Annotated in this window: 59 protein-coding genes and 1 tRNA gene (1 of these 60 only partly in view); 39 read left to right on the forward strand and 21 right to left on the reverse strand. The window is 63.9% G+C overall.

Annotated features, from left to right (window positions below; genetic code table 11):
* The first annotated feature begins 361 nt into the window (after positions 1-361).
* The 4 genes from ACP7EY_RS06520 (at position 362) to ACP7EY_RS06535 (ending at position 6,250) form a co-directional block, all read left to right on the forward strand.
* Positions 362-1,930 (forward strand): CehA/McbA family metallohydrolase, encoded by a 1,569-nt coding sequence (locus ACP7EY_RS06520; RefSeq protein ID WP_426191690.1) that lies wholly within the window; start codon positions 362-364, stop codon positions 1,928-1,930.
* 178 nt (positions 1,931-2,108) lie between these two features.
* Entirely contained in the window at positions 2,109-3,641 is a 1,533-nt protein-coding gene (locus ACP7EY_RS06525) for a vanadium-dependent haloperoxidase (protein WP_426191692.1), read from the forward strand.
* A gap of 156 nt (positions 3,642-3,797) precedes the next feature.
* Positions 3,798-5,420 carry a serine hydrolase gene (locus ACP7EY_RS06530; protein WP_426191694.1) on the forward strand — a complete coding sequence of 541 codons (1,623 nt, stop codon included), beginning with the start codon at positions 3,798-3,800 and terminating at the stop codon, positions 5,418-5,420.
* Between the two features lie 98 nt (positions 5,421-5,518).
* Positions 5,519-6,250 carry an aspartate/glutamate racemase family protein gene (locus ACP7EY_RS06535; protein ID WP_426191696.1) on the forward strand — a complete coding sequence of 244 codons (732 nt, stop codon included), beginning with the start codon at positions 5,519-5,521 and terminating at the stop codon, positions 6,248-6,250.
* 10 nt (positions 6,251-6,260) lie between these two features.
* Here the strand turns inward: ACP7EY_RS06535 and ACP7EY_RS06540 are convergent, their stop codons facing one another.
* From ACP7EY_RS06540 to ACP7EY_RS06605, 14 genes are all read right to left on the reverse strand, one after another.
* Positions 6,261-7,832, reverse strand: a complete 1,572-nt coding sequence (locus tag ACP7EY_RS06540) for a trypsin-like peptidase domain-containing protein (protein WP_426191698.1) — start codon at positions 7,830-7,832, stop codon at positions 6,261-6,263.
* 107 nt (positions 7,833-7,939) lie between these two features.
* Positions 7,940-9,631, reverse strand: a complete 1,692-nt coding sequence (locus ACP7EY_RS06545) for a diguanylate cyclase (protein ID WP_426191700.1) — start codon at positions 9,629-9,631, stop codon at positions 7,940-7,942.
* Positions 9,632-9,676: 45 nt separating this feature from the next.
* Positions 9,677-11,005 carry an ABC transporter substrate-binding protein gene (locus ACP7EY_RS06550; RefSeq protein WP_426191702.1) on the reverse strand — a complete coding sequence of 443 codons (1,329 nt, stop codon included), beginning with the start codon at positions 11,003-11,005 and terminating at the stop codon, positions 9,677-9,679.
* A 152-nt stretch (positions 11,006-11,157) separates the two neighbouring features.
* Positions 11,158-11,952, reverse strand: coding sequence for a class I SAM-dependent methyltransferase (locus ACP7EY_RS06555; protein ID WP_426191704.1), 795 nt, complete (start codon positions 11,950-11,952; stop codon positions 11,158-11,160).
* Positions 11,953-12,062: 110 nt separating this feature from the next.
* Complete coding sequence (locus ACP7EY_RS06560; RefSeq protein WP_426191706.1) at positions 12,063-14,525, reverse strand: TonB-dependent receptor plug domain-containing protein; 2,463 nt, start codon at positions 14,523-14,525, stop codon at positions 12,063-12,065.
* 120 nt (positions 14,526-14,645) lie between these two features.
* On the reverse strand, positions 14,646-15,425 hold the full coding sequence (locus tag ACP7EY_RS06565; RefSeq protein ID WP_426191708.1) for a spermidine synthase: 780 nt from the start codon (positions 15,423-15,425) through the stop codon (positions 14,646-14,648).
* A gap of 50 nt (positions 15,426-15,475) precedes the next feature.
* The gene (locus ACP7EY_RS06570) at positions 15,476-16,825 is read right to left on the reverse strand and encodes a sensor histidine kinase (protein WP_426191710.1); all 1,350 of its coding nucleotides are present in this window, start codon (positions 16,823-16,825) and stop codon (positions 15,476-15,478) included.
* The gene (locus ACP7EY_RS06575) at positions 16,822-18,177 is read right to left on the reverse strand and encodes a sigma-54-dependent transcriptional regulator (protein ID WP_426191712.1); all 1,356 of its coding nucleotides are present in this window, start codon (positions 18,175-18,177) and stop codon (positions 16,822-16,824) included. Before ACP7EY_RS06575 ends, ACP7EY_RS06570 begins: the two co-directional genes overlap by 4 nt.
* Before the next feature lie 55 nt (positions 18,178-18,232).
* Entirely contained in the window at positions 18,233-19,477 is a 1,245-nt protein-coding gene (locus ACP7EY_RS06580) for an ABC transporter permease (RefSeq protein WP_426191714.1), read from the reverse strand.
* A gap of 16 nt (positions 19,478-19,493) precedes the next feature.
* The gene (locus ACP7EY_RS06585; RefSeq protein WP_426191716.1) at positions 19,494-20,819 is read right to left on the reverse strand and encodes an ABC transporter permease; all 1,326 of its coding nucleotides are present in this window, start codon (positions 20,817-20,819) and stop codon (positions 19,494-19,496) included.
* Positions 20,820-20,827: 8 nt separating this feature from the next.
* The gene (locus tag ACP7EY_RS06590; RefSeq protein ID WP_426191718.1) at positions 20,828-21,541 is read right to left on the reverse strand and encodes an ABC transporter ATP-binding protein; all 714 of its coding nucleotides are present in this window, start codon (positions 21,539-21,541) and stop codon (positions 20,828-20,830) included.
* A 23-nt stretch (positions 21,542-21,564) separates the two neighbouring features.
* Complete coding sequence (locus tag ACP7EY_RS06595) at positions 21,565-22,833, reverse strand: efflux RND transporter periplasmic adaptor subunit (protein ID WP_426191720.1); 1,269 nt, start codon at positions 22,831-22,833, stop codon at positions 21,565-21,567.
* A 151-nt stretch (positions 22,834-22,984) separates the two neighbouring features.
* The gene (locus tag ACP7EY_RS06600; RefSeq protein WP_426191722.1) at positions 22,985-23,521 is read right to left on the reverse strand and encodes a cytochrome b; all 537 of its coding nucleotides are present in this window, start codon (positions 23,519-23,521) and stop codon (positions 22,985-22,987) included.
* Entirely contained in the window at positions 23,518-24,588 is a 1,071-nt protein-coding gene (locus tag ACP7EY_RS06605; RefSeq protein WP_426191724.1) for a catalase family peroxidase, read from the reverse strand. The genes ACP7EY_RS06600 and ACP7EY_RS06605 overlap by 4 nt, the downstream gene beginning before the upstream one ends.
* Positions 24,589-24,834: 246 nt before the next feature.
* Here ACP7EY_RS06605 and ACP7EY_RS06610 point away from each other — a divergent pair, with 246 nt between their 5' ends.
* Positions 24,835-25,455, forward strand: coding sequence for a hypothetical protein (locus ACP7EY_RS06610; RefSeq protein ID WP_426191726.1), 621 nt, complete (start codon positions 24,835-24,837; stop codon positions 25,453-25,455).
* Positions 25,456-25,479: 24 nt separating this feature from the next.
* On the opposite strand, the gene ACP7EY_RS06615 is transcribed toward ACP7EY_RS06610, so the two are convergent.
* Positions 25,480-27,327, reverse strand: a complete 1,848-nt coding sequence (locus ACP7EY_RS06615) for a phosphoethanolamine transferase (protein ID WP_426191727.1) — start codon at positions 27,325-27,327, stop codon at positions 25,480-25,482.
* A gap of 334 nt (positions 27,328-27,661) precedes the next feature.
* Between ACP7EY_RS06615 and rpsL the strand changes: the two genes are divergently transcribed.
* From rpsL to rpsJ, 5 genes are all read left to right on the forward strand, one after another.
* A complete protein-coding gene (gene rpsL, locus ACP7EY_RS06620; protein ID WP_010394376.1) occupies positions 27,662-28,045 on the forward strand; it encodes a 30S ribosomal protein S12 in 384 nt (127 codons plus the stop codon).
* A gap of 145 nt (positions 28,046-28,190) precedes the next feature.
* Entirely contained in the window at positions 28,191-28,661 is a 471-nt protein-coding gene (gene rpsG, locus ACP7EY_RS06625; RefSeq protein WP_426116923.1) for a 30S ribosomal protein S7, read from the forward strand.
* Positions 28,662-28,775: 114 nt separating this feature from the next.
* The gene (gene fusA / locus ACP7EY_RS06630) at positions 28,776-30,881 is read left to right on the forward strand and encodes an elongation factor G (protein WP_426191730.1); all 2,106 of its coding nucleotides are present in this window, start codon (positions 28,776-28,778) and stop codon (positions 30,879-30,881) included.
* Between the two features lie 85 nt (positions 30,882-30,966).
* Entirely contained in the window at positions 30,967-32,169 is a 1,203-nt protein-coding gene (gene tuf / locus ACP7EY_RS06635; RefSeq protein ID WP_426191732.1) for an elongation factor Tu, read from the forward strand.
* Positions 32,170-32,300: 131 nt separating this feature from the next.
* On the forward strand, positions 32,301-32,618 hold the full coding sequence (gene rpsJ / locus ACP7EY_RS06640; protein WP_010394389.1) for a 30S ribosomal protein S10: 318 nt from the start codon (positions 32,301-32,303) through the stop codon (positions 32,616-32,618).
* Positions 32,619-32,753: 135 nt separating this feature from the next.
* Here rpsJ and ACP7EY_RS06645 read toward each other — a convergent pair whose 3' ends face one another.
* The gene (locus ACP7EY_RS06645; protein ID WP_426191734.1) at positions 32,754-34,778 is read right to left on the reverse strand and encodes a methyl-accepting chemotaxis protein; all 2,025 of its coding nucleotides are present in this window, start codon (positions 34,776-34,778) and stop codon (positions 32,754-32,756) included.
* A 439-nt stretch (positions 34,779-35,217) separates the two neighbouring features.
* Between ACP7EY_RS06645 and ACP7EY_RS06650 the strand changes: the two genes are divergently transcribed.
* The 3 genes from ACP7EY_RS06650 to ACP7EY_RS06660 all read left to right on the forward strand — a co-directional run bounded on the left by ACP7EY_RS06650 (position 35,218) and on the right by ACP7EY_RS06660 (position 37,959).
* Positions 35,218-36,591 carry a reverse transcriptase family protein gene (locus tag ACP7EY_RS06650; protein WP_426191736.1) on the forward strand — a complete coding sequence of 458 codons (1,374 nt, stop codon included), beginning with the start codon at positions 35,218-35,220 and terminating at the stop codon, positions 36,589-36,591.
* A gap of 57 nt (positions 36,592-36,648) precedes the next feature.
* Positions 36,649-37,815: an esterase-like activity of phytase family protein gene (locus ACP7EY_RS06655; protein ID WP_426191738.1), complete on the forward strand. Its 1,167-nt coding sequence runs from the start codon at positions 36,649-36,651 to the stop codon at positions 37,813-37,815.
* Between the two features lie 67 nt (positions 37,816-37,882).
* A tRNA-Val gene (locus tag ACP7EY_RS06660) sits at positions 37,883-37,959 on the forward strand.
* A gap of 105 nt (positions 37,960-38,064) precedes the next feature.
* Here the strand turns inward: ACP7EY_RS06660 and ACP7EY_RS06665 are convergent.
* From ACP7EY_RS06665 to ACP7EY_RS06685, 5 genes are read right to left on the reverse strand one after another with little or no spacing between them, the layout of a single operon-like run.
* Entirely contained in the window at positions 38,065-38,982 is a 918-nt protein-coding gene (locus tag ACP7EY_RS06665) for an HpcH/HpaI aldolase/citrate lyase family protein (protein WP_426191740.1), read from the reverse strand.
* Positions 38,975-40,066: a cysteine protease StiP family protein gene (locus ACP7EY_RS06670; RefSeq protein WP_426191742.1), complete on the reverse strand. Its 1,092-nt coding sequence runs from the start codon at positions 40,064-40,066 to the stop codon at positions 38,975-38,977. The genes ACP7EY_RS06665 and ACP7EY_RS06670 overlap by 8 nt, the downstream gene beginning before the upstream one ends.
* Complete coding sequence (locus ACP7EY_RS06675; protein ID WP_426191744.1) at positions 40,063-40,830, reverse strand: hypothetical protein; 768 nt, start codon at positions 40,828-40,830, stop codon at positions 40,063-40,065. The genes ACP7EY_RS06670 and ACP7EY_RS06675 overlap by 4 nt, the downstream gene beginning before the upstream one ends.
* On the reverse strand, positions 40,814-41,965 hold the full coding sequence (locus ACP7EY_RS06680) for a phosphoribosyltransferase domain-containing protein (RefSeq protein ID WP_426191746.1): 1,152 nt from the start codon (positions 41,963-41,965) through the stop codon (positions 40,814-40,816). Before ACP7EY_RS06680 ends, ACP7EY_RS06675 begins: the two co-directional genes overlap by 17 nt.
* Entirely contained in the window at positions 41,962-42,981 is a 1,020-nt protein-coding gene (locus ACP7EY_RS06685) for an ATP-grasp domain-containing protein (RefSeq protein WP_426191748.1), read from the reverse strand. The genes ACP7EY_RS06680 and ACP7EY_RS06685 overlap by 4 nt, the downstream gene beginning before the upstream one ends.
* Positions 42,982-43,281: 300 nt before the next feature.
* On the opposite strand from ACP7EY_RS06685, the gene rplC reads away from it, so the two are divergent.
* The 26 genes from rplC to rpsD all read left to right on the forward strand — a co-directional run.
* Positions 43,282-43,938, forward strand: coding sequence for a 50S ribosomal protein L3 (gene rplC / locus ACP7EY_RS06690; RefSeq protein WP_426191749.1), 657 nt, complete (start codon positions 43,282-43,284; stop codon positions 43,936-43,938).
* A gap of 3 nt (positions 43,939-43,941) precedes the next feature.
* Positions 43,942-44,562, forward strand: coding sequence for a 50S ribosomal protein L4 (gene rplD / locus ACP7EY_RS06695; protein WP_426191751.1), 621 nt, complete (start codon positions 43,942-43,944; stop codon positions 44,560-44,562).
* On the forward strand, positions 44,559-44,876 hold the full coding sequence (gene rplW / locus ACP7EY_RS06700; RefSeq protein ID WP_426115719.1) for a 50S ribosomal protein L23: 318 nt from the start codon (positions 44,559-44,561) through the stop codon (positions 44,874-44,876). The genes rplD and rplW overlap by 4 nt, the downstream gene beginning before the upstream one ends.
* The gene (gene rplB, locus ACP7EY_RS06705) at positions 44,876-45,703 is read left to right on the forward strand and encodes a 50S ribosomal protein L2 (protein ID WP_131429169.1); all 828 of its coding nucleotides are present in this window, start codon (positions 44,876-44,878) and stop codon (positions 45,701-45,703) included. The genes rplW and rplB overlap by 1 nt, the downstream gene beginning before the upstream one ends.
* Before the next feature lie 9 nt (positions 45,704-45,712).
* Positions 45,713-45,988 carry a 30S ribosomal protein S19 gene (rpsS, locus tag ACP7EY_RS06710; RefSeq protein WP_119811777.1) on the forward strand — a complete coding sequence of 92 codons (276 nt, stop codon included), beginning with the start codon at positions 45,713-45,715 and terminating at the stop codon, positions 45,986-45,988.
* A complete protein-coding gene (gene rplV, locus ACP7EY_RS06715; RefSeq protein ID WP_219884135.1) occupies positions 45,985-46,317 on the forward strand; it encodes a 50S ribosomal protein L22 in 333 nt (110 codons plus the stop codon). Before rpsS ends, rplV begins: the two co-directional genes overlap by 4 nt.
* A gap of 9 nt (positions 46,318-46,326) precedes the next feature.
* A complete protein-coding gene (rpsC, locus tag ACP7EY_RS06720; protein ID WP_426191753.1) occupies positions 46,327-47,184 on the forward strand; it encodes a 30S ribosomal protein S3 in 858 nt (285 codons plus the stop codon).
* 2 nt (positions 47,185-47,186) lie between these two features.
* Complete coding sequence (gene rplP / locus ACP7EY_RS06725; RefSeq protein ID WP_099789552.1) at positions 47,187-47,606, forward strand: 50S ribosomal protein L16; 420 nt, start codon at positions 47,187-47,189, stop codon at positions 47,604-47,606.
* 12 nt (positions 47,607-47,618) lie between these two features.
* A complete protein-coding gene (rpmC, locus tag ACP7EY_RS06730; protein ID WP_131429172.1) occupies positions 47,619-47,810 on the forward strand; it encodes a 50S ribosomal protein L29 in 192 nt (63 codons plus the stop codon).
* A complete protein-coding gene (gene rpsQ, locus ACP7EY_RS06735; RefSeq protein WP_426191755.1) occupies positions 47,807-48,079 on the forward strand; it encodes a 30S ribosomal protein S17 in 273 nt (90 codons plus the stop codon). The genes rpmC and rpsQ overlap by 4 nt, the downstream gene beginning before the upstream one ends.
* A gap of 284 nt (positions 48,080-48,363) precedes the next feature.
* Positions 48,364-48,732 carry a 50S ribosomal protein L14 gene (rplN, locus tag ACP7EY_RS06740; protein ID WP_099789560.1) on the forward strand — a complete coding sequence of 123 codons (369 nt, stop codon included), beginning with the start codon at positions 48,364-48,366 and terminating at the stop codon, positions 48,730-48,732.
* Between the two features lie 9 nt (positions 48,733-48,741).
* Positions 48,742-49,056, forward strand: a complete 315-nt coding sequence (gene rplX / locus ACP7EY_RS06745; protein WP_426191757.1) for a 50S ribosomal protein L24 — start codon at positions 48,742-48,744, stop codon at positions 49,054-49,056.
* Between the two features lie 2 nt (positions 49,057-49,058).
* Positions 49,059-49,598, forward strand: coding sequence for a 50S ribosomal protein L5 (gene rplE, locus ACP7EY_RS06750; protein ID WP_426115710.1), 540 nt, complete (start codon positions 49,059-49,061; stop codon positions 49,596-49,598).
* Positions 49,599-49,602: 4 nt separating this feature from the next.
* A complete protein-coding gene (gene rpsN, locus ACP7EY_RS06755) occupies positions 49,603-49,908 on the forward strand; it encodes a 30S ribosomal protein S14 (RefSeq protein ID WP_099789568.1) in 306 nt (101 codons plus the stop codon).
* Between the two features lie 14 nt (positions 49,909-49,922).
* Entirely contained in the window at positions 49,923-50,318 is a 396-nt protein-coding gene (rpsH, locus tag ACP7EY_RS06760; RefSeq protein WP_426191759.1) for a 30S ribosomal protein S8, read from the forward strand.
* A gap of 10 nt (positions 50,319-50,328) precedes the next feature.
* Positions 50,329-50,862, forward strand: coding sequence for a 50S ribosomal protein L6 (gene rplF, locus ACP7EY_RS06765; RefSeq protein ID WP_426191761.1), 534 nt, complete (start codon positions 50,329-50,331; stop codon positions 50,860-50,862).
* Between the two features lie 11 nt (positions 50,863-50,873).
* The gene (gene rplR, locus ACP7EY_RS06770; RefSeq protein WP_426115704.1) at positions 50,874-51,236 is read left to right on the forward strand and encodes a 50S ribosomal protein L18; all 363 of its coding nucleotides are present in this window, start codon (positions 50,874-50,876) and stop codon (positions 51,234-51,236) included.
* 10 nt (positions 51,237-51,246) lie between these two features.
* Entirely contained in the window at positions 51,247-51,765 is a 519-nt protein-coding gene (gene rpsE / locus ACP7EY_RS06775) for a 30S ribosomal protein S5 (protein ID WP_054265836.1), read from the forward strand.
* A gap of 10 nt (positions 51,766-51,775) precedes the next feature.
* The gene (gene rpmD, locus ACP7EY_RS06780; protein WP_426115765.1) at positions 51,776-51,967 is read left to right on the forward strand and encodes a 50S ribosomal protein L30; all 192 of its coding nucleotides are present in this window, start codon (positions 51,776-51,778) and stop codon (positions 51,965-51,967) included.
* Positions 51,968-51,995: 28 nt separating this feature from the next.
* Positions 51,996-52,427: a 50S ribosomal protein L15 gene (gene rplO, locus ACP7EY_RS06785; RefSeq protein ID WP_426115702.1), complete on the forward strand. Its 432-nt coding sequence runs from the start codon at positions 51,996-51,998 to the stop codon at positions 52,425-52,427.
* 28 nt (positions 52,428-52,455) lie between these two features.
* Positions 52,456-53,790 carry a preprotein translocase subunit SecY gene (gene secY, locus ACP7EY_RS06790; protein ID WP_426191763.1) on the forward strand — a complete coding sequence of 445 codons (1,335 nt, stop codon included), beginning with the start codon at positions 52,456-52,458 and terminating at the stop codon, positions 53,788-53,790.
* Positions 53,791-53,811: 21 nt separating this feature from the next.
* Positions 53,812-54,030, forward strand: a complete 219-nt coding sequence (infA, locus tag ACP7EY_RS06795) for a translation initiation factor IF-1 (RefSeq protein WP_005663428.1) — start codon at positions 53,812-53,814, stop codon at positions 54,028-54,030.
* Positions 54,031-54,073: 43 nt separating this feature from the next.
* A complete protein-coding gene (gene rpmJ / locus ACP7EY_RS06800; RefSeq protein WP_010394471.1) occupies positions 54,074-54,187 on the forward strand; it encodes a 50S ribosomal protein L36 in 114 nt (37 codons plus the stop codon).
* Between the two features lie 28 nt (positions 54,188-54,215).
* Positions 54,216-54,581, forward strand: a complete 366-nt coding sequence (gene rpsM, locus ACP7EY_RS06805) for a 30S ribosomal protein S13 (RefSeq protein WP_426115698.1) — start codon at positions 54,216-54,218, stop codon at positions 54,579-54,581.
* Between the two features lie 12 nt (positions 54,582-54,593).
* Positions 54,594-54,998 carry a 30S ribosomal protein S11 gene (gene rpsK / locus ACP7EY_RS06810; RefSeq protein WP_008444339.1) on the forward strand — a complete coding sequence of 135 codons (405 nt, stop codon included), beginning with the start codon at positions 54,594-54,596 and terminating at the stop codon, positions 54,996-54,998.
* A gap of 223 nt (positions 54,999-55,221) precedes the next feature.
* Positions 55,222-55,371, forward strand: the 5' end (the start) of a protein-coding gene (gene rpsD / locus ACP7EY_RS06815; RefSeq protein ID WP_426191765.1) for a 30S ribosomal protein S4. Its footprint extends 474 nt past the window's final position; the window shows 150 of its 624 coding nt (coding positions 1-150); the start codon lies at positions 55,222-55,224; its stop codon lies beyond the right edge, outside the window.

Consider the following 55,371-nt stretch of genomic DNA (forward strand, 5'->3'; position numbering starts at 1 on the left):
ATGAGTGCCAGGAAAAATGCACCGCGCTGGATCCGGCAACTCAAAGTGATCGGTCAGTGGCCCGGACAGAGCGCGCCACCGGCTAACGCCTGATACAAGCGCCGAAACGAGGGGTCGGATCCGGCGCTCGCCTCGAACCCATCGCGGGGTGGGCTTGGATGGTGCGTGCTTACGCTAATGGGCTTTCACGGTAACGGTGAAAGCGCCATTTTTTTGGGCGTGGCGGGGCCATTGCTTGCCAATAAATTAAGCAATCGCAATCTTTAATTGTCAAGATGGCAGCGTCGCCCCTGCCGCGTCAACTTGTCCACTTGCCAAGTCGGGATCATGAAAATTCGATCCCCTCCCACGCGAGCCAGGCATGCGCCCCGTTTCTTTTCTCGTGCTGTTGCTGGCCGCGGCCACCAGCGCCGCCGCCGACCATGATGAACTCGACGCCACCCTGCGGGCGCCCTACCGGGGCGTGCCCGGCAGCGACGCGCGCACGTTCACCATCGTCCTCGAGCATCCGTTCACGCAGCCGCTGATGCAGCCATTGACGGTCGACTGGCGTTTCGAGCTGGCCGCCGCAGACGGGCGCGTCGTCAAGACCTGGCGCGGCGCGCAGTTGCTGTCCGGTCCCCCGGTGACGATCGAGGTGGCCTGGGATGGCCGGCTCGCCGACCCCCGCGCCGCCGCTCCCGCCGGCCACTACCGCGCCACCCTGGTCGCCGACACCGTCGTGCAAAGCTGGCAGATCGCCGTGGGCGCCGTCGCCGCGCCGGCCATGCCGCCGCCGCTGGGCATGGCGCCGTCGCCCTGGCAGATCGTGCTGGGCAACCTGCACAGCCAGACCGGCCACAGCGACGGTGGCGGGCCTTTGACCAGCTGCCAGGGCGCGCAGGCGCCGCAAAGTTCGCCCCTCGGTCCCGCCCAGGCGTTCGCCTACGCCGACCGTCACGGCCTCGACGTCCTCGTCGCCTCCGAGCACAATCACCTGTACGACGGTGGCACCGGCACCAATGCCGGTGCCACGCCGGCCAGCGTGCGCGATCTGTACCAGGCCGGCCTGGCCGCCGCCGCCGACTACAACCGCGCCCACCCCGGCTTTCTCGGCATCTACGCCACCGAGTGGGGGGTGATCGACAAGGGCGGCCACCTGAACATTTTCAATGCCGACGGCTTGCCCGGCTGGGAGCGCAACGGCGCCGGCGAACTGCTGGCCGATGTCGCCACCCCGAAAGGCGATTACGGCGCCCTGTACGCCACCATGCGCCAACGGGGCTGGATCGGCCAGTTCAATCACCCCGCCAGCAGCGGCCAGTTCGTCATCGACGGCAAGCCGCTCGCCTACACCGAGGATGGCGACGCCGTCATGGTGCTGTGCGAAGTGGTCAACACGCACGCCTTTTCCGTCAGCGAGGACGAGACTGAAAGCCGCCGCAGCAATTATGAAAATGCCTGCAACGGTCTGCTCGAGGCGGGCTATCACGTGGCCTTGAGCAGCAACCAGGACAACCATTGCGCCAACTGGGGCATGTCCTACACCAACCGCACCGGCGTGCTGCTGCGCGTCGGCGACACCCTCACGCAGGCCACCTTCCTCGACGCCCTGCGCGCGCGCCGGGTATTTGCCACCATGGACAAGGGGGCCGCCCTGCTGTTCACCGCCAATGGTCACATCATGGGCGAACGCATCACCAACAGCGGCCCCTTGCAGCTGCTGGCCAGCTACACCAGCAGCGCCGGCCAGCGCCCGGCGTCCGTGGCGATCATCGAGGGCGTGCCGGGCCGCAACGGCAGCGTCACCACGCTGGCGACGCAGGCCGGGCTGACCATCGTGCCATCGATCGGCGCGCATTTTTATTATGCCCGGGTGACCCAGGCGGACGGCAATCTGCTGTGGTCGGCGCCGATCTGGGTGCAGCAGACGGCACTTGCCGCTGACTAATGGCAGGCCCCGTTTAGATACTGAACAGCATCTCGTCTGGGCGTGATCAAACCCACGCCCGGTTCGCCTTGCGCATGCACCGCCGGATTCCGTACGCTCGTTGACAAGGTGTTAGCTGCCGCACTTGTCGGCTACGCCGCCACGCCATCGACTTTCGACTTTCGACAGGAGCGTCACCATGAAGGCCACTGCCAGCACCGTGTTTCGCGCTGTACTGTTTTGCATCTTGCTGCCATCCGTCACCAGCGCCACGGCCGGCAAGCACCGTCCGCCCGGGCCGCGCGACGTCGATCCCCAGTACCTCACCCAGCCGGGTACGGCCGAACTGCCGCTGCGCTACCAGGCGCCGCCCGGGGCCGCCGCCGCCGCACGCTTTGCCTACTGGACCAACCTGGCCTGGCAGGTGGTGGCCTACGATCACACGGCGCCCGCGCAGGCCGGCCTCGAGCGCGACGCCGAGCAGCTGGGGCCCACCCGTTCCAGCCGCGCGCTGGCCATCGTCCACCTCGCCATCTACGATGCCGTCAACGCCATCTGCCGTCGCTACCCCGGCTACAGCGGCGCGTTGCCCGCCTTCGCCGACAGTTCGAAAGACGCCGCCATCGCCAGCGCCGCGCACGACGCCCTGGTCGGCCTGTACCCGCGCCAGGCGGCGCGCATCGATGCCTGGCTGAGCGCCGACCTGGCGCGCCTGCCGGCCGGGCGCGCCACCCTCAATGGCATCGATGTGGGGCGCCGCGCCGCCGCCGCCATCCTCGCCCTGCGCGCCAACGACGGCGCCTACGACGACGATCCGGTGGTCGGCCAGGGCTATTTCCCCGGCACCGCGCCCGGCCAGTGGCGGCCCGACCCGGTCAGCCGCATCGGCATCGCACTGGGCGCCTACTGGGGTCGGGTGCGCCCGTTCGTGCTGGCCTCGGTGGCGCCGCTGCGCGCGCCGCCGCCGCCGCCGCTGACCAGCGAGGCCTACACGCGCGCCTTCAACGAAGTGCGGCAACTGGGCGGCGACGGCATCCATACGCCCACCGTGCGCACCGCCGAACAAACCCGCATCGGCATCTACTGGGCCTATGACGGCACTGCCTGGATCGGCACGCCGCCCCGCCTGTACAGCCAGATTGCCCTGCAACTGGCCTTGCGGCGCACGGGCGATCCGCTCGAACTGGCGCGCGCGCTGGCGCTGGTGAACGTGGCCATCGCCGACGCCACCATCGCCGTCTGGGACACCAAGTACGCCGCCGATTTTTGGCGCCCCGTCACCGCCGTGCGCGAGGCCGGTCCCGGCAGCGGCCCCAGCGGCCTGGGCGACGGCAACCCGGCCACCGTGGGCGACCCCGGCTGGACCCCGCTGGGCGCGCCCGCCAGCAATTTGATGGGGCCAAATTTTACGCCGCCGTTCCCCGCCTACACCTCCGGCCACGCGGGACTGGGCAGCGCCACCTTCCAGGTGCTGCGCCGCCTGTATGGCGAGAACACCGCGTTCACGTTCGTCTCCGACGAGTTCAACGGCATCACCCGCGACAACCGTGGGCACGTGCGCCCGCTGCTGCCGCGCAGTTTCAGTTCGCTGTCGCAGGCGGAAGAAGAAAACGGCCAGAGCCGCATTTACCTGGGCGTGCACTGGGCCTTTGACAAAACCGAGGGCAGCGCCACCGGCAGGCGGGTGGCCGATTACGTCGTCAACCACGGGCTGGTGCGGCCGTCAAATTAAGCGCGGGCAGGGCGAGGCGGCCAGCATGACCGACTGCGGCAGCGTCTTTCGCGGCGCTGCCGAAAATGCTATTCTGCTCGCGCCCGCTGGGCCGCCGCATGTGTGCCAGCGGCGCAGCGCCACCGACCCGAATCGAGGAACCCGCCCGTGCCATCCATGAACCGTCTCGCCGCAGCGCTGCTGCTGGCCTTTACCGCCACCGGCGTGCTCGCCCAGGGCGTGCCTGCCGCGCCGGCCGCCGCCACCGCCGAAGCGCCCGCCTTCAACCTCGAGGCGGACGTGCTGCGCTCGATGAAAACTTTCGACGTGCCCGGCATGGCAATCGCCATCGTCAAGGACGGCAAGGTCGTCGCCGCGCGCGGCTTCGGCGTGCGCAAGCTGGGCCAGCCGGCGCCGGTGGACGGCCAGACCCTGTTCGAGGTGGCGTCGAACTCGAAGGCCTTCACGGCGGTGGCGCTGGCCATGCTGGTCGACGAGGGCAAGCTGGCGTGGGACGACCCGGTCACCCGCCACCTGCCCGATTTCCAGATGTTCGACGCCTACGTCACCCACGCAATGACGGTGCGCGACCTGCTGACCCACCGCAGCGGCCTGGGCCTGGGCGCCGGTGACTTGCTGTGGTGGCCCACCACCACGTTCACCGCCGACGAGATCATCGAAAAGCTGCGCTACATCCGCCCGGCCACCAGCTTTCGCAACAGCTACGCCTACGACAACCTGCTGTATATCGCCGCCGGCAAGATCATCGCCAGCAAGTCCGGCAAGAGCTGGGGCGAGACGGTGCGCGAGCGCATCCTGACCCCGGTCGGCATGCGCACGACGACGACCAGCCTGGCCGAAAGCGCCGGCGTGCTGAACCAGTCGAATGCCCACGCCAGGATCGACGACCGCATCGCCGCCGTCAAGTCGATGCCGGTGCCGAACGGCGCCGGCGCGGTCGGCATCAACACCAACGCCGAGGACATCGCCCGCTGGATGATGGTGCTGCTCGACGCCGGCAAGCTGGCCAACGCCGGCAAGGACGCGCAGGGCAAGGACGTGCGCCTGTTCAGCGAGGCGCGCAGCCGTGAAATGTGGTCCGCGCAAACGCCGATCCGCATCGCCGAACCGAAGCCGGCGCTGGCGGCAACGCGGCCGAACTTTCGCGCCTATGGCCTGGGCTTCGAGCTCAAGGACTACAAGGGCATGAAGCTGGCCACCCACGGCGGCGCGCTGCAGGGATTTTATTCGCAGGTGACGCTGGTGCCGGAGGCGAAGCTGGGCATCGCCATCCTGACCAACGCCGAAAGCGGCCCGGCCATGGCCTCTCTGCAGTACCGCATTCTCGACCAGTTCCTGGCGATCGCCCCGACCGACTGGATCGGCCGCTTCGGCGCCGTCACGCAAGAAGCGCACGACAAGGAACTGGCCAGGATTGCCAAGGAAGCGGGCCGGCGGGTGGGCAAGTCGCAGCCCTCGCTGCCGCTGGCGGCCTACGACGGCGACTACGTGGACGCCTGGTACGGCAAGGTGTCGATCACGCCTGAGGGCGGCAAGCACATGCTGCGCTTTTCGCGCACGCCGGACCTGAGCGGCCCGCTCGAGCACTTCCAGCACGACACCTTCATCGTGCGCTGGAAAGAGCGCAATTTCAACGCCGACGCCTACGTCACATTTGCGCTGAACCCGGACGGCAGCATCGAGCGTATCAAGATGGCGCCGATTTCGACGGAGACCGATTTCAGCTTTGACTTCGCCGACCTGAACCTGGTGCCGGTGAAGGTGAAGAAGGCCGAATGAGGCCAGCGGCGCGATCCGTTTTATGCAGGGCCAATTGCCACGCTATCTTGACTAACATACACTCAGGCTCTGTCACCAATCTGGACGAAGGCGCGCCGATGTCACCCTTGATCGCACCCACCCCCGCCACGCAAGTGATCGGCCTGATCGGCGGCTTGAGCTGGAAAAGCTCGGCGGAGTACTATCGCCTGATCAATGAAGAGGTGGTGCGCCGGCGCGGTGGCATGCACTCGGCGCGCTGCCTGATGTGGTCCTTCGATTTCGCGGACATTGAAGTGCTGCAGCGTACTGACCGCTGGGACGAGGCGGCCCACTTGATGGTCGATGCGGCGCAGCGCTTGCAACGGGGCGGCGCCGACTTCCTCGTCATCGCCACCAACACCATGCACATCACCGCGCCGCACATCGAGGCGGCGGTGGACTTGCCGCTGCTGCACATCGCCGATACGGCCGCCGCGCCCATCAAGGCGGCCGGACTGCGCCGGGTCGGGCTGCTGGGCACCGCCTTCACCATGGAGGGGGATTTTTATACGGGACGGATGGCGCGCCAGCACGGACTCGATGTCATCGTGCCGGCGCCGGCGGACCGGGCGACGGTGCACCGGATTATTTATGACGAATTGGTACAGGGGCGCGTCGTCGACGCCTCGCGCCAGGCGTATCGCCAGGTGATCGAACGCCTGGTCGCGCGCGGCGCCGAGGCGATCCTGCTGGGCTGCACCGAAATCATGCTGCTGGTGGGGCAGCAGGACAGCCCCGTGCCGCTGTACGACACGACGGCGCTGCACGCCAGCGCGGCCGTGCTGCGCGCGCTGTCAGCGGGCGCCTGAGCGGGCCTGCTTACAGCTTCGCCTTGCCCGTCCATACCTCCATCAGGTCGGCCGAGCCTTGCTGGCGAATGCCGTTGTCGGTCAGGATCGCCTCGGTCGCCTCGAGCATCGCCTGGCGCGGCAAGACCATGGTTTCGCCGGATCGCTGGTCGAAGTGGATGACGATCAGTTCGTCCTTCGCGTCGCGCAGCAGGGCCACCAGGTGGCGCAGGCTTTTGACGGGCACCTTGTTGATCGAATAGATGACCGAGCCGAAACGGTTGCTGTAGCCCGTCACCAGTTTGTGGGGGAAGAACGGTGCAGTGACGATCACCAGTTCTTCGCGCAGGGCGTCAGGCTCTTCGCCACGGCGCGTCACCAGCGGGCTGGCGTTGTAGGCCAGCGCCTGCATGACGTTGGCATTGCTGGCGACGCCACCGAGGAACTCGGCCGAGGCGCGCGAAAACACGATGGGGCCATAAATGAAATACGAGGGATAGCCGCCGCCCAGATCGCTGATCAGCAGTTTGCGCGCGCGCCCGACCGGCAACTGCACGGCCACGACCTGGCCGCCGCGCACCACCGTCAGCGCCACCTTGCCATCGCGCGCCAGTTGCTGCACGCGGTATTGAAAGCGCACGCGCAGGCTGGGACCCAGCTTGACCATGCCCTGATTGTCGATGGCGTCGTTGCCGATCCTGGTGATGACGTCCCATTCCTTGAGCGGATACGCCGGATCGCTCGAATAAGGCCGGTGCACCACCACCCCCTCGACCGTGCGGTCAAGTTTCAGAAAGGCGCGCAGGGCCGGGTTTTCCAGCGTCTGGATGTCGTCGAACATGCCCACCTTGCCGTCGTACTTGCCGTCCTTCGCGTCGCGCAGGAACAGTTCGACTTCTTCGTTGGGGATGATGTAGCCGATGTTCTGCGCGCCGTTGGCGCCGGCGAAGGCCAGCCCCACCATCTGGTCGCCGGCGATCACGGGGCCGCCGCTGTTGCCGGGATTGATGGCCGCGTCGATCTGGATGCGCAGGCCCGAATTGCCGAAGTTGTAGGGCACGAATTCGATGCGCGAGACGATGCCCTTGGTGATCGACAGCGAGCTGCCGCCGGTCGGGTAACCGTAGGCGAACACCGCTTCGCGCACGTCCGGCAGCAGGCTGGCGCGCTTGACGGGCGGGTGGGTGTCGAAGAACGATTCATCGTCCAGCTTCAAGATCGCCAGGTCGATGCCGCGGCCGATCGCCACCACCGTCGCCGGGATCTTGTCGCCCGACTGGCTGGCCTGGATCTGCACCTGGCTGGCGTAGCCGACCACGTGGGCGTTGGTGAGGATGCGCTTGCCCTCGATGACCACGCCCGACCCCGTCACATCCTGCGGTGCCGCCTTGCTCCACGGTTTGCCAGGATCGGGCGCACGCAGGGTGGAGAACACCTTGACGACGGCGTTTTCGATGTTCGGCGCGATCGGCGCGGCCACTTCGCTGGCGCTGGCGGTGGGCGCCGGCGTGGCCGCTACGGGCAGCGCCGTGGGCGCGGGCAACTGGGCGGCGGCGCCGAAGCTGGCGCCTGCCATGATCAGTACAGCTACAAGTCGAAGCATGGTCGATGTTCTCGTCGGATTAATCAAGCCGCCACATGGCGGCAGCAGCAAATATACACGGACCTGCGCCTGGCAAGAAGGGGCGATGGCATCGACCGGTACGCCATTCATGGACGCAGCCGCGTCGTCGACAGCACCGCCTGGTTGCGGCCCTGTTCCTTGGCGCGGTACATGGCCTGATCGGCCAGGCTGAGCAACTGCGCCGCACTGGTGGCAGCCGTCGGCAGCAGCGATACGGCGCCGATGCTGACCGTCAGCACGCCCGTGGGCGAGCCCTGGTGCGGCATCTGCAAGGCCGCGATGGCGGCGCGGATGGCCTCGGCCAGGGCGAAGGCGGTGGCGCCGTCGGTGGCGGCGGCGATCAGGGTAAATTCTTCGCCGCCGTAGCGCGCCGCCAGGTCGCTGGCGCGGCGCGCATGCGCGTGCAGCAGCGCCGCCACCTGGCACAGGCAGTCGTCGCCCTGCTGGTGGCCATAGTGGTCGTTGTAGCTCTTGAAAAAATCGACGTCGATCATCAGCAGCGCCAGCGGCAGCCCGGCGCGGATGGCGCGCTGCAATTCCTGCTCGAGCACGTCGTCGAAATGGCGGCGGTTGGCGATGCTGGTGAGGGCGTCGGTGCGCGACAGCGCTGCGAGCTGCTCGTTGACGGCGGCCAGGTCGCGCGTGCGTTCGGCGACGCGCTGTTCGAGCTGTTCCTGGTGGCGCTGCAGGCTCGTCGCCATGCTGTTGAACTGCTGCGCCAGCACCGTCAGTTCGTCCTTGCCGTCGGCCGCCAGCGGCGCCGCGGCCACGCCGGCGGCGCTGGCGCGCATGCGCTCCATCAGCTCGGCCAGCGGGGTGGCGACGCTGCGCGCCAGCAGCAGCGACAGCGCCAGCGACAAGGCCAGGCCGGCCAGGCCGATGATCACGCCGTTGGCCAGCATGGCGCGCGCTTCGTCGGTGACCCGGCTGCGGGCAATGGTGCCGGTGACGAACCAGTTGGTGTCGGCGATGCGGGCGTAGGCGCTCAGCTGGGCGCCGTGTGCCAGAAAGCCGCTGCGCCGGCCGCTGTCGATGGCGTGGCGCAGCTGCCCGGCGAGCGCCGGTGGGGCTGCCGGCGCGCCACCGCCCGCCAGCACGCGGCCGCTGTCGGCATCGACTACGGCGATATCGCTGCGCCGGCCCAGGTCGACGTCTTCGAAGATGGCGGCGAAGTACGAGGGGCGGATGGCCAGGAACAAGTGGCCCAGCAGGCGGTTGTTCGACGTGCTGTGGATGTCGCGCAGCAGCACCAGTTCGGGCGTGCTGGTGTCGAAGGTCGTCCAGTAAGGCCGGCCGAGCATCCGGGGGGAACGCTCGACCAGTTGCAGCACGCCCCGTCCCAGGCTGGAAAACACCTGGGTGTCGATGATGCGGTTGTCGCGGTCGAGCAGGTATTTCTGGCTGACGAAGCCGGACGAGCCATAGCGCTCGAGCAGGCCGCGCATGAGCACCCGGCGCGCCGTCGTCATCGCCGCCTCGTCGCCGCCGCCGTACTGGCGCAGGCTCTCCTGCACGGGCTCGGACAGCGCCAGCGCCTCGCTGTCCGATTCGATCGTGGCCATGGCGACGCCGATGTTCTTGGCCACCTGCTTGACCACTTCGGTCGACAGCACCCGCGTGCGCTCGGCGATCGCCGCCGTCGAATCGGCATACCAGATGGCGCCCGAAATCAACAGCGGCATCAAGGCCAGCAGCACGAACACCAGCAACAGCCGCCGGCGGATGCCAATCCGGCGCAGCAGATGCAAAGACAGGTAATCGGCGAGGCGTTGGATCACGGCGGTGGTTCGTTTCTGCACTATCGGGCTATCGGGCTTGCCTGGTTATTTGTTGTTGCGGTGCGCTTCGTCACGAATCGACCCTTCGAGCCGGCGCGCCGCCTGCCGCGCCGTCAGCCTGTTCGACAGCACGTCCTGGATCAGCTGGTGCAGCAGGTCGATGGTGTTGGCCGGCAGCATCGAGTAATACGGGCTGCCGGTGACGGGCGCCCGCTCGATCTGCGCCAGGTAGGCGAGGATCTGCGGGTCGCCCTGCTGCTCGCCGGTGGCGGTCGTGAACGGCGTGATGTTCTGGCGCTTTTTCTGCTGGATGGCGAAGCCGGCGCCGCTGATGTATTCGAGAAAGCGCAGCGCTTGCGCCTTGTTGACCGTTTCGCCCACGGCGAAGCCGGTCTCGCTGCCGATCACGGGCACGCTGGCCACCCCGCGCGCGTGCCAGGGCGGCACGAACACGCCCACGTCGAACCCGGCCGGATGGAGCAGGCTGCCGGCCGCCCAGGTGCCCTGGAACGCCATCGCCGTCCTGCCTTCGACGAAGCTGCTGATGCCTTCGGCGTACCCCGAGCGCATCATGTCTGGCTGGGTGTAGCCGCGCTGGGCCAGCGTGTGCAGCTTGGCGAAGATGTCGGCGCCGGCCGGGTTGTCGAGCGCCAGGGTGCCGTCGGCGATGCGCGCCTTCCAGTCCGGCGTGGTGCGCACGATGTTGTTGGCAAAGCCGAAGCTGAAGGCGCCGTTGGCGATCAGATTGGGAAAGCCGCCGCTCCAGTACAGGGGCGTGAAGCCGGCGCGCTTGAGGCGCTCGCAGACGTCGAGGAACTGCGCGAAATCGGTCGGCAGCGTCGCGATGCCGGCCTCGCGGAACATGCGCTTGTTGTAGTAGATGAGGGTGGCGGCGACACCGCCGGCGACGCCGAAGTGCTTACCGTTGGGCGAGATCCAGTCCGCCTTCAGACCGGGGCGCAGGCGCTGCCAGGCGGGCGCATCGCCGACATCGGCCAGCACGCCCTGGTCGGCCAGTTCGGCCGCATACGGATTCGGATTGACCGACATCAGGTCGGGCAGCTTGCGCGAGGCGACCTTCGGCTTGAGGTTCTCTTCGACCGAGTTACCGATCATGAACTGCAGGTCGACCTTGATGTCCGGATTGAGGCGGCTAAATTCGGCGGCGATGCGCTGCATCTCCTGCGGCCAGTCGGGGGCCCAGATCAGCGCCGTGATGGTGACCGGCGCGCTAACGGCGATCGCGCCCGCCTCGGCTTCTCCCGCCGCCTGGGGCGCGGGCTTGCAGGCGGCCAGCAGGCACAGGGCCGCCACCGCAAGCGCGCTTGCTACGCGCCGGACAGGCGCGGAATTGACCACTAAAACGAGCTTCACCACGCAGATCCTCAATACTGTTCCTTCTCAGAATAGCACCAATGGCTGCAGGAATTGCCTTTACACAAGTGATTATTGGAAACGGGCGTCCACCGTTGCGTGGACGCCCGTTTTGGCGGCGGGCAGGGCGCCTGTAACGCCGCCGTAACGACTTATTGCTTGACGAATTTGAGCGTCATGCGGTCGCTTTCGCCGATGGCGAGGTAGTCGCTGCGCTTGTCATCCTTGTTGGCCAGTACGGGCGGCAGCGCCCATACGCCTTTCGGATGGTCGGCCGTGTCTTTCGGGTTGGCGTTGATTTCCGCGCTGGCGGCCAGTTTGAAGCCGGCCGCCTGTACCGTCTTGATGACCCAGGCCTGGTGCAGGTAGCCGGTCGACGCGGTCGCGTCCTGCGTCATCGACGCCGGCAGGCGGTGATCGACGATGCCGAACACGCCGCCCGGCTTGAGCACGGTGTGCACGTTCTTGAGCAGTTCGGCCAGCTTGTCGGGACCGAGTTCGATCCAGTTGTGCAGGTTACGGAAGGTCAGCACCATGTCGACGCTGTTGGCCGGAGCGATCGCATATTTGGCAGGGGGCTCGAACACCGCCAGCCGCACCTTGCTGTAGATGGGGTTGGAGTTGACCTTGGCGCGGAACTGGGTGCCGGCGCGCTTGCCTTCGACGACTTCCTCGCTGGCGCCGATCAGCACACCGTTTTCGCGCAGGTAGGGCGCCAGGATCTCGGTGTACCAGCCGCCCGACGGCGACAGTTCGACCACCGTCATGGTGGGCTTGATGCCGAAAAAGGCCAGCGTTTCGTAAGGATGACGGGCGCCGTCGCGGGCCACGTTGGCTGGTGTGCGGGTGGGCGCGGCAACGGCGGCCTTGAGGGCGACGTCGTCGGCGGCGTGGGCGCCGCCGCACAGTCCGACGGCCAGCATGGCGGCCAGGATCAGTTGTTTCATGGTGTCTCCGGTGAGGGGTGAGGGGAGGGCATGCGCCCCCCAGCGGACGATCATCGGTCAAGCGCGCGACCAGGTCAAGCGAAGCGTGCGCGCGCCGCCCCGCCGCTCCCCTACAAGGTCACATCGAGCTTGAGGTACACCGATCGGCCATTCAGGCCGATCGGGCAGGTCTCCCAGCAGCGGGTAAAGCCCAGTTGCGGAAACGGCGCCGCGCGCACCTTGTCCCACTCGGTGGGATAGGTGTTGAACAGATTGATGGCGCCCGCGCTGATGCTCACGCGCGGCGAAATGGCGTAGCGCAGGGACGCGTCGACCAGCCACTTGGCGTCCCAGGTCTGGATGAACGGCGCCGTGAAACCCTGGCCCTGGACTTCGCCATAATAATTGGCGCGGGCGTTCAGGTTCCACGGTCCCACGCCGTAGTCGGCGGCCACCACGTGGTGCTTGCGCGGCTGGCCCCGTTCGATCAGGGTGACCTGGGCGTCGTCGAACAACTGCGCGCCCGTCAGCACGGGCGACTGCGAATGGCGGCCCGTCACTTCGGTGCGATTGAAACCCAGCTGGCCGGTCAGCACCAGGCGAGCGCCCTGAACGCGGCTGGTGTGTTCGGCGACCAGGTCGAGCCCCTTGGTGCTGGTGCCGATGGCGTTGGTGAAGAACTGCGCCTGGCCCACTTTCAGGGGCGCCAGGATGGCCTTGATGGGGCAGGCGGCGGCGCTTGCGCACGGCCCCGCTTCGGGCGCGATGCTGCTCGAGAAAACGATGCGGTCGTCGATGTCGGTGCGGTACAGGTCCGCCGTCAGCGACAGGCTGGGCGCGGGCCGCAGCACCAGGCCGACGCTGGCGCTTTTCGAGCGCTCCTCTTTCAGGGGGGCGATGCCGAAGGCGCGGGTGACGGCGCTGCCTTCCCGGGCCGTCAGCGTTTCCGTGAGCACGCCGGCAGCGTTCAGATTGGTCGACACGGAGCTGTAGAATTTCTGCTGCACGCCGGGCGCCCGAAAGCCCGTCGAGGCGCTGGCGCGCAGGCCGATGGCGCTGGTGGGATCGAAGCGCGCGCTCAGTTTGCCCGTGGTGGTGGTGCCGAAGTCCGAGTATTTTTCCGTGCGCAGGGCCGCACCCGCGCTGAAGCGTTCGCTAAAGCGCCGCTCCAGGTCCAGGTACAGGGCCAGGTTGTGGCGCCCTTCATCGACCGCGTTCGAGGGCGTATAGCCGGGAAAGCCCTGCATCCCCGAGGCGGCCGGCTGGCCCGTCTGGTCGAGGATGCGGATGGCCGGATTGTTGGTGCGGCCATACTGGTACGACACCGGCTCGCCCGCCTCGATCTGGTAATTGTCGTGGCGGTATTCGATGCCGGCCGCCGCCTGCCATGGTCCCAGCGGCCCGTGCACGTCGAGGTTGACGGTGGCCTGCGTGAAGCGCAGCGTGCCCGTGTCGGCCTCCAGCGGCGAGGCGGCGTAGATGGTGCAGCCGCAGGTGTTGATGGGCTCATACCAGTAGCTGACATTGATCGAATTGCGTTCATGGAAGGCCAGTTCGCTGCGACCCAGATTGACCGACGTGTCCATCTTCCAGCCCTGTTCCAGGTCGCGCCGGTAGCCCAGCGCCAGCGATGCATCGGTGACGGTGGTGAGGATATTGGGCAGGAAGCCTTCCGGGTAGACCGCCGGCACGGTGCGGCCGTCGCCCTTCGAGCGGAAGAAGCCGGCGGCGTCGCCGGTCCGCCTGGAGATGCCGCCGAACACATACAGTTCGCTGGTGGCGGCGGTGGGCACGGCGGCGTTCCACCACAGGTAGCCATCCTTGGCCAGGCTGTCGCCGATGCGCTGGGTCACGCGCGGCGGATCGACGCGCAGGGTGTCGACCCCGGCGCGGTTGGTTTCGCCGCGCCGGCGCGCCTCCACCGTCAGGTTCAGGTAGCCGCCCCGGTCGCCCAGCGCGAAGCCCTGGTTGACGCTGGCCGAGACCAGGTCGCCGTCGCCCACCTTGGTGGTGCCGACCGTGCCGCTCATCTGGGTCTGGTTCGACTGCTGCTTGAGGACGATGTTGATGACGCCGGCGATGGCGTCGGAGCCGTACTGGGCGCTGGCGCCGTCCCGCAGCACTTCGATGTGGTGGATGGCCGCCAGCGGAATGGCGTTGATGTCGGTGCCGGCCGAGCCGCGCCCGATGGTTTGCTGCACATTGACCAGCGCCTGCTGGTGGCGCCGTTTGCCGTTGATCAGCACCAGCAGCTGGTCCGGGCCCAGGCCGCGCAGGGTGGCGGGGCGGATGATGTCGGTGCCGTCGCTGATGAAGGTGGTGGTGAAGTTGACGGACGGGTCGAGCGTTTGCAGCAGCTTGCCCAGTTCGACGGGGCCCGCCGTTTGCAGCTCGCGGCTGTTGATCAGGCCCACCGGGACGGCGGTGTCGAGGGCGCTCTTGGCGCTGGTGCGCGAGCCCAGCACGACCACCGTGGCCGGCGCTTCCGTGCCGGCCGGCGTGCCCGACTGTGCCGCGGCGGCGCCGCACGCCGCCAAGACGGCCAGCGCCATCAGGGTCGGATAAATGATGGTGCTGGCGGTCCGCTTGCGCATGGCGTTCTCCGATAGGGGGATCGGATCAGGCTACGCGAGCGCCGCGCGCCGTTGCTAGCTGGCAGAACTGCGAGGCGCGCGCGATGCCCGCTTGTGCGTGGGCGGCGGCGGCGTTGGCAATCAGTCGGCCTGGTCGTGCATCCACTCCTTCAAGCCTTCGACCCAGCGCTTGGCGGGCAGGTTCATGCTGCGCTTGATGGCGCCGGCCCGTTCGAACAGCACGCTGAAGTCGATCTGCGGCGCCTTTTTGAACGCCACCACGACGATGTTGGCGTCGCTCACTTCGGGCAGCCACACGACGGCGTCGAACACGTCTTCCATCGCGCGCAGGTTGATGTCGTAGTTGGCGAATTCGCCGAAGACGTTGATGGTCATGACGCCGTCGTCGGTGAGGCAGTCGTGGCAGCCCTGGTAGAACTCGACGGTGTCGAGCACGGGACCGCGCGCGTCTTCGTCGTACAGGTCGACCTGCAGCACGTCGACCTTGCCGTGGTTGGCCCCGTCGAGCACGAAGTCGAGGGCGTCCATTTCGCGCACCGTCAGGCGCGCGTCGTCCGGCGGCAGGGCGAACAGGGCGCGGCAGATGGCGATCACGTTGGGGTTGAGTTCGACGGCGGTCACGCGCGCGCCCGGCAGCCGGTGGTAGCAGAACTTGGTCAGCGCCGCGCTGCCCAGGCCCAGTTGCACCACGTGGCGCGGCGCGTCCGTGAACAGCAGCCACAGCATCATCATCTGGATGTACTCGAGCTCGATGGCGTCCGGCTTGTTCAGGCGCATGGCGCCCTGCACCCACGAGGTGCCCAGGTGCAGAAAGCGCACGCCGCGAAATTCGGTGACGGTGGCGGGCGGATGGCCGGGCTGCTCGAAGCGGCCGTCGGCGAGGTAATCGTTGGAGGACATGACAGGAAGGGGAAGCTGCGCAGGCCTATCTTACCAGAGCGCGCGTGCGCTTATGCAGGCAGGATCAGCGTCACCGTCAGGCCGCCGCCGTCGCGGTTGCCCAGCGTGATGCGCCCGCCATGCGCTTCGGCGATTTCGCGCGCCAGCGCCAGCCCCAGGCCGGTGCCGCTGCGCTTGGTCGAATAAAACGGCAGCAACGCGTGCGTGAGCACCGCTTCGCTCATGCCGGCGCCGCGGTCGCTCACCTCGAGGCGCACCAGGTCCTGCACGCGGCTGATGCGCAGGCCCACCTGGTCGGCGGGCGAGCCCGATTCGTGGGCGTTTTTGAGCAGGTTGAGCAGGGCCTGCTGCAACTGCGCCGCGTCGACGTTGGCCGCCTCGGGCGGCGCCGGCGCGATCAGCGTGAACGGCACCTGCGTGGCCAGGTGGGCGATGAAGGCGGACCAGTCGACCTGGTCCAGGCGCGGCGTGGGCAGCTTGGCAAAGCTGGCGTAACCGAGGATGAAACTCTCGAGGTGGCGGGTGCGTTCCTCGATGGTGGCGAGAATTTGCGGCAAACGCTCGACCTGGCCGCGCCGCACCAGTTCGGCGCCGGAGTGGGCCAGCGAGGCCATCGGCGCCAGCGAATTGTTCAATTCATGGCTGATCACGCGGATGACTTTTTTCCACGTCTGCACTTCCTGCCGGCGCAATTCCACCGTCAGCTGGCGCAGCAGCAGCAGTTCGTGACGCCGCCCGTTGAGCTGAAAATGGCGGCGCGCCAGGTGATACACCTCTTCGAATTCGCCGTCGCCGGTGCTGAACAGGCCGTCGCCGCTGCGCGCCAGCGCTTCGCGCAGGGCCGCGCTGGACTGGGCTAGCAGGGCCTCCATCGACAAGCCTTCGAGCTTGTGGCCGCGGTTGAGCAATTGTCTCGCCGCCAGGTTGGCATACACGATGGCCCGTCGCGCGGGGCCGGCGCCGCCGTCGGCCACCAGCAGCATCGCCACCGGGGTGTTTTGGACCATGGTGTCGAGCAGCAGTTCGCGCTGGGCCAGGTCGAGCCGCTGTTCGCGCAGCACCTGTCCCAGCGCGTTATGGGCCGCCACCAGGTCGGCCAGTTCATCGTTGTGCGGCCAGCGCAGGCTGAAGGAAAAGTCGCCGTCACGGTAGCTGCTGACGGTGCCCTCGAGGGCGCGAAACAGCGACAGCATCGCTTGCAGCTGGGCGCCGATGGTGATGACGGCAAGCGGCACCACGCAGGCCATTGACAGCACCGCCACCAGCACCGGACGACCTGGCAGCAGCTGCGCCAGGCCCAGGGCGATGACGATGCCCAGCGCCGACAGGGTGGCCACCAGCGCCGACCAGCGCGTGATCAGGGACAGGCGCGGCCCCCTGGCGGCGGCTGTTCCGCTCATGCGGGGCGGGCGATGCCGAGGCGCTCCATGCGCCGGTACAGGGCCTGGCGCGACAGCCCCAGTTCGGCCGCCGCCTGGGCGACGACGCCGTTGGCGCGCGCCAGCGCGGCGCTGATCAGGGCGCGGTCCGGCTCGTCGTCGGCCGTGCTGACGCCCGCCGCCGACGGCGCCAGCGGCGGCGCCGGCAGGCCCAGGTCGGCCGCGCCGATGCGTTCTCCCGCGGCCAGCAGGCAGGCGCGGGCGATGACGTTTTTCAGCTCGCGCACATTGCCCGGCCAGCCATGCGCGAGCAGCGCCGCCTCGGCGCCGGGCGTGAGCATTTTGCCGCCACTGAGAAAACTGTGCGCGAGCGGCACGATGTCGTCGCTGCGTTCGCACAGGGGCGGCAGGCGCAGCTCGATCAGGTTGAGACGGTAAAACAGGTCTTCGCGAAAGGTACCGGCGCGGATCATCGCCGCCAGGTCGGCGTTGGTGGCGCTGATCACGCGCACCTTGACCTGGCGCTCGCGGTTCGAGCCGAGGCGTTCGAAGCGGCCCGTCTCGAGCACCCGCAGCAGCTTCATTTGGCCGGCCAGCGGCAGGTTGCCGATTTCATCCAAAAACAGGGTGCCGCCATCGGCCGCCTCGAATTTGCCCTCGCGCGCCCGGGCCGCGCCCGTGTAGGCGCCGGCGTCGGCGCCGAACAGCTCCGCCTCGATCAGTTCGGCCGGCAGGGCGCCGCAATTGAGCACCACGAACGGGCCTTGCGCCACCGGCGAGTTGGCCTGGATGATCTCGGCGATGCGTTCCTTGCCGGTGCCGTTGGCGCCGCTGATCAACACGGGCACGTCGGCGCGCGCCACCTGGCAGGCCAGATTGAGCACGGTTTCCATGGCGGCGTCCCGCCACACCAGGCCGCGCAAATCGAAGCTGCTCTCGAGCTCGCGCTTGTGGCGCCGCTCGCGCTGCACGCGCTCGTGCAGGGCGCGGTTGGCCTGGCCCAGTTCGAGCAGGTTGGTGACGCTGGCGATCAGGCGCGCGTCGACCCACGGCTTGGCCAGGTAGTCGGCGGCGCCGGACTTGACCAGGTCGACGGCGACATCGAGGTGGGTCCAGGCGGTCAGCAGGATGACAGGCAAATCCGGGTGGCGCGCGCGGATCTGGCGGAACAGGGCGATGCCCTCTTCGCCCGAGGTGGTCTCGAGCGAAAAGTTCATGTCCTGGATGACCAGGTCGATGGGGTGGCGCGCCAGCAGCGCCAGGCCCGCCTCGGGCGAGGCGGCGCTGATGGCGCTGATGTCGTGCAGGGACAACAGCACCTCGAGCGCAATGGCGATGGCGGCGTTGTCGTCGATGATCAGGACGGTGGGCATGGGCGCTAGCATAGCATCGGTGGCGTCATTGCCGGGGCCTGGCGGCGGCGCGCCATCAGGTGCTGCGGGTGGCGGTGGCGGGCGAGATGCTGGCGGCGCGCCAGGCCGGCCCGTAGACCGCCAGCGCGCCCAGCAGCCAGAACACGACGGCGCCCGTGAGCAGGTAGTCGAGCGGCAGTTTCGCCATTTCCAGGTTCGACACCAGCAGTTGATTGAGGCCGATCGCCAGCAGCACGCCGCTGGCCACGCCCACGCTGGTGATCATGAAGTTCTCGAGCAAAAAGTAGCGCAGGATGTCGACGCGGCGCGCCCCCAGCGCGCGCCGCACGCCGATCTGCTTGCGGCGCTGGGTCACCCACAGGCTGGAGATGCCGACGATGCCGCTGGCGGTAATGAGCAGCAGCAGGGTGCTCACCGTCACCAGCATCCACGACAGCGCGATGTCGGCGCGGTAGCGGTCCGCGCGGGTGTCGCTCATTTTTTTGACGCGCACGATCATGCGGTCGGTGCTGGTGCGCAGCAGCGCCGCCTCGACCTCCTTCATCAGGCGCTCGACCTGGCCGGCCTCGACCCGGATGGCGTAGATCACGCCACCGGCATTGGTCATCCGCATGGGCATGATGGCGGAAAATTCACCCTCCTCACTTACTTGCGCGCTCTGGCTCTGCAAGGTCTCGACCACGCCCACCACCGGGCCGCCCTGGGCGTCGGCGCCGGTGCCGTAATAGAGCGTCTTGCCCAGGTAGCTGCTCTGGTTCGGCCACACTTTCTGCGCCAGCGCGCGCGAGACGATCAACGCGCGCGGCGACGAGGATGCGTCGTCGTCCTTGTCGCTGTCGACTTCCTTGACCTCGTCGGGGCGGAAGTCGCGCCCTTCGATCAGCTTCAGACCCAGCGTGCGCACCATCGAATCGGGCGTGAAATAGTGCGAGGTCGAGGCGCTGATTTTCTCCTGCCGGGGATCGGCCGCCACCCCCGTGTTGTAGCCGCTTTGCGTGAGCGGCAACTGGTTGACCATGGCCACCGAGGTGACGCCGGCGATCGCCCGCAGCGCGGCCGCTTCTGCTTGTTGCTGGGCCAGTTGGGCGTTGTGGTCGACGTCGCGCAGGTGGCGCAATTCCGTGTAGAGCAGGGTGCTCTCGTCGGCGACGCCGCTCGAACGGGCCGCCACCGCCTGGCGCAGGTTGACGATGTGCAGGGCGTTGGCGAGGATGGCCAGGCTGATCGCCACCTGCAGCGCCACCAGGATGGCGCCGGTTTTACTGCGCAGCAGCGCCGAGAGGATGGGTCGGATTTCCATGATGAGGTCCTGGGCTTTATTGCGATTTAAGTTGGATGGCCGGCGTGATGGTGCAGGCGCGCCAGGTGGGAATCAGGCCGGCCAGCAGCGCCGACAGCAGCGCCAGCACGAACGTCAGCGCCAGCATCGGCAGATCGAGCTGGGCGATCACCTGCATCTGCCTGGACTGCATGGCGATGATGGCCAGTGCGCCGAAGGCCAGCAGCAGGCCGAGCAGGCCGCCGGCCAGCCCCACCACCGCCGTCTCGGTGAGGAACTGCTGGAAGATGGCGCGGCGCGAGGCGCCCAGCGCGCGCCGGATGCCCACTTCGGCGGCGCGCACGGAGAACTTCGCCAGCAGCAGGCCCACCGTGTTGACCAGGCACAGGGCCAGGAAACCGAAGGCCAGCCAGGCCGACAGCTTGCTGTCGTTGTCGACCACCTTGCGGTAGGCCAGCCACTCCATGACGTCGAACAGGCGGTTGGGCGCGTGGCGCATCAGGCGGCCCAGCTTGCGCTGCTCGTCGGTGTAGCCATCGAGCCAGCTTTGCAGTTCGCCCCGCTGGGCGCCCGTGCTGGTCTCGAAGAAGAACTGGATCCACGTGCATTCGGAGTTCAGCAGCCCCTGCCAGCCGGCGTCGCGCTTGCCGCGGCAGGCCATGCTGCCGTTGACGCCGAACTCGTGGCGCACGGCGCTGGCAAACGGCATCAGCACATCTTCTTCCTTGGCGAAGGCGCCGGGGCCGCCCACCAGGCGGAAAAACTTCGGCCGCGGCTGGAACTGGTTCAATACGCCGACGATCTGGAAGTCCTGGCCGCGCATGCGGATGCGCTGGCCCACCGGATTGACCTGGCCGAACAGTTTTTCGGCCAGATCGCGGCTGAGCACGACGACGTCGGCGCCGGCCTTGTCATCGCGCTCGCTCCACGGCTGGCCGTACAGGAAGGGCGCGTCGAACATGGCGAAGAAGTCGCGCGTGGCCGCCATGCCCTGGGTGGTGATGACGGCCAGGTCCTTGCGCGCCGGTTCGATGGCCACGCCGATGCCGTACATGGCCGCGCGCCGTTCGCCGTAGCCGCTCTTGAGCATATTGATGGTGTCGATATAGGTCGATTGCGCGTTGCCCTCGTCGCTGGTGAGCGGGTCGGCCCGGTTGTAGCCCTGCAGGGGGCCATTGTCGATCAGGGGCACGAACAGGCGCGCGCTTTTTTGCGGGATCGGGTTACTCGACATGACGTGCAGAATCGTCACCGTCGATACGCTGGCGGCGACGCCGATCGCCAGCGTCAGCACCATCAGGGCGGTGAGGGCGGGGTTGCGGCGCAGGCTGCGCAGGCCCAGTGTGAAGTAGTAGGAGAACATGGTCTTCCTCAGGCGCCGTGAACGGCTTCGGTGGCCACCAGCGACGGCCCCTTGCGCACCAGGTCCGAGACCTGGCCGTCGATGATGTGGACGTTCCTTTGCGAGCGCACCGCCAGCTCGGGATCGTGGGTGACCATCAGGATGGTGGTGCCCTGGGCGTTGATGTCCTCTAACAGTTCCATCACCCCGCGCGCCATCTGCGTGTCGAGATTGCCGGTCGGTTCATCGGCCAGCAGCAGCTTGGGCGAACCGGCCAGCGCGCGCGCGATCGCCACCCGCTGCTGCTGGCCGCCCGACAGCTCGGCCGGGTAGTGCTTCATGCGCGAGGCCAGGCCGACCTTGGCCAGCGCGTCCTCGATGCGCTCCTTGCGCTCTTTCGCATTGAAGCCCCGGTAGCGCAGCGGCACGTCGACGTTGTCGAACAGGGACAGGTCCGGGATCAAATTGAAACCCTGGAAAATGAAGCCCAGTTTTTCGTTGCGCAGGCGCGAGCGGGCGTTGTCGTCCATGCCCTTGACGTTGACGCCATCCAGAATGTAATCGCCGTCGGTGAATTCCTCGAGCAGGCCGGCGATGTTGAGAAAGCTGGTCTTGCCGGAGCCGGACGGGCCCGTGACGGTGACGAATTCACCCTGCTTGACCTGGATTTCAAAGCCGCGCAGGGCGTGCGTTTCGATCATGTGGGTGCGGTACACCTTCGAGAGATTGGTCATGCGCAGCATGGGATATCCTTGTGAGTTGGGTGTTATTGATTGATCGAGACGCGGGCGGCATTGGCAAACGCGTCGGTGCCGGCGATGACGACCTTGTCGCCCACCTTGACGCCGTCGAGGATTTCGACGGCCGACACGCTCGTCGCGCCCAGCCGGATGGGCGTCCTCACGGCGACGCCGTCGTGCATGACGTAGGCGAAGCGTCCGCCTTCGTTTTCCACGAAGGGGCCGCGCGGCAGCAGCAGCACGTTCGGTTTTTCTTCAATCAGCAGGCGCGCGTTGACGCGCTGGTTCTGGCGCAGGCCTTTCGGCTGGGCGCCGTCGAAGCGTACCCGCGCCAGCACCTGGTTTTTCACCACTTCCGGAGACAGGGCCGACAGCTTGCCCATGGCGGTGGCATCGCCCAGGGTAATTTCGGCGCGCATGCCGATGCCCATGTCGGCGACATATGTTTCCGGCACCTCCAGTTCGACCTCCAGTTTCGACAGGTCGACCAGCGTCATGAGCGGTGTATTGGCCGCCACCACGCTGCGGTTTTGCACGTTCAGGGTGCCAATGAAGCCGTCGACGGGCGCGCGCACCGTCAATTCATCGAAGCGGCGCTGGGCGTTGGCCAGCGACAGGCGCTGGCGATCGAGTTCGTTGACCTTGGTTTTCAGGGCCAGCGTGACGTCTTCGCCTTCCAGGGCGGCCGCCTTGCCGGCATGGCTGGCGCGGATCTGGGCGGAGGTCAGGTTGTCCTTGGCCCGCTGAAAATCGATTTTTGCGATGACGTCGACATTGGCCACGCTCTGGTAGCGCTCGAGCGTGCGCTGCGCCGACAGGCGGTCGATTTCGGCCGTGTCGGCCTCGCGCTGGGCCAGCAGTTTCTGTTTTTTTGCCAGGATCTGCTGGCGCGCCACTTCGGCCTCGAGCTGGTTGTAGCTCGATTGCTCGCGTTTCAAGGCATCGCTCAGGTCGGGCGACTCCAGCACGGCCAGGATGTCGCCCTTGTGGACGGTGTCGCCCGCATTGGTTTTCAGGGTGACGGTCGACTGCGCGGTGGCATACAAGGTGGGGCTGATGGCGGCGACGATGCGGCCATTGACGGCGGCGTCGCGCACCAGGGTGCCGCGGCTGACGTCGGCAATGCGCAGGCGGCTGGCGCTGACGGAGTGATTGGTGCTGCGCCAGGCGCCGAGCAGGACGATGGCGGCGCCGACGAGGACCACGGCGGCGCTGGCGTAGACCACGCGGCGCTTGAACCTGGCCGCGGGTGGGGCGGTGACGATGGCGTCCTGGGAAGATGTGTCGCGGATCATGTGAGTATCAATGTTAGCAAATGCTCAAAGTTATGCAGGAAGTGTGCCAGCCCTTAAGTGATTGATATTGTTGATCATATTGGTTTGCGTCCGCTGTCCGCACTGGCCGTGCGGGCGGACAGTGTCCGCCCGCACGGCCAGTGCGCCCCGGTCAGCGCCGCTCGCCCCTGGCCATTTGCCCGAACACGGCGTCGCGCCGCACCCAGGCGTGGTACAGGGCCGCGCCCACGTGGCCCAGCACCGTGAAGAACAGCACGTAGGCGAGCACGCCATGGAGGGGACGCAGGATGCCGTAAAGGACGGGACTATGGGGCATGATGGCGGGCAGGTGGACGCCGCCGACCATGACGATGGGATAGGCGCCGGCCGACAGCATGGCCCAGCCGATCAGCGGCATCGCCAGCATCAGGCCATACAACATCCAGTGCGAGGCATGCGCGGCGAACGCCTGGAAGGGCGGCAGGTCGGCCGGCAGGGGCGGCGTCGGCCGGCTCAGGCGATTGGCCAGGCGCAAGATCGCCAGTAGCAGGATGGCGATGCCCAGCGGACGGTGCAGGTCGAGCAGTTGCACGCGGTGTTGCAGCGAGACGACCATGGTGGCGCCGATGAACAGCATGGCGACGATGGCAATGGCCATCGACCAGTGCAGCAGGCGGGCCAGCAGGTTGAAGTGGCGGGGGCGGTTCATGGGGCGCTCCCGTTCTGGCCCATGGCGCTGGCGCTGGTTTCGCGTTCGCGCCGGTTGAACGACACCGAGTAGGCGGCCGAGCGGGCGTGCAGGATCGGGTCGGCGCTGCCGGCGATGCCCTTGGGCAGAATCAGCGGGTCGAAGTTGATGTCGCGGCAGGGGCCGTCCGCTTGCGGCTGCGCGCGCACCAGCGTCAGGGTGCCCACGGTCGCTTCGGGCCGGTTGTCCGGCCAGGCCTGGGAGGAATCGGTGATGGGGTCGCCGGGCTCGGCAAATTGCAGAACCAGGTCCCATACCAGGGGGCCGGCGGCGAGGCGCCGGTCCAGGTCCTCCGCCAGGAAATCGCGCGTGCTGCTGCGCAATTGTTCGGCGCTGAGCGCGACGAACAGGGCGCGCGGCCGCATCGACCAGCGCACCATGCGCGCGGCGCCCTGGGCATCGGTGAGCGCAAAGGCGTTGGCGCCATTAAAACGGGTGTTGCCCAGGCTGTCGGACTGGGGCGCCGTTTTGGCCCATTGCTGAAACTTCAGTATTTCAGGATGCTGCGCCAGCAGGGCCTTGAGCCTGACCGGGTCGGGCTTGCCGGTTGCCGGATCGGGCCGCATGACCTCGTTGAGCGCCTGAAAACCTTGCGGCGTCGACACGGTAAAAAAGGGAAAGCTGTTCATGGCCAGGCGCCACTCCTGGCCGTCGTCGGTTTTCAGCTGCAGGGCCATGCCGCGCACGGGCGCCGCATTGTCCGGTGCGTACGGGTTGTTCGAGGGTGCGGAAAACCGCCCCAGCACGGACACCGACGGCTGCGCGAACGCGCGCGCCGTCGACCAGCGCGCCGCCGTGGGCGTGGGCGCGAACGTGCCCATGAAACAGATGCCCTTGCTGTGCGCGCGGCGGAACCCCGCTTGCTGGGTGCCGGACGCCTGGGCGGTGTCCATCATTGTTTGTGGCGTCAGTCCCCGGTGGCCCAGCCAGCCGCCCATCCAGGCGAACAGGGCGGCGGCGGCGGCCAGGATCAGGCCGATCGGCAATAACAGCAGCAGGGAACCGCGGCGCGGCGTGGGCGAGGGCATCGCTTAGAACCGGGCGACGGTGAAACAGCGGGAGGTTTGCATGGGGTGGGCGCTTTTTAAAGGAGGAACGGGGACGGCAATGCGACGGCGGCGGGCGCTTAGGCATCACTTAATTGCTTGATAACATTGATTGTCGCATTGATCGCAAAACGACGCGCCGGGCAAGCGTGCGCGGCGGCGGCCTGCAATCTCACCATGTCTTATGTGTATGATTGCCGTTTCAGCCACCACCGACATCGCGCCATCATGCATTGGTCCTTTCAGATCCCGTCCGCCCCGGCGAACATTAATGTTCTCTCTTCCCTGGCCCTGCTGACGGGACTGGCCTTGAGCCAGGTCGCCTGCGCCGACGGCCATGACATTGGCCGGGGCGTGGGCGCGGCGGCCGGCATTGTTGCTGGTATTTATGTCCACGAACTGGGGCACGCGGCGGCGTTCGAGCTCGCCGGCGCTGAACAGATCCGGATCCGGGTGCCGGGGCCCCAGTGCCGTCTGCTGTGCGGCCAGACCGATGTCACATGGCCGGTGGCGCCGGGGGCGGCGGCGCTCAGGCGCATCAGCGTTGCCGGTTTTGTTGCCAGCAACCTGGCGGCGGAAGGACTGCTGCGCCACGACAGCGCTGCGCGCTCGGGCTTTGGCCAGGGTTTGATGGCGACGAACCTGTATTCGAACGTCGCCCATGTCGTCACTTATTACACGAAGGTGCGGGGAAGAAACGGCTACCGGGGCAACGATATCGATAGTTACGAGATGGCCGGCGGCAATCCGCACCTGCTCTCGGCGAGCTTGCTGGCCTATTCGGTCTATGCGCTGCGGCGCATGCACCAGAAGCACATTCCCGTCCTGTTCGTCAGTACGCGTTTCTAGTACTGAGGTCCCCACCAGGTCCGGTCAATCGCGCCGGAGCGGCTTGCCCCGGGCGATCACCTCGCGGCAATCGCCCTTCATGACCGCATCGTCGTAATCGGTCCAGCCATAGCTGTCGACGTAGCGCGTGTGGGTCTTGAAGGCGGGATTGACGAAGCTCCATTCCAGCGTCTCGCCCGGGTAGCCGATGTCGCCCAGGTCGAGCAAGGTGTGGAACATGTTCTCGGTGGCCAGCCTGGCGCCGCGGTTGCGCTGCAGTTGCGCCACCTTGGTGGGAAAGCGCGCCTGGTAGGGCGTCGAATACCAGACAAACGCGGGCACGTGGAATTCGTAATCGGTGTTGTGGCCGTGAAAGGCCAGCTTGCAGCGCTTGTCGTACAGGGTCTGGCCGTGGTCGGCCACGTAGAGCAGGGCGGCCGCCTGCGCACCGCCCTTGAGGCGCGCGATCAGCTGCGCCAGGAACCAGTCCGTATACAAGATGCTGCTGTCGTAGCTGTTATTGAGCTGGGGCTTGAGCTGCTGGTCCGTGTAGGCCGGCTTGTCGATGCCGAACAGCGACGGCTGCCACTGGTCGAAGCGCTTGGGGTAGCGCTGGCTGTAGTTCCAGTGGCTGCCCAGCGAGTGAATGACGATCAATTTCTTTTGCGCCTTGTCGGCCAGCGCGCGGCTAAACGGCGGCAACAGCACTTCGTCGAAGTTGGCCTCGTTGGTAAAACCGCCAAAATTGAGAAAATCGACCACGTCGGCTTCCTTGGCGAACACCGACACGGGCGTGTCGTACTTGCCGAACGAGATCTGGTTCGACAGCCAGAAGGTTTTGTAGCCCGCTTCTTTATAGGCTGTAATAAACGATTTCTCATAAAAGCCGTCTTTGAGGCTCTGGCGCGTGCGCTTGCGCGAGATGATCACGGGCACCGACAGGCGCGTGGCGGAGACGGCCGTGATGACGTCCTTCAGGGGCACCAGGTTGGTTTCCTGCGCCAGCAGGGGATTGGTGTCGCGCGCGTAGCCGTTCAGGCTCCAGCGGTCGTAGCGCGACGATTCGCCCAGCACCAGCACGACCGTCTCGGGGGCCAGCGCCGGGTCGCGCTGGCGGGCGCCGAACTGGAAGCTGGCGCTTTTCTGGCCCAGTTCGGCCAGATACAAGCGTTCTTTGTAGAAATCGATGGCGCGGATCACCAGGCCGAACGGCCAGGAGCGGGCAAACGCTTCGAGGTCGACGGGAAGGCGCGCCGCGCGCGGCAGTGGCGGCAGCGGCGGCAGCACCGGTGCGCCGCTGGCGGCCGGCGCGGCGGCGCTGGTGCGGTTGCCGAAAAAGCCGGCGGCGATGGCGCCGCCCGCGCTCGCTGGCGCGCTCGCTGTCACTCCGGGTCGGGCGGCGATGCCGAAAGTGGCGCCGTAAGCCCACAGTGCGGCCCCCAGCGCCAGCGCCGCCACGGCCAGCCAGCGCGAACCATCGCGCCAGTCGAGCTCGTTCGTGCGCATGGCCGCGCGCAGCAGGGCGATCCACCAGGCGATCACGGCCGCCATCACGATCAGCAGCAGCCACAGGGTGTGCCCCAGGAACTCAAGCGCTTCCTGCGGGCTGGTCTCGGCGATGATGCCCAGGTGGTGGCTGGAGATGCCCTGGCCGTAGTAGGCAATCAGGTAGAGCTCGGTGGGCAGGGCCAGGAAGGCGGGCAGCAACAGCCAGTGAAACCAGGCGGGCCGCTTGAACAGGGCCCAGACGGCCAGCCAGGCCACCAGTTCCACGCCCAGCAGCTGCAGCGGCGCGTCGACGGGTTTGCCCACCAGCAGGGGCGCGAAGGGCACGCTGGACAGCGCCAGGTAGCTCAGCAGCAGAAAAACGGTGGAGGAGCGCAGGGATCGCATCGACAAGGTGCTTCGGATAAAACCGTCTATTATCCGGGCTTTCCTGGCCGGTCATGCGATTTTACTTGCGGCAAAATTATGCGCGATCGTGCATAAAAACCTGTTGCGCGGGCGCGTGGTGCTTTGCGCTGGCTCAGTAAACAAGTTGACCGGCGACCTGTTCAGGCCTATACTCGCGAGTTCCCGATTTAGTTTGTGGGTCCCCCGCCGTCGCAGCCGCTCCTTGCTGAGTGGCTTTTGGCGCCTCTGGGCTCATGGCAGGGTGAAGTCTAGGTTTTAGTCCCCGGGTGTTTGCCCGGGTTATTCATGTTGTATCTTTGTTGGATTTATAACGATGCCAACCATCAATCAACTGATTCGCAATCCACGTGTCGCCTTGACCGTGAAGAGCAAATCGCCGGCGCTGGAAAACAGCCCGCAAAAACGTGGTGTTTGCACCCGTGTATATACGACGACCCCAAAGAAGCCAAACTCGGCTCTGCGTAAAGTCGCCAAAGTTCGCTTGACCAACGGTTTCGAAGTCATTTCGTACATCGGCGGTGAAGGCCACAACCTGCAAGAACACAGTGTCGTGCTGCTGCGCGGCGGTCGTGTAAAAGATTTGCCGGGTGTGCGTTACCACATGGTTCGCGGTGCACTCGATACCCAGGGCGTCAAAGACCGTAAGCAATCTCGCTCGAAATACGGTACCAAGCGCGCTAAAGCAGGCAAGAAGTAATCGGGATTTTTTCCCGTGGGGTTACTCCCAACTACTTGCACATTGAATAGTTGAACCGATCGTAATGGTCGAGTAAGTGGAGGCTATGATGGCCTGCCGCGAGTGCTGCGTCCCCGCGCTCAACTGAAGACTGAAAGGAATTGAAATGCCACGTCGTCGTGAAGTCCCCAAGCGCGATATCCTGCCGGATCCAAAATTCGGTAACCAGGATGTCGCCAAATTCGTCAACGTTTTGATGTTGTCCGGTAAAAAATCGGTCGCAGAAAACATCATCTACGGTGCTTTCGAGCACATCAAGCAAAAATCGGGCAAAGATCCGCTCGAAGTGTTTGCTGCCGCGATCAACAACGCGAAACCAATGGTTGAGGTAAAATCGCGCCGCGTCGGTGGTGCCAATTACCAGGTGCCAGTGGAAGTTCGCCCGGTTCGCCGTATGGCCCTGTCGATGCGCTGGTTGCGTGAAGCCGCCAACAAGCGTAGCGAAAAATCCATGCCTCAACGCCTCGGCGGTGAGTTGCTGGAAGCCGCAGAAATGCGCGGCGGTGCGATGAAGCGTCGTGACGAAGTTCACCGCATGGCTGAAGCGAACAAGGCGTTCTCGCACTTCCGCTTCTAATCAATTGGCCAACCCCTTGCGAGGGGGCGGCCATGTATCTGTTGTTCGAGGCCGGGCTCATTTTGTTTTCAAAATGCCGCTCGGTTTTGTCCATTCAAAGATTTAGGAATATTTATGGCACGCAAGACCCCCATTGAGCGCTACCGCAATATCGGTATCTCCGCTCACATCGATGCTGGCAAGACCACCACGACCGAGCGCGTCCTGTTCTACACGGGCGTGAACCACAAGATTGGCGAAGTGCATGATGGCGCGGCCACCATGGACTGGATGGAGCAAGAGCAGGAACGCGGTATCACCATTACCTCGGCAGCGACGACCTGCTTCTGGAAGGGCATGGCGAACAACTTCCCTGAGCACCACATCAACATCATCGACACCCCGGGCCACGTCGACTTCACCATTGAAGTCGAACGCTCGATGCGCGTGCTCGACGGCGCTTGCATGGTCTACTGTGCAGTCGGCGGCGTGCAGCCCCAGTCGGAAACCGTGTGGCGTCAGGCCAACAAGTACAAAGTGCCACGTCTGGCCTTCGTCAACAAGATGGACCGCACGGGCGCGAACTTCTTCAAGGTCTATGAGCAGATGCGTGCTCGCCTGAAGGCGAACCCGATTCCCCTGCAGATTCCTATCGGCGCCGAAGAGAACTTCCTGGGCGTGGTCGATCTGGTCAAGATGAAAGCCATCTACTGGGACGACGCGTCGCAGGGCATGAAATTCGACTACCGCGACATCCCTGCTGAGTTGCAAGAGCAGGCTGACGAGTGGCGTCTGAAAATGGTCGAGGCAGCTGCCGAGTCCAGCGACGAACTGATGAACAAGTACCTCGAAGAAGGCGACTTGACGGAAGAAGAGATCAAGGCCGCCCTCCGCGCCCGTACCCTCGCTTCGGAAATCGTCCCGATGATGTGCGGCACCGCCTTTAAAAACAAGGGCGTGCAAGCCATGCTCGACGGCGTGATCGAATACCTGCCATCGCCAATCGACATCAAGCCAGTGCAAGGCATGGATGAAGATGACCAGCCCGTCACCCGCAAGGCGGACGACAACGAGAAATTCGCTGCGCTGGCATTCAAGATCATGACCGACCCGTTCGTGGGCCAGCTGATCTTCTTCCGCGTCTACTCCGGTTCGATCAAGTCGGGCGACACGGTGTTCAATCCGATCAAGAACAAGAAAGAGCGTCTTGGCCGTATTTTGCAGATGCACGCCAACCAGCGTGAAGAAATCAAGGAAGTCCACGCCGGCGATATCGCCGCCGCGGTCGGCCTGAAAGATGCGACCACGGGCGAAACCCTGTGCGATCCATCGGCAGTGATCACCCTGGAAAAAATGGTGTTCCCTGAGCCGGTGATTCAGCAGGCTGTCGAGCCAAAGACCAAGGTCGACCAGGAAAAAATGGGTCTGGCATTGAATCGCCTGGCACAGGAAGATCCGTCGTTCCGCGTCAAGACCGATGAAGAATCGGGCCAGACCATCATCGGTGGTATGGGCGAGCTGCACCTGGAAATTATCGTTGACCGCATGAAGCGCGAATTCGGCGTCGAAGCGACCGTCGGCAAGCCTCAGGTTGCGTACCGCGAAACGATTCGCAAAGTATGCGAAGAGTCCGAGGGCAAGTTCGTCAAGCAGTCCGGTGGTCGTGGTCAGTACGGTCACGTGGTCCTGAAGATCGAGCCGCAAGAACCGGGCAAGGGTTTCGAGTTCATTGACGCCATCAAGGGCGGCACCGTGCCACGCGAATACATCCCTGCAGTCGAAAAAGGTGTGCGCGGCACCCTGAACACGGGCGTGTTGGCGGGCTATCCAGTGGTCGACGTCAAAGTCACCCTGTTCTTCGGTTCGTACCACGATGTCGACTCGAACGAGAACGCGTTCCAGATGGCCGCTTCGATGGCCTTCAAAGACGGTTGCCGTAAAGCGTCGCCAGTCATCCTCGAGCCAATGATGGCCGTGGAAGTGGAAACGCCGGAAGACTACGCCGGTACCGTGATGGGCGACTTGTCGTCGCGTCGCGGCATGGTGCAGGGCATGGACGAAATCCCAGGCGGCGGTGGCAAGATCATCAAAGCTGAAGTGCCTCTGTCGGAAATGTTTGGTTACTCGACCTCGTTGCGTTCCGCAACCCAGGGCCGTGCGACCTACACGATGGAATTCAAGCACTACTCGGAAGCGCCTAAGCACGTTACCGATGCAATCATCACGGCTAAAGCCAAGTAAAAACAACTTGGTGACGGCGCCGGACCCCGCACAGCGAGGTGCGGCCCCGTCACCAACTGATCAAAAATCTTAAAGGAAGAGCAAAATGGCAAAAGGTAAATTCGAACGGACCAAGCCGCACGTCAACGTCGGCACCATCGGTCACGTCGACCACGGTAAAACGACCCTGACGGCTGCAATCGCGACCGTTCTGTCGAAGAAATTCGGCGGCGAAGCAAAAGCATACGACCAGATCGATGCAGCACCAGAAGAAAAAGCGCGCGGCATCACCATCAACACCGCCCACGTCGAGTACGAGACCGCCGCACGTCACTATGCGCACGTCGACTGCCCAGGCCACGCCGATTACATCAAAAACATGATCACCGGTGCTGCCCAGATGGACGGCGCGATCCTGGTATGTTCGGCCGCTGACGGCCCGATGCCACAGACCCGCGAGCACATCCTGCTGGCCCGTCAGGTTGGCGTTCCTTACATCATCGTGTTCCTGAACAAGTGCGACCTCGTCGATGACGAAGAGCTGCTGGAACTGGTTGAAATGGAAGTGCGTGAGTTGCTGTCGAAGTATGAATTCCCAGGCGACGACCTGCCAATCATCAAGGGTTCGGCACGTATGGCCCTCGAAGGCGACACCGGCCCGATGGGCGAACAGGCCATCATGCAATTGGCTGATGCCCTCGACACCTACATCCCTGAGCCAGAGCGCGCAGTCGATGGTGCCTTCCTGATGCCTGTGGAAGACGTGTTCTCGATCTCCGGTCGCGGCACCGTTGTTACCGGTCGTATCGAGCGCGGCATCATCAAGGTCGGCGAAGAGATCGAAATCGTCGGCATCAAAGATACCGTCAAAACCACCTGCACCGGCGTGGAAATGTTCCGCAAGCTGCTGGACCAGGGCATGGCTGGCGACAACGTCGGTCTGCTGCTGCGCGGCACCAAGCGTGAAGACGTCGAGCGCGGTCAAGTGTTGGCGAAGCCAAACTCGATCAAGCCGCACAACCATTTCACCGGTGAGATCTACGTCCTGTCGAAAGACGAAGGCGGCCGTCACACCCCGTTCTTCAACAACTATCGTCCTCAGTTCTACTTCCGTACCACGGACGTGACCGGTTCGATCGAGTTGCCAGCGGACAAAGAAATGGTCATGCCAGGCGATAACGTGTCGATCACCGTCAAGCTGATCAACCCGATCGCGATGGAAGAAGGCCTGCGCTTCGCTATCCGTGAAGGCGGTCGTACCGTCGGCGCCGGCGTCGTTGCAAAAATCCTGAGCGAAGCCAGCAAGTAATTGCTGTCGTAATTCGGTCAGTGCAGCAAAAAGGCAGGGGCCTCACGGCCTCTGCCTTTGTTTTCATCGTATAATGTCGATCCCATATATTGCCGTTTGTTAAGAACGGTTCGCTCTTTAGAGGAAATATCATGTCCGCACCAAACCAGAAAATCCGTATTCGCCTGAAAGCATTCGACTACAAGCTGATCGACCAGTCGGCCCTGGAAATCGTCGAGACCGCCAAGCGCACCGGCGCCGTCGTCAAGGGCCCAGTGCCACTGCCAACGCGCATCCAGCGTTTTGACGTGCTGCGTTCCCCGCACGTCAACAAGACCTCGCGCGACCAGTTCGAGATCCGTACCCACCAGCGCCTGATGGACATCGTCGATCCAACCGACAAAACGGTTGACGCGCTGATGAAGCTGGACCTGCCAGCTGGCGTGGACGTCGAAATCAAGCTGCAATAATGGCATCCGCGCGCGAGTGATCGCGCGCACTGAAGCAAGCCGGGGCCGGCCTGTTCGCAATTGATCGCGGACAGGCTGGCCCCGATGTCGTTTACGTGGCGCGCACGCGAGGCGCCACGGCTGCCTGCATCAGTCTTAGTTGACGCGGAACTTGCTGATCTGCTCCTGCAGGCCGTCGGCCTGTTCGGTCAGCTCGGCGCAGGTGCTCGAGGTGTGTTCGACCAGCGCCGCATTGCGCTGGGTGTTGTGATCGAGTTCGGTGATCGCCGTGGCCACCTGGGCCACGCCGGTCGCCTGCTCTTTCGACGCCGTTGAAATGTCGCTCAGGTAGCCGCTGATGCGGTGCGCGTTGTCGACCATGGTCGACATGCTCGCGCCGGCCTTGGCGACGACGTCGGCGCCGCTGCGCATTTGCAGGACGCTGGCCGAAATGAGTGTCTTGATCTCGGCCGCCGCGCCCGCGCAGCGCTGCGCCAGCGTGCGCACCTCGCTGGCGACGACGGCAAAGCCGCGCCCGGCCTCGCCCGCGCGCGCCGCTTCCACCGCCGCATTGAGCGCCAGGATATTGGTCTGGAAGGCGATGCCGTCGATGACCCCGATGATGTCGCTGACCTTGGCCGAGGAGTCCTGGATGCCCTGCATGGTGCTGACGACGCCGGCGATGATGGCGCCGCCCGCTTCGGCGTCGGTGGCATTGTCGGCGGCGAACGTCGCCGCTGCGCTGGCCAGTTGCGCATTCGAGCCGACGGTGGCGCCGATTTCTTCCATGGCGGCGGCCTGCTGCTCCAGCGCCGCCGCTGCCGCGGCGGTGCGCTCGGACAGGTCGACGCTGTCGGCGGCGATGCTTGCGCTGGTGCCATGCAGGCTGTTGGCCGAGCTGCGCACGGTGTGCACCAGCTGGTGCAGCGATTCGTAGGCCACGCGCAGGTCGATGATGACGGCGGCCGCTTCATCTTTGCCCCAGGGCAGCGACGGCGCCCGCCGCAAATCGCCCTGGGCCATTTCCTGCAGGTGCTTGCGGATCAGGCCCAGGCCCCCTTCGGTGACCAGATAAAAAGTGAAGAAGAAATAGGCTGCGCCCAGCAGCGCCAGCGCCAGCACGCCCAGCAGGATGTTGCGCTCGGTGTGCATGGCCTGCACGCGCGCCGCGATCAGCGTTTCGAGCGTGTCCATCAAGCGCTTGGCCAGGGCGAACTGGGCGCTGGCGGCGCGGTCGGCCAGCGCCGGATAGTCGCGCTGGGCCTCCGGCGTGCTCAGCTGGGTCTCAATCATGTGCTTGCGCACCATGCCAAAAAACGCCGTGCTGGCCAGCTGGGGCGGCGCCAGGTCGAGACGTTGCAGCAAGCCGGCGCCGTTGTCCTTGATCTTGGCAAGGCCGCTGGCCATGTTCGCCTGCTGGAATTCGGCAACGGCGATCAGTTCGCTCAGAGCGCGCTGCTGGGGCGCCGTGATGGCGCCGCTGCGCTGCACGCTCAGGCCGGTGGCGCGCAATTGGGCGGTCGTTTCAACGATATCAGGGATGCGGAAGAACGCCGCGTCCATCAAATAAAACGTGGCGATCTCGGGGTCGAGCGTCAGGTTGGAATTGTCGGTGACGGCCTGCAGCAGGGCAATGAGGGCCTTGACGTGGCTGGTGTGGGCGGCGAACAGGCTGTCCGCATCGGCAGGGCTGGCCTGCTTGAGCCTGGCATAGGCGTCCAGCGCCGCTGCCCGCGCACTGCCCGTGTCGAGCGTGGCGCCCAGCGCCTGGTCGATCGTCGCCAGGCTGGCGTAGGCGGCGTCGAGGGCTGCGTGGGTGGGCTCGAGCGGCACTGCGCCGGCGCCGGCGGCATTGGCGGCGGCATCGCGCCGCAATTGCTGGGCCAGTTCGATCAAGGGCACCAGCACCCGGTTGTACTGCACGCCGAGAATTTCGCGCTGCGAAAAATTGCTGTCGTCGGCGACCCGCGCCAGGTGGGCGCGGCTGAGCATGAAGATCGGCAGCAGGAACAGGGCGCAAATCAACAAGGCCTTCGAACGAAAGCCGATGCGGCGCATGATGACCACGCCGGGCGTCCAGATGCCATGGGCGTGAAAGGCGCTGGCGCTGGCCGGCTCGCTGCGCGGCGGCGCCGTCAGGATGGGGAGGTCGTTGCGCCGGGGCGTTGGCTTGGTGGTCATGCGTCTATTCCTGTGCTGGGGTGATGGGCTGGCGCTGCATAGGACATGCGGACATGCAGCGCGAGAAATTTTTGCCGCATGAGAGGCGGGTGATTATTGATGCATTTAGGCAATTAAAATTGGCCGGGTACGAAGATAGCAGACCTAATTGAATTAGGGAATTGTCCTTTGTATCTAGCTCGCTACGATTGACGGGGGTCTTTTGACAATGCCGGCAACCGCGTTTGTTGACGTTTAATCAAAATTGTCCTACTGTGGCTGCGGGCGGATCCTTCAAGCCGGCCTGTCGTTGCCGCGTGCAGCGACAGCCTCTACGGGGTTACCCCGTGGGACTAGCAGTGTTGGGCATTTCACCGCATGAGCGGCGTCGCGCTTGCGCGCGAGTTGGCTCACGCATCACGAGACTCGTTGAAGGCACTCCGCCCACCCCACACCACCGATGAATCGCGACAAACTTGCCTTACTGGCGCTGGCCGACACCATGCTCGCCTCCAGCGCCACGCCAGCGGCGCTGGAGGCCGCTTGCGAGCGGGTGTTCGGCATGCTGGCGCCGTGGGCGCTCGTGCTGTGCGCGGCCGTGCTCGCGCGCACGGGCGAGAATTTTTATTATTTCAGCCGCCACGAGTTGGCCGAGATCCTCGCGCAGCAGCTTGCGCCGAGTGATGACGGTGACGGCGACGAAGGCGACGATGCCGACGACGGCACACTGATGCCGTTCACGCTGCCGCCCGTGCGGCGCTATTGCATCGATCCGGCGTTGTTGCCGCCAGCGCCAGCCTGGCTGACCGCGCTGTCCCTGCCCGTGCTGGACTCGGTCGGTGCGCTGGCGAGCTGGCTCAACGAACCGGTGGACGCGCTGGCCTGGTTCGCCGACCAGTGGCGGCTGGCGGGCGCGCAGCCGCCACCCTTGCAGCATTACCACTATCGCTGGGTGCCCAAGCGCAGTGGCGGCCTGCGCCTGATCGAAATTCCCAAGGCACGGCTGCGCCGCATCCAGGGTCGCATCCTGCGCCAGATCCTCGACCGGGTGCCGCCCCATCCGGCGGCGCATGGATTTCGCCGCAGCCACTCCTGCCTCAGCCACGCCGCCCTGCACACGGGGCAGGCGCTGGTGTTGCGGATGGACTTGCAGGATTTTTTTCCCAGCATTCCCGGCGCGCGCATCCACGCCCTGTTCGAAAAGCTGGGCTATCGGCCCGCCGTGGCCGGCGTCCTGGCCCGCATCTGCGTCAACCGCACGCCCCCCGGCGTCTTGCGCGCGGGCCAGGCGGGCGCAAGGCCGGGCTGGGCCCAGCGGCAGGTGCTGGCCAGTGCTCACCTGCCGCAAGGATCGCCGTGCTCGCCCGCGCTGGCCAATCTGTGCGCCTACCGCCTCGACCTGCGCCTGGCGGCGCTGGCGCGCACGCTGGAGGCGCGCTACAGCCGCTACGCCGATGACCTGGTGTTTTCCGGTGGCGCGCAGTTCGGCCAGGCGGCGGCGCGCTTTGCCGTGCAGGTCGCCGCCATCGCCGCCGAAGAGGGTTTTTGCGTCAACCACCGCAAGACGCGGGCGATGCGCCAGGGCACGCGCCAGCAGGTCACGGGCGTGGTCGTCAACCGTCATCCGAACATCGCCCGCGCCGACTACGACCGGCTCAAGGCGATCCTGAGCAACTGCGTGCGGCACGGTCCCGCCAGCCAGAACCGCGAGGGCCGCGCCGACTTTCGCGCCTGGCTGGCGGGCAAGGTGGCCTATGTGGCGATGCTCAACGCCCCGCGCGCACTCAAACTGCAGCGGCTGGCGGCGGCGATCGTATGGCCGACAGGCTGCTAGCACTCTGGGCCGCACGTTACAATACGGCCGCGATAATCAATGCGAACAGCCCACCCCATGACGACCTGTGAAACCTTTCTAAGCCGCGCCCGCCTGGCCATCCTGGCGCTGGCCAGTGCGCTGCTCGCTTGCGCTTGCGCGCCCCTGCCACCGAGCCAGGGGCCGCAGCTCACCGTCGCGCAACTGCGCTTCATCGGCGAGCAGCGCCTGCCCTGGCGCCAGCAGTTCGCCGGCACCATGGTGGGCGGCCTGTCCGGCATCGATTACGATGCCCGGCGCGGCGACTGGGTGATGATCTCGGACGACCGCTCCGAACACAACCCGGCCCGCTACTACCGGGCCCGGCTCGACTACGATGCGCAGGCCTTTCGCGCCGTCACGCTGACGGCAGCCATCACCATGCGCCAGCCGGACGGCAGCGACTATCCGTCCAAGGCCGAGTTTGCCCGCCGCCACGGCGTCGTCGCCGACCTCGAGGCGCTGCGCGTCGATCCGCGCGATGGCAGCATCTGGTATGCCAGCGAAGGCGACGTGGCGCTGGGCCTGAAGCCGTTCGTGCGGCGCGCTGGCGCCGACGGCAGTTTTGCCGCCGAACTGCCGCTGCCGGCCCGGTTCGAGGTCGATGTGGCCCACCGTACGGGGCCGCGCGACAATCTGAGCATCGAGGGCTTGAGCTTCGCGCCCGACGGCAACTCGCTGTGGGTGTCGCTGGAGGCTCCGCTGTACCAGGATGGCCCCGTGCCCAGCCCGACCGCCGGCGCCGTCAACCGCATCAGCCATTTCGGCCGCGACGGCGCGCTGCTGGGCCAGTACGCGTACCCGTTGAGCGCCATCCCGGCCGCGCCGGGGCCGGGCAAGTATGCCGACAACGGCATCTCGGAAATCCTCGCCGTGGGCGCCACCCGCCTGCTGGTGCTGGAACGGGGCGCCGTCCAGGACGCCGCCGGCGCCTACCGCGTGTATGTGCGCATCTTCGAGATCGACACGGCCGGCGCCACCGATGTGGGGCCGCTGCCCACGCTGGCCGGTGCGTCCTTTCGCCCCGTCAGCAAGCGCCTCGTGCTCGACCTCGACAGCGTGGGCCTGCCCAAGATCGACAACCTGGAAGGGATGGCGCTGGGGCCGACGCTGCCGAACGGCCATGCCAGCCTGGTGCTCATTTCGGACGATAATTTCAGCAAAAGCCAGGTCACCCAGCTGCTGCTGTTCGAGGTGATTCCTTAGGGGCGAATTTATTTTTGCAAATAGCTGTTGCACAATAGCGCTGCGCTATTTACAATGCGGACCCTCAGGGCGGTTAGTTCAGCTGGTTAGAATACTTGGTCGACATCCAAGGGGTCGCAGATTCGAATTCTGCACCGCCCACCAGAACAGCAGTAGATCAGGGCCGGCAAGATGCGCAGCGATGCGTGACTTGCCGGCCCTTTTTGCATGGGCGGCAGGAACGGCAGGAGCGCGGGCGCGCCCCTGCCGCTACATCTGGCCTGCCGCCGGCAAGGACAGCGGCGGCGCCTCGTGCGGGTGCGCGCCGAACACATCGGACTGGTCGACCACGCGCTGCGCCCAGGCGCGGTGGGTGGCCACTTCGCACATCGAGTCGTGCATCTTGAACACCGCCGGGGCGTCGATGTCGAGAATGGCGCGCGCCGCGCTCAGGTCGTTCGGCTTGACCCGGTAGTGCTGCTCGATGGGGCCGATCTGACTGGGGTGGATGGCGGTCTTGCCGATCATGCCGTGGGCCAGGTCTTCCATCACCTCCTGGTCGAGCAGTTCGGGCAGGTCCAGGTGCTCGAACACGGGCGCCGTCAGCACGAAGCCATACGGTCGGAACGTCGTCGCCAGGCGCGCGATGACGGGGCCGAGCGGGGTGCGGTAGATGGTCATGCCGCGGGGGCGGCGCAAGCCCAGCAGGGCCAGTAAATCGTTGCCGCCGATGCGCAGCGCCAAAATGCGGTTGCGCACCCCCGGCGCTTCGAGCACCTGGCGGAACTGGCGCATTTCGGCGTCGTCGAACACTTCGGCCGTTTCCAGCGTGGGCATGAGCATGTGGTCGGTATCGCGCACCTGGCGAAAGTACGCGTCGAAATTGGCGCTGGTCGCTTTCGGGATGACGAAGCCGGTCAGCTTGTCGGACCCCGGCATGGCCAGCACGCGCGCCATCACCTCCGGACTGCGCACGCGCACGAAGCGCTCGGCGCGCGCCGGTGTGCGCATATTGTTGAGCACGACGGACAGGTTGAACAGCGCCCAGCTCAGGTCGCGGTCGGCCACCGAGTCCTCGGTGCAGAAGATCAGCGAGCGTGCCTGCGGCAGGCGCTCGCCATCGGCTACTGCCATCAGGTGCTTGTGCGTCGCCGGTACATACAGCGACGCTCCCATCGATTTAACCATCCAGAGCGCTCCTGATCAGGGAAACCGCGTGGTAGGGCAGGGCCCCATCCACCAGTATCGGTACATGTTTTTCTTGTGCCAGCACGGCCAGGTGCGCCACGTCGACTGCACCGGCGTCGCGCACGATCAGCAGCCGCGGCGTCCGGCGCAGCAACACGCGGGTGGCTTCGCCGATACCGGGCTTGACCATGTTGACGTCGTCGATGCCGTGCTCGCGCAGCGCCTGCCGCATGTAGTCGCGCGAGACCGCCGCCGCGCGCGCCTTGTCGGACGGCGCCGCGGTCGGCGCACCCGGCTGGCGGGCCAGCGCGCGCGCCGCCTGCACCAGCGCGTCGGCGAACGCTTGCGACTGGTCGTGCTGCTCGAACTGCTTGTAATATACACAACCGTGGAAGTCGCCGGGGCCAATCGCCTCGTTCAGGATCGAGCGGCTCACCAGGCCCGACACGGTGGCGTTAAGAATACTCGAAGGTATCAAATAATCGTCGCACGACGCGGCGCACGCTGCCGCGCCCGCCAGGTCCGACAGCACGTACAGGCCGCCGTCGATGGCGGTGCCGTGGCTGGCATTGAAGGCGGTGATGGTTTTGTGCAATTCGCCGGCGATCACGCCCTTGCCCGTCCAGCCGTCGATGAACACGATCGACTCAGCCGCGTGGCCCTGGGCCAGGATGTGCTCCATGGCGACCTGGTCGATGCCGCGGTCGCGGATGATCGAGACGGAATAGTGCTGCACCGTGCGGCCGAACAGCTCGCGCAGCAAGTGTCCCAGCACCACGCCGACGGGGGTGCCGGCGCGCGCCAGCGACACCAGCGTGACGGCGCCGCCGCGCCGTGCGGCGATCAGCGATGCCAGCGTCAGGCAGTCGCGCGCCATTCTCTCGTTGTTGGCCGCGCAGGCCTGGCGGAATACCTCGAGGTAGCGCGCCGAGGGCAGCGCTTCGGGCGAGAGCATCTCGCTGTAGTGGCGCTGGCCGGACTGGATCAGGTACTCCTTTTCGGCGACATCGACGAAGTCCTGCAGGGGCAGCGGTTTGAGGAGAAATTCGACGTCGCCGGGGCGGTAGCTGCCGGAAAAGCTCATAAGGCCGCCACCGTCAGCGCCGCCAGCTGGCTGGCGCGGGGCACGATGGCGTAGTCGCAGGCGGCCATGAAGCGGGCGTCGGAGCGGCTGTCGCCGATGCCGAAGGTGATGATGTCGCCGTGTTCGGCGCGCAGCAGTTCCGTCACGTAAGCCACCGCGTGCGACTTGTTGAGCGCGTTCGGCAGGATCGCCAGGTTGTTGCCGTTGCGGTGAATAAAATAGTCGCGGCCGCCGTCGATCGCGTCCAGCCAGGGCTGCACCACCTCGTGCTCGATGGGGGCCAGGCGCGCAGCCACCTTGTCGGGGTCCTTGACGACCAGGTAGAACGGCGTGGCGCAGTCTTCGATCAGGCGGGCGCGCCCGCCAAAGCCCGTGCGCACGGCCCAGGCGTCGATCAGCGCGGCGAGCGCTTGCAGGCCGGGCAGGGCCGCCTGCATGGCCACCTGCATGCGCGCCAGCCAGGCGGGATCGACGGCGCCGCCGGGCGCCAGCACGATGCCGCCATAGTCGAGCACGGCGTAACTGCTGAAGTCCAGCTTGACGCGGCGGTAGGCGTCGATGTTGCGGGCGGTGGCGGGAATGACCGTCATGCCTTGCTGGGCGAACGCGAGAAAGTCGCGCTGGGCCGCCGTGGAATACGAGATCGGGCTGCCGTCCTTCAGAAAGGCGGTGGGCACGAGATCGGCGCCGGGCGCGCATTTTTCGCGCGACTGGAACAGGGTGTCGTCGAGATCGGCGAACAGGAATTTATGCAACTTCGTCAATCTGGGTCTCGCTTATAAAGTGGAACAGGCGGGCGTCGAGCAGCGCGGCGAGCTGGCGCAGGGCGGCGTTGGGCGCCGTTTCGTGGCAAATGAAGACGTGGCGGTACTGGCCGCGCTGCACGTTGTAAATGAAATTGCTCACCCCTTCGCCGTAGTTGTCGGGGAAGGCGAGGGCGCTCGCGACGGCGCCCCAGGTAAGAATGGGCGAGCGGGTGGTCGACTGCACCACCACGTCCACGCCCAGTTGTTCGAGCACGGCGCCGAGCAGGAAGGACGCGTGCATGAATTCGCCCGTGCCCAGCACCAGCACCGTCTCGCCGGGACCGATGGTCGCCGCCAGGCGCGCCGCCAGCGCCGCCGGCGTCGCCAGCGCGTGGCGCAGGCCGTAGCGGCCGAAGGCGGCGCTGGCGCCGCGGTCAGCGTCGCCGTCGAAGCGCTGGGCCGGCGTGGCCGAGGCGCTGAACTGGCCGGGCACGAACTGGTAGTGGCCCGTCACCGGCGCCGCCAGCGTCACGGGCAGGCCGAAGCGCGCGGACAGGCCGGCGGTGGCGCTCTCTCCCATGAAATTGGTGATGGTGGCCAGGTGCACGTGGGCAATGGCGGGGTTGAGCGTGCGGCAGGCGTTCGCCAGGTTGAGGAAGGTGGCGCCGGTGCTGGCCTCGTCGTCGACCAGCACCAGGGCGCGCGCGCTCATCAGCAGGGCCCGTTCGTCCGCGCCCGGCGGCAGGTGCAGGAACTGGCGCGGCGCGTGGCTGTGGGCTTCCTCGAACTCGATGATGGGGCAGGCGCCCACCCGGTAGCGCGAGGTGTGCAGGAACAGCGCCGGCTGGCCCGGGTGGGCGCGCAGCCACGCTTCGAACACGCCCTGGCCCAGGCCGATGGCCGTTTCCGCCATGGCGATGAACACCACCGGTCCCGGCAGCGCCGGCACGGCGTGCGCCAGTCGCTCGTGCATGGCGGCCATCGCCGCCGGCCGCACGGGCCAGTGCTTGCCCAGCACCTTCGACAGGAACAGGAAGCCGCGGCGCGCGTTGTCGCGGGCGGCGAAACCCATCACTTCCTCGAGCGGGCAGTCGGCGCGGTCGATCGTCAACGTCAGCGCGCCCGTGGGTAGTGTGACCTCGTGCACGCTCATGCGAGTACCGTCGCCGTGGCCAGTTCGGCCACGCGAATGCCGTTGCGCACGGGGGGCACGGTGACGTGCTGGTAGCCGTCGGCGAAACCGGACAGGGCGATCCACGGCAGGTTGGGGCCGGCCACGCAGGCCATGCCGATGCCGCCGGACATGCGCGGATTGATTTCCAGCAGGCGCAGGGCGCCGTCGCCTTCGCGGAACTGCACGTTGAACACGCCGTTCAGGCGGTGCGTGCGGGCCAGTTGGGCGGTGGCGTCGAGGATGTCCTGGCGCATGTCGATCAGCTGGCCCTGGCCGGCCTTGGCCGGCTTGCGGCGGGTGATGGCGCAGACCAGGCGGCCGTCGTCGCCCACGCAGTCGACGCTGTACTCTTCGCCGTCGAGGTATTCCATCAGCAGCATGGTGCGGCAGGCGCCCAGCTCTTCCAGGCCGCGGCGAAAGTCGGCCAGGCCGATGCGGTACTCGGCGCCGGCCAGCAGCAGGGCGGCGCTGCTGCGTTGCTCGTCGAGGATGGCAAAGCCCAGGCCGAACACGGAGTTCGACGGCTTGATGCACAAGGTGGCGTGGTGGGGGCGCAGGGCGGCGTAGCCGGCCTCGAACTGGGCCGGCGTCTCGAACGGCAGGAAGCGGGCCACGGGCGCGCCGGGCAGGTCGGTGGTGGCGTAGAAGCGGGCCTTGTCGTGAATCAGGGTGAGCTGCTCCTGCGGCGCGGTACTCAGGATCCGGGTGCCGATGGCGGCGAAGCGCGCGTGCTGGCCTGCCAGCGCCGTCGCCCCTTTGCCGGGAATAAAGATGTCGACGCGCTGCTCAAGGCAGAAGGCCAGGCACCAGTCGAGGTAGGCGTCGGCGTCCAGGCCGGTCGGCTCGACAAAGAAGGCGTGGGCGACGCGGGCGGCGGCCACGTGCGGGTTGGCGTTGCTGTAAATAATATGAAAACGGCCGGCCGTGTCGGCCTGGCGGATCAAGCCGATGGCCGCGGACACGGACGAAAACGTCCTGTTGAACCAGACGCGCATGGGGGAATACCTTGTGTGAGAGAACGGGGGCAGGGCGCGGTGGCGCCCCGTACAAACAGCATATTATGAAGCAGCCCCGGGCCTGCCGGGCATTTCGCGCGGGGGGCTGCGGCGGCCCTGCCGGGGCGCGGTGTTGGTGCAAACAACACATCGCCATACCCCCAACTAAGTTGTTGCGTCAAGCCCTTTTGCACGTTATACTAGCCGGCTTCGGTATGGATTCGTCCGTCTCGAGTCCGTATCTTTACTTGGTAGTTAAACAGTCAGCCCCGCCCAATCGTAGGTGGGAATGGAGAAAAAATGAGCCTAGGCCTTCTCGGTCGCAAGGTTGGAATGATGCGCATCTTCACGGATGAAGGGGACTCGATCCCAGTTACCGTGCTTGACGTGTCGAACAATCGTGTTGCGCAAGTCAAAACTCCTGAAACGGATGGTTACACCGCCGTTCAGGTCGCATTCGGTCAACGTCGCGCTTCCCGCGTGACCAAAGCTGTTGCGGGTCACCACGCCAAAGCTGGTGTGGAAGCCGGTACGATGCTGAAAGAATTCCGCGTCGATGCCGCTAAAGCTGCCGAACTGAAAGCTGGCGACGTCGTCGCTGCCTCGCTGTTCGAAGTCGGCCAAAAAATCGACGTCCAGGGCGTCACGATTGGTAAGGGTTACGCCGGCGTCATCAAGCGTTACCACTTCTCGTCGGGTCGCGCAACGCACGGTAACTCCCGTTCGCACAACGTACCAGGTTCGATCGGTATGGCGCAGGATCCAGGCCGCGTGTTCCCAGGTAAGCGCATGACCGGTCACCTCGGTGACGTCAATCGCACCGTTCAAAATCTCGTAATCGCCCGTATCGATGCCGACCGTCAGCTGCTGATGGTCAAAGGTGCCGTACCAGGTGCGAAAAATGGCCAGGTCGTCGTGTCACCTGCCATCAAAACCAAAGCACAGAAGGGAGCTTAAACGATGGAACTCAAGCTTCTGAATGAGCAAGGACAAGCAGGCTCGAACGTTGCCGCCGCCGATACCGTATTCGGCCGTGACTACAACGAAGCCCTGATTCACCAGATCGTCGTCGCCTACGCCGCTAACGCGCGTTCGGGTAACCGCAAGCAGAAGGATCGTGAAGAAGTTCACCACACGACCAAGAAGCCTTGGCGCCAAAAAGGTACGGGCCGTGCTCGTGCCGGTATGTCGTCGTCGCCACTGTGGCGCGGCGGCGGACGCATCTTCCCGAACTCGCCTGACGAGAACTTCACCCACAAAGTGAACAAGAAGATGTACCGCGCAGGTATCTGCTCGATTCTGTCCCAGCTGGCTCGTGAAGAGCGCCTGGTGGTCGTCGAAGGCTTTGCCATCGATGCGCCAAAAACCAAGCTGCTGGCACAAAAGCTGAGCGGCATGGGCCTGGAATCGGTCATGATCATCACCGACACCCCGGACGAAAACCTGATGTTGGCTTCGCGTAACCTGCCGAACGTGCTGGTTGTCGAGCCCCGTCATGCAGATCCGATGTCGCTGGTGTTCTACAAAAAAATCGTGGTCACCAAAGCAGCACTGACCATGATCGAGGAGATGTTCGCATGAGCGGCGTAATCAAATTTTCCGAAGAGCGCCTGATGAAGGTGCTGCAGGCGCCCGTCATTTCCGAGAAGGCCACCATGGTCGCGGAAAAGAACGAGCAGATCGTCTTCCGCGTCTTGCCTGACGCCACCAAGCCTGAAATCAAGGCCGCCGTTGAACTGCTGTTCAAGGTTGAAGTGGAATCGGTGCAGACCCTCAATCGCGAAGGTAAGGCAAAGCGTTCGGGCCGTTTCAACGGTCGTCGCAACCACACCAAGCGCGCTTTCGTGTGCCTGAAGCCTGGCCAGGAAATCAACTTCTCCGAGGAGGCTAAATAATGGCACTCGTAAAGATGAAACCAACCTCACCAGGCCGTCGTGGCATGGTGAAGGTGGTGAACCCCGACCTGTACAAAGGTCGTCCGTTCGCTGCCCTGGTTGAAAAGAAATCGAAGACCGCTGGCCGTAACAACAACGGTCACATCACCACCCGTCACATCGGTGGTGGTCACAAGCAGCATTACCGTCTGATCGACTTCAAGCGTCAGAAGGATGGCATTCCTGCGAAGGTCGAGCGGATCGAATACGATCCAAACCGTACCGCCAACATCGCGCTGCTGTGCTACGCCGACGGTGAGCGTCAGTACATCATCGCCACCAAGGGTATGGCTGTCGGCGACGCCGTCATGAATGGCTCGGAAGCGCCAATCAAGTCGGGTAACTGCCTGCCAATCCGCAACATCCCGGTCGGTACCGTGATGCATTGCGTCGAAATGCTGCCAGGTAAGGGTGCCCAGATGGCCCGTACCGCCGGCGCCGGCGTCGTGCTGATGGCCCGCGAAGGCACCTACGCACAGGTTCGCCTGCGCTCCGGTGAAGTGCGCCGCGTCCACATCGAATGCCGTGCAACGGTCGGCGAAGTGGGTAACGCTGAGCACAGCCTGCGTAAAATCGGTAAAGCTGGCGCGATGCGCTGGCGCGGTGTTCGTCCTACCGTTCGCGGTGTGGTCATGAACCCGGTCGATCACCCGCACGGTGGTGGTGAAGGTAAAACCGCAGCTGGTCGTCATCCAGTGTCGCCTTGGGGCCAACAGACGAAGGGTAAGAAGACGCGCCGTAACAAGCGTACGACTTCCATGATCGTCTCGCGCCGCGGCAAGAAATAAGGATAAGACATGACACGTTCATTGAAAAAAGGGCCGTTCATCGACGCCCACCTGGTGAAAAAAGTCGAAGCCGCGCAAGCGAATAAAGACAAAAAGCCAGTCAAAACCTGGTCGCGTCGTTCGACGATCTCGCCGGATTTCATCGGCCTGACCATCGCTGTACACAACGGCAAGCTTCACGTGCCAGTGTATGTCTCCGAGAACATGGTTGGTCACAAGCTCGGTGAATTCGCGCTGACCCGCACGTTCAAGGGCCATGCCGCTGACAAGAAGGCGAAGAAATAATGGAAACCAAAGCTATCCTCAAAGGTGTGCGCCTGTCGGACCAAAAAGGCCGCCTGGTTGCAGATCTGATCCGCGGCAAGAAAGTCGGCGCAGCTCTCGACATCCTGCAATTTAGCCCGAAAAAAGGCGCGACCATCATCAAGAAGGTTCTGGAGTCGGCAATTGCCAACGCCGAGCACAATGACGGCGCCGACATCGACGAGCTGAAAGTGGTGCAGATCTATGTTGAAAAGGGTCCGATCCTCAAGCGCTTCACTGCTCGCGCTAAGGGTCGTGGCGATCGTATCTCGAAACAATCCTGTCACATCTACGTGACTGTCGGTAACTAAGGGGTCACGATGGGACAGAAGATTCATCCAACAGGCTTTCGCCTGTCAGTAACCCGTAACTGGGCGTCGCGTTGGTACGCGGGCAATGGTAACTTTGCCCAAATGCTCAACGAAGATCTCGCAGCACGTGCTTATCTGAAAAAGAAACTGAAGAACGCTTCGGTTGGCCGCATCGTCATCGAGCGTCCTGCCAAGAACGCGCGCTTCACGATCTACAGCTCGCGTCCAGGCGTGGTCATTGGTAAAAAAGGCGAGGACATCGAAGTACTGAAGACCGCGCTGACCAAGATCATGGGTGTGCCCGTTCACGTCAATATCGAAGAGATCCGCAAGCCGGAAATCGACTCGCAACTGATCGCCGACTCCATCTCGCAACAGCTGGAAAAGCGCATCATGTTCCGCCGCGCGATGAAGCGTGCGATGCAAAACGCCATGCGTCTGGGTGCCCTGGGCATCAAGATCATGTCGTCGGGTCGCTTGAACGGTATCGAAATCGCTCGTAAAGAGTGGTATCGCGAAGGTCGTGTGCCTCTGCACACCCTGCGCGCCGATATCGACTACGGCACCAGCGAAGCCGCCACGACGTACGGCATCATCGGCGTCAAGGTCTGGGTCTACAAGGGTGACCGCGCGCCAAACGGCGACGCACCCGTGATCGACACCCCGGCTGATGACAAGAAGAGCCGCGGCCCGCGCCGTGACGATGGCAAGCCAGCTGGCCGCCCACGTCCAGCCGGTCCAGGTGGCGCCCGTCCATCCACAGCGCCGGTTGTGCGTGCTCGTCCAGCGGTGAAATTGCCGGTGGCAGCAGCCCCAGCAGCGGCAGCAGCACCCGCCGCTGAACCAGCTGAGAAAGCAGGAGAATAACCATGCTGCAACCAGCACGCAGGAAGTATCGTAAAGAGCAGAAAGGCCGTAACACCGGCATTTCTCACAGCCGCGGCACCGCTGTCTCGTTCGGTGAGTTCGGTTTGAAGGCAGTCGCTCGCGGCCGCATCACCGCTCGTCAGATCGAAGCAGCACGTCGTGCCATGACCCGTCACATCAAACGTGGCGGTCGTATCTGGATTCGCATTTTCCCGGACAAACCAATTTCGAACAAGCCAGCCGAAGTTCGTATGGGTAACGGTAAAGGTAATCCTGAGTACTACGTCGCAGAAATCCAGCCAGGCAAAGTCCTGTACGAGATGGACGGCGTTGACGAAACACTGGCGCGCGAAGCATTCCGCCTGGCTGCCGCCAAACTGCCGCTGGCGACGACGTTTGTCATCCGCCAAGTCGGCCAATAAGAGGAGTTGGATATGAAAGCAACAGAACTCCGCGGCAAAGACCAGGACGCTCTCCAGAAAGAGCTGAATGAGTTGTTGAAGGCACAGTTCGGCATGCGCATGCAAATCGCTACGCAACAGCTGAGCAATACTTCCCAGCTCAAGAAGGTACGCCGCGATATCGCGCGTGTGAAGACGGTAATGAACTCGAAGGAAGCCAAATGACTGATACCGCTAAAGTAGCCCTGAAGCGTACGCTGGTCGGCAAGGTCGTTTCCGACAAGATGGACAAGACGGTAACCGTCCTGATCGAGCGTCACGTCAAGCACCCGCTGTACGGCAAAATCATCATGCGTTCGAACAAGTATCACGCGCATGACGAGACCAACCAGGTCAAAACGGGTGATACCGTTGAGATCCAGGAAGGTCGCCCCATCTCCAAGACCAAAGCTTGGACGGTGACCCGTGTAGTACAAGCTGCACAGGTGATCTAAAAAGTAGTACCGGGTGGGAAGGGCGACACGGTTTTCCGTGGTGTCTTTTTCACTCTAAAATTTAGTTCTTGCGGGCCCGCCAGTGTTATGCGATACTAGTGGGCTTCGTTCATGTGTTGCCGCAAAAATTCGTCACCCCAAAGTGGCCAGCGGACCAGAGACGAATGTTTTTGGAAAGTCCATCACCCAATCAGTTGCTCCAGCATGAGCCTCTGGCGGGACCAAGACTGACCGCAGGCCCACATTGTGGGGATTCTTCGGCTTAAGTTGGGAAAGAGAATACTATGATTCAAACTGAAAGCCGGCTCGAAGTAGCCGACAATACCGGTGCCAAGGAAGTGATGTGCATCAAGGTATTGGGCGGTTCCAAGCGCCGTTATGCTGGCATTGGCGATGTGATCAAGGTAACCATCAAGGTTGCTGCGCCACGTGGCCGTGTCAAAAAAGGTGAAATTTATAACGCTGTGGTTGTGCGTACCGCTAAAGGTGTGCGCCGCCAAGACGGCTCCCTGGTGAAGTTCGACGGCAATGCCGCCGTGCTGCTCAACGCCAAGCTGGAACCGATCGGAACGCGCATTTTTGGACCTGTCACGCGCGAATTGCGTACTGAGAAGTTCATGAAAATCGTGTCCCTGGCACCTGAAGTTCTGTAAGGAGTCGTAATGGATAAGATTCGTAAAAACGACGAAGTCATCGTTCTGACCGGTAAAGACAAGGGCAAACGTGGTGTGGTGCAGCAGCGTATCGATGCTGAACACGTCATCGTTGAAGGCGTCAACGTTGCTAAAAAAGCGACCAAGCCGAACCCAATGACCGGTGTACAGGGCGGTATCGTCGATAAGACTATGCCGATTCACATTTCCAACGTTGCATTGTTCAATGCAGCGACTGGCAAGGCAGACCGTGTTGGCTTCAAGACTGTGGATGACAAAAAAGTCCGCGTCTTCATGTCTTCCGGCGAAGAAGTGAAGGTTTAATCATGGCCCGTCTTCAAGATTTTTATAAAGAAAAGGTCGTTGCCGACCTGGTGGCCAAATTTGGCTACAAATCGGCAATGGAAGTGCCGCGTCTGACCAAGATCACCCTGAACATGGGCTTGGGCGAAGCGATTGCTGACAAAAAAATCATCGAGCACGCCACTGGCGACCTGACGAAAATTGCTGGCCAAAAGCCAGTGACGACCAAGGCACGCAAGGCAATCGCTGGTTTTAAAATCCGCGAAGGCTATCCGATCGGTACCATGGTCACCCTGCGTGGCGCCCGTATGTATGAATTCCTCGATCGTTTCATCACCGTGGCTCTGCCGCGCGTGCGTGACTTCCGTGGCGTCAACGGTCGTTCGTTCGATGGTCGTGGTAACTACAACATCGGTGTCAAGGAACAGATCATTTTCCCTGAGATCGAGTACGACAAGATCGATGCGTTGCGTGGTATGAACATCAGCATCACCACCACCGCCAAGACCGACGACGAAGCGAAAGCTCTGCTCGCCGCCTTCAAATTCCCGTTCAGAAACTGAGATCATGGCAAAACTATCCCTGATTAACCGCGAACAGAAGCGTGCAGACCTGGTGGAGAAATTCGCCCCGAAGCGTGCCGCTCTGAAAGCCATCATCGATGATCAGTCGAAGACGGAAGAAGAACGTTATGAAGCCCGTTTGAAGTTGCAGGCATTGCCGCGCAATTCGGCCCCGACCCGCCAGCGTAACCGCTGCGCCATCACCGGCCGGCCACGTGGCACATTCCGTAAATTCGGTCTGGCACGTATCAAGCTCCGTGAATTCGCCATGCGTGGTGAAATTCCGGGTATGACTAAAGCAAGCTGGTAATAGGAGAATATGCAATGAGTATGAGCGATCCTATCGCCGATATGCTGACCCGCATTCGCAACGCCCAAGGCGTACAAAAGACGACCGTGGCAATGCCATCGTCGAAAGTTAAAGTAGCGATTGCCAACGTCCTCAAGGACGAGGGTTACATTGAAGATTACGCGGTTACCGAAGACGGTGGCAAGGCGGAACTGAAAATCGGTTTGAAGTATTACGCTGGCCGTCCGGTCATCGAGCGCCTCGATCGCGTGTCCCGTCCAGGGCTGCGCGTCTACAAAGGCAAAGATGAAATCCCTAGCGTCATGAATGGCTTGGGCGTGGCGATCGTGTCGACTCCGCAAGGCGTCATGACAGACCGCAAAGCGCGCGCTACCGGTGTCGGCGGCGAAGTTATTTGCTACGTGGCATAAGGAGAAGACGATGTCTCGAGTAGCTAAGATGCCGATCACTGTCCCAGCTGGCGCCGAAGTGGCGATCACTGCACAGTCGATCACGGTAAAAGGTCCATTGGGCACGCTTGTACAGAAGCTCAATGGCCTGGTAAAAGTAGAAAACAACAACGGCAGCCTGTCCTTCGACGTCGTCGATGACAGCCGCGAGTCCAATGCGATGTCGGGCACCTTGCGCGCCCTGGTCAACAATATGGTGACCGGCGTAACCAAGGGCTTCGAGAAGAAGCTGACCCTGGTCGGCGTGGGCTACAAAGCCCAAGCCGCTGGTGACAAGCTGAACCTTTCGCTGGGTTTCTCGCATCCGGTCGCTCACGCGATGCCGGCTGGCGTGACCGCCACCACCCCGACGCCGACCGAAATCCTGATCAAGGGTATCGATCGTCAACAGGTTGGCCAAGTCGCCGCTGAAGTGCGTGCTTACCGCTCCCCTGAGCCTTACAAAGGCAAGGGCGTTCGCTACGCGAACGAAGTGGTTAAGCTTAAAGAAACCAAGAAGAAATAAGAAGGCTGACCATGGACAAGAAAGAATCACGTCTGCGTCGTGGACGCCAGACCCGCATCAAAATTGCGGAGATGAAAGTAAATCGCCTGTCGGTACATCGTACCAACCTGCACATTTACGCCAACCTGATCAGCCCGGATGCGAAGATCCTGGTTTCGGCCTCGACCGCCGAAGCCGAAGTCCGCGCCGAGCTGGCTGGCAAGACGGGTGGCGGCGGCAACGCTGCAGCCGCTGCACTGGTCGGCAAGCGCGTCGCGGAAAAGGCTTTGAAAGCAGGGATTACCGAAGTTGCGTTCGACCGCTCCGGTTTCCGTTACCACGGCCGTGTGAAGGCGTTGGCAGAAGCCGCGCGTGAAGCCGGTCTGAAGTTCTAAGGATATCATCATGGCAAAAATGCAAGCAAAAATGCAAAGCGACAAGCCGGATGATGGCATGCGCGAAAAAATGATCGCGATCAACCGCGTGACCAAAGTGGTCAAGGGTGGTCGTATCATGGGTTTCGCCGCATTGACCGTCGTCGGTGACGGCGATGGCCGCATCGGCATGGGCAAGGGCAAGTCGAAAGAAGTACCAGTCGGTGTGCAGAAGGCAATGGAAGAAGCCCGTCGCAACCTGATCAAGGTGCCTCTGAAGAACGGTACCCTGCACCACACCGTTACCGGCCGTCACGGCGCATCGAAAGTAATGATGATGCCCGCCAAGCCTGGTACCGGCGTGATCGCCGGTGGCGCCATGCGCGCAATCTTCGAAGTAATGGGCGTGACCGATGTCGTGGCGAAATCCACGGGCTCGTCGAACCCTTACAACCTGGTGCGCGCAACCCTCGACGGCCTGTCGAAAATGAGCACTGCTTCCGACATCGCCGCCAAGCGCGGCAAGTCGGTTGAAGACATCCTGGCTTAAGGTGAACATGATGACTAAAGAAGCTACCAAAACCGTCAAAGTTCAGTTGGTCATGGGCCTGATCGGCACGCGCGAATCGCATCGCGCGACCGTGCGCGGCCTGGGTCTGCGTCGCGTCAACTCGGTCTCCGAGTTGGAAGACACCCCATCGGTGCGCGGCATGATCAACAAAGTCTCGTACCTCGTGAAAGTTGTGTCGTAAGCGCTCGCGCTTACGAACGGAGAAAAACATGGAACTCAATACCATCCAACCAGCCGAAGGCGCCAAGCACTACAAGCGTCGCGTCGGCCGCGGTATCGGCTCCGGTCTGGGCAAAACGTCCGGCCGTGGTCACAAGGGTCAAAAATCGCGTTCGGGCGGCTTTCATAAAGTCGGTTTCGAAGGCGGTCAGATGCCTCTGCAACGCCGTCTGCCAAAACGCGGCTTCAAGTCCTTGAACGCTACGTTCAAAGCGGAAGTGCGTCTGTCGGACTTGAACAACCTGGCCGTCGGCGATGTCGACATCCTGGTGCTCAAGCAAGCGGGTATCCTGCCAGTGCTGGCGCGCGACGTGCGTGTCATCCTGTCCGGCGAAGTCACCAAAGCGGTGAACCTCAAAGGCATCAAAGCAACGAAGGGCGCCAAAGCGGCCATCGAAGCAGCTGGTGGCTCGGTAGCCTAATTGGCGAACGGCTTGATCGGAGCAAAAATTGGCGACTAATTCACAACTTGGTAAGAGTGCAGCAGCTGGATTCCCTTGGGGCCGGCTCTGGTTTTTGCTTGGCGCGTTGGTCGTGTACCGTATCGGTGCGCACATTCCGGTCCCCGGAATTGACCCGGTCCAGCTGGCAGCACTGTTCAAGCAGAACGAAGGCGGCGTCCTGGGCATGTTCAACATGTTCTCGGGCGGCGCCCTGTCCCGCTTCACCGTGTTCGCTCTCGGCATCATGCCTTACATCTCGGCCTCGATCATCATGCAACTGGTGTCGATCGTGTCGCCACAGATGGAAGCGCTGAAGAAAGAGGGCGAAGCAGGCCGTCGCAAGATCACCCAGTACACCCGGTATTTCACGGTGGCGCTGGCGTTGTTCCAGGCGTTCGGCATTGCAGTGGCGCTCGAATCGCAGCCTGGGTTGGTACTCGATCCTGGCATGGCGTTTCGCTTCGTTACCGTGGTGACTTTGCTGACCGGTACCATGTTCCTGATGTGGCTGGGCGAGCAGATCACGGAGCGCGGTCTGGGTAACGGTATCTCGATCATCATTTTTGCCGGGATCGCGGCCGGTTTGCCGGCAGCACTGGGTGGCTTGTTCACCTTGATCTCGAACGGTTCGATCAGCAGTTTTGCGGCGATCTTCATCATTGTGCTGGTAGCCCTGGTTACCTACTTCGTGGTGTTTGTCGAGCGCGGACAACGCAAGATCCTGGTCAATTACGCCAAGCGTCAAGTCGGCAACAAGGTATATGGCGGTCAGACCAGCCACTTGCCTTTGAAGCTGAACATGGCCGGCGTGATTCCCCCGATCTTTGCTTCGTCGATCATCTTGTTCCCGGCTACGATCGTTGACTGGTTCACCAAGGGCAAGGACACGAGCAACCCGTTCATCGGTTTCCTGAAAGATCTGGCGGCATCGATGGGGTCCGGTGAACCCATCCATGCGCTGCTGTATGCGGTGGCCATCGTGTTTTTCTGTTTCTTCTATACAGCGCTGGTGTTTAACAGCAAGGAAACAGCGGATAACTTGAAGAAGAGTGGCGCGTTCGTGCCGGGGATTCGTCCCGGAGAACAAACCGCCCGTTACATCGACAAGATTCTGATGCGATTGACCCTGGCTGGCGCGGTGTATATCACCCTGGTGTGTTTGTTGCCGGAGTTTATGCAAGCCAAATGGAAAGTGCCGTTTTATTTTGGTGGCACCTCCCTGTTGATTATTGTAGTTGTCACCATGGACTTCATGGCTCAGGTACAGAACTACGTCATGTCGCAGCAATATGAATCACTGCTGCGCAAGGCAAATTTCAAGGGCGGCATTCCGACGCGATAAGCGCCCAGGAAGACACAGCGAATGGCAAAAGACGACGTCATACAAATGCAAGGCGAGATTCTTGAGAATCTCCCCAACGCGACATTTCGAGTAAAGCTGGAAAACGGCCACGTGGTGCTCGGCCACATTTCGGGTAAAATGCGGATGAATTACATTCGCATCCTTCCTGGCGACAAGGTCACGGTGGAGTTGACGCCGTACGACCTTAGCCGGGCCCGGATTGTGTTCCGAACCAAGTAAAATTTAGAAATCGAACCATCCGAACGTAAAAGAGAGTGCAAACATGAAAGTTCTCGCATCAGTCAAGCGGATCTGCCGCAACTGCAAGATCATCAAGCGCAAAGGCGTTGTCCGCGTAATCTGCGTGGAACCACGTCACAAGCAGCGTCAAGGTTAATTTAGCGTTATTGATAGAGGAATAACGAATGGCACGTATTGCAGGGGTAAACATCCCAAATCATCAGCACACTGTTATCGGCCTGACGGCGATCTACGGTGTTGGCCGTCCACGTTCGCAGAAAATCTGCGACGCTACGGGTGTTGCGACCAATAAAAAGGTCAAGGACCTGGACGATAACGAACTCGAGAAACTGCGTGACGAAGTCGCGAAGTTTGTCGTTGAAGGCGATCTGCGCCGTGAGCTGTCCATGAACATCAAGCGCTTGATGGACCTGGGCTGCTACCGTGGCATGCGTCACCGTAAAGGTCTGCCAGTGCGTGGTCAGCGTACCCGCACCAATGCTCGTACCCGCAAAGGTCCGCGCAAGGCCGCACAATCGCTCAAGAAATAATAGGAAACGACTATGGCCAAGCAACAAAGCAGCGCCGCAGCAGCACGCGTCCGCAAAAAGGTTAAGAAAAACGTCGCCGAGGGCATCGCCCACGTGCACGCTTCTTTCAACAACACCATCATCACGATCACCGACCGCCAGGGCAATGCCCTGTCGTGGGCGACTTCGGGTGGCGCTGGCTTCAAGGGTTCGCGTAAATCGACCCCGTTCGCAGCGCAGGTTGCAGCCGAAGCAGCTGGTAAGGTTGCTGTCGAGTGCGGCGTCAAGAATCTGGAAGTTCGTATCAAGGGCCCAGGCCCGGGCCGTGAATCGGCTGTGCGTGCTCTGAACAACCTGGGTATCAAGATCACCGAAATCCAGGACGTGACGCCAGTACCGCACAACGGTTGCCGTCCTCCAAAGCGTCGTCGTATCTAAGCTTCGGCTCACGTACACGTCGTTCGCAGCTTCGGCTGCACAAAGATCGCCGGCGCAGGCCCTGTTAGGGTATACTGCCCGGCTGTCGTTGTCTGGAATGTTCGCGTTTCAGGCAAGTCTCAGCCACCGTTCGACCGCGCTCTGATTGTGAAATCACAGACGGGATTCGAACTAGCGCCTGTCGCATTGCGTCGGGGCGTCATCTAAAACTAAAGGAAACATCGTGGCACGTTATATCGGACCTAAAGCAAAATTGTCCCGCCGTGAAGGTACGGACCTGTTCCTCAAGAGCGCACGTCGCTCGCTCGATTCGAAATGCAAACTGGACGTCAAGCCAGGTCAGCACGGTGTCAAATCCGGCGCCCGCACCTCG

The sequence above is a fragment of the Massilia sp. DWR3-1-1 genome, assembly GCF_049898325.1.
Taxonomy (GTDB): domain Bacteria; phylum Pseudomonadota; class Gammaproteobacteria; order Burkholderiales; family Burkholderiaceae_D; genus JAFCUW01.

Coding starts and splice junctions, on each gene's coding strand:
- rpsK (WP_008444339.1), top strand. CDS start 54,594: ATGGCCAAGCAACAAAGCAGCGCCGCAGCAGCACGCGTCCGCAAAAAG.
- ACP7EY_RS06645 (WP_426191734.1), bottom strand. CDS start 34,778: ATGACCACCAAGCCAACGCCCCGGCGCAACGACCTCCCCATCCTGACG.
- ACP7EY_RS06565 (WP_426191708.1), bottom strand. CDS start 15,425: ATGTCCTCCAACGATTACCTCGCCGACGGCCGCTTCGAGCAGCCCGGC.
- ACP7EY_RS06520 (WP_426191690.1), top strand. CDS start 362: ATGCGCCCCGTTTCTTTTCTCGTGCTGTTGCTGGCCGCGGCCACCAGC.
- ACP7EY_RS06605 (WP_426191724.1), bottom strand. CDS start 24,588: ATGCCCTCGCCCACGCCGCGCCGCGGTTCCCTGCTGCTGTTATTGCCG.
- ACP7EY_RS06615 (WP_426191727.1), bottom strand. CDS start 27,327: ATGCGATCCCTGCGCTCCTCCACCGTTTTTCTGCTGCTGAGCTACCTG.
- rpsH (WP_426191759.1), top strand. CDS start 49,923: ATGAGTATGAGCGATCCTATCGCCGATATGCTGACCCGCATTCGCAAC.
- rplE (WP_426115710.1), top strand. CDS start 49,059: ATGGCCCGTCTTCAAGATTTTTATAAAGAAAAGGTCGTTGCCGACCTG.
- ACP7EY_RS06650 (WP_426191736.1), top strand. CDS start 35,218: ATGAATCGCGACAAACTTGCCTTACTGGCGCTGGCCGACACCATGCTC.
- ACP7EY_RS06540 (WP_426191698.1), bottom strand. CDS start 7,832: ATGCTTCGACTTGTAGCTGTACTGATCATGGCAGGCGCCAGCTTCGGC.
- ACP7EY_RS06555 (WP_426191704.1), bottom strand. CDS start 11,952: ATGAAACAACTGATCCTGGCCGCCATGCTGGCCGTCGGACTGTGCGGC.
- rplR (WP_426115704.1), top strand. CDS start 50,874: ATGGACAAGAAAGAATCACGTCTGCGTCGTGGACGCCAGACCCGCATC.
- ACP7EY_RS06595 (WP_426191720.1), bottom strand. CDS start 22,833: ATGATCCGCGACACATCTTCCCAGGACGCCATCGTCACCGCCCCACCC.
- rplD (WP_426191751.1), top strand. CDS start 43,942: ATGGAACTCAAGCTTCTGAATGAGCAAGGACAAGCAGGCTCGAACGTT.
- rpsS (WP_119811777.1), top strand. CDS start 45,713: ATGACACGTTCATTGAAAAAAGGGCCGTTCATCGACGCCCACCTGGTG.
- rplB (WP_131429169.1), top strand. CDS start 44,876: ATGGCACTCGTAAAGATGAAACCAACCTCACCAGGCCGTCGTGGCATG.
- ACP7EY_RS06610 (WP_426191726.1), top strand. CDS start 24,835: ATGCATTGGTCCTTTCAGATCCCGTCCGCCCCGGCGAACATTAATGTT.
- ACP7EY_RS06580 (WP_426191714.1), bottom strand. CDS start 19,477: ATGGAAATCCGACCCATCCTCTCGGCGCTGCTGCGCAGTAAAACCGGC.
- rpsC (WP_426191753.1), top strand. CDS start 46,327: ATGGGACAGAAGATTCATCCAACAGGCTTTCGCCTGTCAGTAACCCGT.
- ACP7EY_RS06670 (WP_426191742.1), bottom strand. CDS start 40,066: ATGAGCTTTTCCGGCAGCTACCGCCCCGGCGACGTCGAATTTCTCCTC.
- rpmC (WP_131429172.1), top strand. CDS start 47,619: ATGAAAGCAACAGAACTCCGCGGCAAAGACCAGGACGCTCTCCAGAAA.
- rplP (WP_099789552.1), top strand. CDS start 47,187: ATGCTGCAACCAGCACGCAGGAAGTATCGTAAAGAGCAGAAAGGCCGT.
- ACP7EY_RS06665 (WP_426191740.1), bottom strand. CDS start 38,982: ATGGTTAAATCGATGGGAGCGTCGCTGTATGTACCGGCGACGCACAAG.
- rpsL (WP_010394376.1), top strand. CDS start 27,662: ATGCCAACCATCAATCAACTGATTCGCAATCCACGTGTCGCCTTGACC.
- ACP7EY_RS06680 (WP_426191746.1), bottom strand. CDS start 41,965: ATGAGCGTGCACGAGGTCACACTACCCACGGGCGCGCTGACGTTGACG.
- rpsG (WP_426116923.1), top strand. CDS start 28,191: ATGCCACGTCGTCGTGAAGTCCCCAAGCGCGATATCCTGCCGGATCCA.
- rpsN (WP_099789568.1), top strand. CDS start 49,603: ATGGCAAAACTATCCCTGATTAACCGCGAACAGAAGCGTGCAGACCTG.
- rpsQ (WP_426191755.1), top strand. CDS start 47,807: ATGACTGATACCGCTAAAGTAGCCCTGAAGCGTACGCTGGTCGGCAAG.
- fusA (WP_426191730.1), top strand. CDS start 28,776: ATGGCACGCAAGACCCCCATTGAGCGCTACCGCAATATCGGTATCTCC.
- ACP7EY_RS06570 (WP_426191710.1), bottom strand. CDS start 16,825: ATGAGCGGAACAGCCGCCGCCAGGGGGCCGCGCCTGTCCCTGATCACG.
- ACP7EY_RS06600 (WP_426191722.1), bottom strand. CDS start 23,521: ATGAACCGCCCCCGCCACTTCAACCTGCTGGCCCGCCTGCTGCACTGG.
- rplN (WP_099789560.1), top strand. CDS start 48,364: ATGATTCAAACTGAAAGCCGGCTCGAAGTAGCCGACAATACCGGTGCC.
- tuf (WP_426191732.1), top strand. CDS start 30,967: ATGGCAAAAGGTAAATTCGAACGGACCAAGCCGCACGTCAACGTCGGC.
- rpmD (WP_426115765.1), top strand. CDS start 51,776: ATGACTAAAGAAGCTACCAAAACCGTCAAAGTTCAGTTGGTCATGGGC.
- ACP7EY_RS06530 (WP_426191694.1), top strand. CDS start 3,798: ATGAACCGTCTCGCCGCAGCGCTGCTGCTGGCCTTTACCGCCACCGGC.
- ACP7EY_RS06685 (WP_426191748.1), bottom strand. CDS start 42,981: ATGCGCGTCTGGTTCAACAGGACGTTTTCGTCCGTGTCCGCGGCCATC.
- rplX (WP_426191757.1), top strand. CDS start 48,742: ATGGATAAGATTCGTAAAAACGACGAAGTCATCGTTCTGACCGGTAAA.
- ACP7EY_RS06590 (WP_426191718.1), bottom strand. CDS start 21,541: ATGCTGCGCATGACCAATCTCTCGAAGGTGTACCGCACCCACATGATC.
- rpmJ (WP_010394471.1), top strand. CDS start 54,074: ATGAAAGTTCTCGCATCAGTCAAGCGGATCTGCCGCAACTGCAAGATC.
- ACP7EY_RS06535 (WP_426191696.1), top strand. CDS start 5,519: ATGTCACCCTTGATCGCACCCACCCCCGCCACGCAAGTGATCGGCCTG.
- rpsE (WP_054265836.1), top strand. CDS start 51,247: ATGGCAAAAATGCAAGCAAAAATGCAAAGCGACAAGCCGGATGATGGC.
- rpsJ (WP_010394389.1), top strand. CDS start 32,301: ATGTCCGCACCAAACCAGAAAATCCGTATTCGCCTGAAAGCATTCGAC.
- ACP7EY_RS06655 (WP_426191738.1), top strand. CDS start 36,649: ATGACGACCTGTGAAACCTTTCTAAGCCGCGCCCGCCTGGCCATCCTG.
- ACP7EY_RS06585 (WP_426191716.1), bottom strand. CDS start 20,819: ATGTTCTCCTACTACTTCACACTGGGCCTGCGCAGCCTGCGCCGCAAC.
- rpsM (WP_426115698.1), top strand. CDS start 54,216: ATGGCACGTATTGCAGGGGTAAACATCCCAAATCATCAGCACACTGTT.
- rplW (WP_426115719.1), top strand. CDS start 44,559: ATGAGCGGCGTAATCAAATTTTCCGAAGAGCGCCTGATGAAGGTGCTG.
- rplF (WP_426191761.1), top strand. CDS start 50,329: ATGTCTCGAGTAGCTAAGATGCCGATCACTGTCCCAGCTGGCGCCGAA.
- rplC (WP_426191749.1), top strand. CDS start 43,282: ATGAGCCTAGGCCTTCTCGGTCGCAAGGTTGGAATGATGCGCATCTTC.
- ACP7EY_RS06525 (WP_426191692.1), top strand. CDS start 2,109: ATGAAGGCCACTGCCAGCACCGTGTTTCGCGCTGTACTGTTTTGCATC.
- rplO (WP_426115702.1), top strand. CDS start 51,996: ATGGAACTCAATACCATCCAACCAGCCGAAGGCGCCAAGCACTACAAG.
- ACP7EY_RS06560 (WP_426191706.1), bottom strand. CDS start 14,525: ATGCGCAAGCGGACCGCCAGCACCATCATTTATCCGACCCTGATGGCG.
- infA (WP_005663428.1), top strand. CDS start 53,812: ATGGCAAAAGACGACGTCATACAAATGCAAGGCGAGATTCTTGAGAAT.
- ACP7EY_RS06575 (WP_426191712.1), bottom strand. CDS start 18,177: ATGCCCACCGTCCTGATCATCGACGACAACGCCGCCATCGCCATTGCG.